The sequence below is a fragment of the Planctopirus limnophila DSM 3776 genome (genome assembly GCF_000092105.1).
GTDB classification, from domain to species: Bacteria; Planctomycetota; Planctomycetia; order Planctomycetales; family Planctomycetaceae; genus Planctopirus; species Planctopirus limnophila.
This window is the reverse complement of the sequence record NC_014148.1, coordinates 2,363,700-2,421,370: the sequence shown is the minus strand read 5'-3', so window position 1 is coordinate 2,421,370 and position 57,671 is coordinate 2,363,700. Positions and strand designations below refer to the sequence as shown.

Annotated in this window: 34 protein-coding genes (2 of these 34 cut by a window edge); 17 read left to right on the top strand and 17 right to left on the bottom strand. The window is 52.8% G+C overall.

What is annotated here, in order from left to right; translation table 11 throughout:
- Positions 1–368: the 5' portion of a hypothetical protein gene (locus PLIM_RS09595; protein WP_013110110.1), read on the bottom strand. It extends 142 nt beyond the left edge of the window; the window shows 368 of its 510 coding nt (coding positions 1–368); it begins with the start codon at positions 366–368; its stop codon lies off the left edge, out of view.
- 156 nt (positions 369–524) lie between these two features.
- Entirely contained in the window at positions 525–1,784 is a 1,260-nt protein-coding gene (locus PLIM_RS09590; protein WP_013110109.1) for an outer membrane protein assembly factor BamB family protein, read from the bottom strand.
- Positions 1,785–2,449: 665 nt separating this feature from the next.
- On the opposite strand from PLIM_RS09590, the gene PLIM_RS09580 reads away from it, so the two are divergent.
- Together PLIM_RS09580 and PLIM_RS09575 are read left to right on the top strand one after the other, a co-directional pair.
- On the top strand, positions 2,450–4,477 hold the full coding sequence (locus tag PLIM_RS09580; RefSeq protein WP_013110108.1) for a sigma-54-dependent Fis family transcriptional regulator: 2,028 nt from the start codon (positions 2,450–2,452) through the stop codon (positions 4,475–4,477).
- 920 nt (positions 4,478–5,397) lie between these two features.
- The gene (locus PLIM_RS09575) at positions 5,398–5,673 is read left to right on the top strand and encodes a hypothetical protein (protein ID WP_013110107.1); all 276 of its coding nucleotides are present in this window, start codon (positions 5,398–5,400) and stop codon (positions 5,671–5,673) included.
- Between the two features lie 135 nt (positions 5,674–5,808).
- Here the strand turns inward: PLIM_RS09575 and PLIM_RS09570 are convergent, their stop codons facing one another.
- Positions 5,809–7,143, bottom strand: coding sequence for a hypothetical protein (locus PLIM_RS09570; protein ID WP_013110106.1), 1,335 nt, complete (start codon positions 7,141–7,143; stop codon positions 5,809–5,811).
- 320 nt (positions 7,144–7,463) lie between these two features.
- Between PLIM_RS09570 and PLIM_RS09560 the strand changes: the two genes are divergently transcribed.
- From PLIM_RS09560 to PLIM_RS09550, 3 genes are all read left to right on the top strand, one after another.
- Positions 7,464–9,461, top strand: coding sequence for an AAA family ATPase (locus PLIM_RS09560; protein ID WP_013110105.1), 1,998 nt, complete (start codon positions 7,464–7,466; stop codon positions 9,459–9,461).
- 133 nt (positions 9,462–9,594) lie between these two features.
- Positions 9,595–10,872, top strand: coding sequence for a GNAT family N-acetyltransferase (locus PLIM_RS22740; protein ID WP_013110104.1), 1,278 nt, complete (start codon positions 9,595–9,597; stop codon positions 10,870–10,872).
- 137 nt (positions 10,873–11,009) lie between these two features.
- On the top strand, positions 11,010–11,903 hold the full coding sequence (locus tag PLIM_RS09550) for a cupin-like domain-containing protein (RefSeq protein WP_013110103.1): 894 nt from the start codon (positions 11,010–11,012) through the stop codon (positions 11,901–11,903).
- A gap of 65 nt (positions 11,904–11,968) precedes the next feature.
- On the opposite strand, the gene PLIM_RS24540 is transcribed toward PLIM_RS09550, so the two are convergent.
- The 4 genes from PLIM_RS24540 to mutL all read right to left on the bottom strand — a co-directional run bounded on the left by PLIM_RS24540 (position 11,969) and on the right by mutL (position 17,694).
- Positions 11,969–13,273: a prepilin peptidase gene (locus PLIM_RS24540; protein ID WP_013110102.1), complete on the bottom strand. Its 1,305-nt coding sequence runs from the start codon at positions 13,271–13,273 to the stop codon at positions 11,969–11,971.
- A gap of 174 nt (positions 13,274–13,447) precedes the next feature.
- The gene (locus tag PLIM_RS09540) at positions 13,448–14,014 is read right to left on the bottom strand and encodes a shikimate kinase (RefSeq protein WP_013110101.1); all 567 of its coding nucleotides are present in this window, start codon (positions 14,012–14,014) and stop codon (positions 13,448–13,450) included.
- Entirely contained in the window at positions 14,011–15,564 is a 1,554-nt protein-coding gene (aroE, locus tag PLIM_RS09535) for a shikimate dehydrogenase (RefSeq protein WP_013110100.1), read from the bottom strand. The genes PLIM_RS09540 and aroE overlap by 4 nt, the downstream gene beginning before the upstream one ends.
- A gap of 51 nt (positions 15,565–15,615) precedes the next feature.
- Positions 15,616–17,694: a DNA mismatch repair endonuclease MutL gene (mutL, locus tag PLIM_RS09530; protein ID WP_013110099.1), complete on the bottom strand. Its 2,079-nt coding sequence runs from the start codon at positions 17,692–17,694 to the stop codon at positions 15,616–15,618.
- Positions 17,695–17,966: 272 nt separating this feature from the next.
- Between mutL and PLIM_RS09525 the strand changes: the two genes are divergently transcribed.
- On the top strand, positions 17,967–19,286 hold the full coding sequence (locus tag PLIM_RS09525) for an HD-GYP domain-containing protein (protein ID WP_196349560.1): 1,320 nt from the start codon (positions 17,967–17,969) through the stop codon (positions 19,284–19,286).
- 91 nt (positions 19,287–19,377) lie between these two features.
- Here the strand turns inward: PLIM_RS09525 and PLIM_RS09520 are convergent, their stop codons facing one another.
- Positions 19,378–23,361 (bottom strand): hypothetical protein, encoded by a 3,984-nt coding sequence (locus tag PLIM_RS09520; protein ID WP_148227053.1) that lies wholly within the window; start codon positions 23,359–23,361, stop codon positions 19,378–19,380.
- Positions 23,362–23,697: 336 nt separating this feature from the next.
- On the opposite strand from PLIM_RS09520, the gene PLIM_RS09515 reads away from it, so the two are divergent.
- The 4 genes from PLIM_RS09515 (at position 23,698) to PLIM_RS09495 (ending at position 30,294) form a co-directional block, all read left to right on the top strand.
- A complete protein-coding gene (locus PLIM_RS09515) occupies positions 23,698–25,149 on the top strand; it encodes a MotA/TolQ/ExbB proton channel family protein (protein ID WP_013110095.1) in 1,452 nt (483 codons plus the stop codon).
- Positions 25,150–25,208: 59 nt separating this feature from the next.
- Complete coding sequence (locus PLIM_RS09510; RefSeq protein WP_013110094.1) at positions 25,209–27,413, top strand: coiled-coil domain-containing protein; 2,205 nt, start codon at positions 25,209–25,211, stop codon at positions 27,411–27,413.
- Complete coding sequence (locus PLIM_RS09505) at positions 27,410–28,609, top strand: hypothetical protein (protein ID WP_013110093.1); 1,200 nt, start codon at positions 27,410–27,412, stop codon at positions 28,607–28,609. Before PLIM_RS09510 ends, PLIM_RS09505 begins: the two co-directional genes overlap by 4 nt.
- Before the next feature lie 314 nt (positions 28,610–28,923).
- Complete coding sequence (locus PLIM_RS09495; RefSeq protein WP_013110092.1) at positions 28,924–30,294, top strand: glycerate kinase type-2 family protein; 1,371 nt, start codon at positions 28,924–28,926, stop codon at positions 30,292–30,294.
- A gap of 236 nt (positions 30,295–30,530) precedes the next feature.
- On the opposite strand, the gene PLIM_RS09490 is transcribed toward PLIM_RS09495, so the two are convergent.
- From PLIM_RS09490 to PLIM_RS09470, 5 genes are all read right to left on the bottom strand, one after another.
- Positions 30,531–31,178 carry a hypothetical protein gene (locus tag PLIM_RS09490; RefSeq protein ID WP_041401498.1) on the bottom strand — a complete coding sequence of 216 codons (648 nt, stop codon included), beginning with the start codon at positions 31,176–31,178 and terminating at the stop codon, positions 30,531–30,533.
- A gap of 136 nt (positions 31,179–31,314) precedes the next feature.
- On the bottom strand, positions 31,315–34,215 hold the full coding sequence (gene purL, locus PLIM_RS09485; RefSeq protein ID WP_013110090.1) for a phosphoribosylformylglycinamidine synthase subunit PurL: 2,901 nt from the start codon (positions 34,213–34,215) through the stop codon (positions 31,315–31,317).
- A gap of 110 nt (positions 34,216–34,325) precedes the next feature.
- Complete coding sequence (locus tag PLIM_RS09480; protein WP_013110089.1) at positions 34,326–35,219, bottom strand: prephenate dehydrogenase; 894 nt, start codon at positions 35,217–35,219, stop codon at positions 34,326–34,328.
- Positions 35,220–35,287: 68 nt separating this feature from the next.
- Positions 35,288–36,556, bottom strand: coding sequence for a DUF1501 domain-containing protein (locus tag PLIM_RS09475; RefSeq protein ID WP_013110088.1), 1,269 nt, complete (start codon positions 36,554–36,556; stop codon positions 35,288–35,290).
- Positions 36,557–36,636: 80 nt separating this feature from the next.
- Positions 36,637–38,307: a DUF1549 domain-containing protein gene (locus tag PLIM_RS09470; protein ID WP_196349559.1), complete on the bottom strand. Its 1,671-nt coding sequence runs from the start codon at positions 38,305–38,307 to the stop codon at positions 36,637–36,639.
- Positions 38,308–38,575: 268 nt separating this feature from the next.
- Here PLIM_RS09470 and PLIM_RS09465 point away from each other — a divergent pair, with 268 nt between their 5' ends.
- Positions 38,576–39,871 (top strand): hypothetical protein, encoded by a 1,296-nt coding sequence (locus PLIM_RS09465; protein WP_013110086.1) that lies wholly within the window; start codon positions 38,576–38,578, stop codon positions 39,869–39,871.
- Positions 39,872–39,930: 59 nt separating this feature from the next.
- On the opposite strand, the gene PLIM_RS09460 is transcribed toward PLIM_RS09465, so the two are convergent.
- A complete protein-coding gene (locus PLIM_RS09460) occupies positions 39,931–40,245 on the bottom strand; it encodes a hypothetical protein (protein WP_013110085.1) in 315 nt (104 codons plus the stop codon).
- A 231-nt stretch (positions 40,246–40,476) separates the two neighbouring features.
- Here PLIM_RS09460 and PLIM_RS09455 point away from each other — a divergent pair, with 231 nt between their 5' ends.
- Entirely contained in the window at positions 40,477–41,274 is a 798-nt protein-coding gene (locus PLIM_RS09455) for an undecaprenyl-diphosphate phosphatase (protein WP_013110084.1), read from the top strand.
- Positions 41,275–41,300: 26 nt separating this feature from the next.
- On the opposite strand, the gene PLIM_RS09450 is transcribed toward PLIM_RS09455, so the two are convergent.
- The 3 genes from PLIM_RS09450 to PLIM_RS09440 all read right to left on the bottom strand — a co-directional run bounded on the left by PLIM_RS09450 (position 41,301) and on the right by PLIM_RS09440 (position 53,195).
- Entirely contained in the window at positions 41,301–48,371 is a 7,071-nt protein-coding gene (locus PLIM_RS09450) for a hypothetical protein (RefSeq protein ID WP_013110083.1), read from the bottom strand.
- The gene (locus tag PLIM_RS09445) at positions 48,368–52,075 is read right to left on the bottom strand and encodes a hypothetical protein (RefSeq protein WP_148227052.1); all 3,708 of its coding nucleotides are present in this window, start codon (positions 52,073–52,075) and stop codon (positions 48,368–48,370) included. Before PLIM_RS09445 ends, PLIM_RS09450 begins: the two co-directional genes overlap by 4 nt.
- Positions 52,076–52,388: 313 nt before the next feature.
- Positions 52,389–53,195: an inositol monophosphatase family protein gene (locus PLIM_RS09440; RefSeq protein WP_013110081.1), complete on the bottom strand. Its 807-nt coding sequence runs from the start codon at positions 53,193–53,195 to the stop codon at positions 52,389–52,391.
- A 428-nt stretch (positions 53,196–53,623) separates the two neighbouring features.
- Here PLIM_RS09440 and PLIM_RS22735 point away from each other — a divergent pair, with 428 nt between their 5' ends.
- The 5 genes from PLIM_RS22735 to PLIM_RS09415 all read left to right on the top strand — a co-directional run.
- Positions 53,624–54,280, top strand: coding sequence for an A24 family peptidase (locus PLIM_RS22735; RefSeq protein ID WP_013110080.1), 657 nt, complete (start codon positions 53,624–53,626; stop codon positions 54,278–54,280).
- 12 nt (positions 54,281–54,292) lie between these two features.
- A complete protein-coding gene (locus PLIM_RS09430; RefSeq protein ID WP_013110079.1) occupies positions 54,293–54,703 on the top strand; it encodes a TadE/TadG family type IV pilus assembly protein in 411 nt (136 codons plus the stop codon).
- 193 nt (positions 54,704–54,896) lie between these two features.
- On the top strand, positions 54,897–55,901 hold the full coding sequence (cpaB, locus tag PLIM_RS09425; protein WP_013110078.1) for a Flp pilus assembly protein CpaB: 1,005 nt from the start codon (positions 54,897–54,899) through the stop codon (positions 55,899–55,901).
- A gap of 113 nt (positions 55,902–56,014) precedes the next feature.
- A complete protein-coding gene (locus PLIM_RS09420; RefSeq protein WP_148227051.1) occupies positions 56,015–57,457 on the top strand; it encodes a pilus assembly protein TadG-related protein in 1,443 nt (480 codons plus the stop codon).
- Positions 57,458–57,568: 111 nt separating this feature from the next.
- Positions 57,569–57,671, top strand: the start of a protein-coding gene (locus PLIM_RS09415; RefSeq protein WP_230849434.1) for a CpaF family protein. It continues 1,211 nt past the right edge of the window; 103 of the gene's 1,314 nt are visible here — the first part of the coding sequence; its start codon is at positions 57,569–57,571; its stop codon lies beyond the right edge, outside the window.

Sequence of the window (57,671 nt, the reverse complement as noted above, 5' to 3'; positions counted from 1 at the left end):
TATTTCGGGGCGAACTTCAGTGACTTCTGGCAATGCGGGCAATCTGAATAAACGCTGTGGTTCCTGAGAGCCGGGTTCGTCAGATCGAAACAGAAGTTCGATTGGCAATGCTTACAACTGACGATTTGCCCCTGATATTTGCGGTGAATCCGTAATTCTTTCTGACAGCCTGGGCAATCGATGAAGTAGCCTTCGAAGTTCAACTCCACGACGGTCTCAATGATTGGTAAGGGGACGAATTCCGGAGTGACAATCGCCTCTGGCTGAAGCTCAGGATTCAGCAGGCAGCGACAACTGCGGCAACGGACGATTCGAGGGGGGACATCCTCACCACATTGCGGGCAAGGACCTCCTGGCCAGGCAGGCATATGCCGTCCTTTACTAAATGGAAGAGATTGAGAAAGTAACAACAGAAAATGAAGACGGGTGAAAAAAGAAAATCACCACTATTCAAAGAGATAGCACATCCCGTGCCAGCGGGAATATCGAAAGAACTGAGAGCGAAAATGCGGCAATCAGATGAGTTATCGGGTGGGCGGCAGGGCGTAAAGTTTTGTAAATGTCTTGGCGTAGACCACACCATTCGAAACGGCCAGAGATGAGTAGGAACCCTCACTAAGACTGGTATTTCCAAGCACTTTGAAGGTTGAATCAGCGGCGAGGCAAATGATCTTGCCATTTTCATCAATGTTGTACAGCCGATCATCGATCACAATCGGGGATGCTGTAAATTTGCCTCCGGCCCGCTCTGTCCAGATGGGTTCACCTGTTTTGGGGTTGAAGCATGAGACGACTCCACCATCGCCCCAAAGAAACAGCAGATCTTTGTGGATGATCGCACAAGGGACGTAAGGTAAGAGTCGTTCGAGTTTCAGTGCCACAGGGAGCTGGCCATCCGTCGGCTTCGCCAGTGGGTCGATGATATGGTACATCGTCCCTTTCCCCCCCTGACCTGCCCCAGCGACAATCCGACCAGCCGTCACCAGTGGAGAGGCGACAGTTCTTTGGCGAAAGGCTTCACTCGTCCAGAGAACATCTCCCGTGTAAGGATCGAGTGCTGTCACTCCGGAAACACCGTTTACACAAATCAGTTGCGCTGGAGCGCCGTTGGCAGGTTCATGGATGGCAGGTGTGGCGTAAGACGTTTCTCTCGATTCGCGGGCTTTACGCCAGGCCACTTCTCCCGTTTTGCGGTGCAGCGCTACAATCGAACTGTCAGAGTCCTGATCATTGGCCATGATCAGCAGGTTCTCGAAAAGGATTGGCGAGGCCCCCTGCCCGTGCTGTGATGCAAAAGGGCCGAGATCGTAACTCCAGAGTTTCTTGCCACCAAAATCAAAGGCCTCCACAAGAAACCGCTCAGTATCTGCCCAGGCAATGTAAACACGCTCTCCATCAGTGGTTGGAGAAGCGTTGGCAAAGCTGCTTTTGGCGTGTTTTCCGTTGACTCCGAGAATCGTTGAGGCTGTCCACGCAATTTCACCAGTATCCGTCTTGATGGCGTGTAATGATCGCTTGATCTTCTCGTTACCCAGCACCTCAGCAGAGGTGACAAAGACTCGGTTATCCCAGATGACAGGAGATGAATGGCCTTCTCCTGGCAGGGTGCAGACCCATTTGGCCGCCTGTGGATCCCACTGGGTAGCAACTCCTTTTTCCGTTGACAGACCAGTGCCGTTAGGCCCTCGAAATCTGGGCCAGTTTTCGGCCTGCGAGAGTCCAGGAGTCAGCCAGCTGATTGAAATTGTCAGCATTAGAGCCAGGTACAGGCTGTTATTGATCACTGTCGAATTTCCTATTGCCAGAACTTTGTCTTTGTGGGCAGTTTTCGCAGCTTAAAAATTCGTATTGATGCTGTTGATTTTGTGCCCGGGTGGACCAAGAGTGTCTATGTCATGAATCCGTTGGGCCGTGATCTTCACCCGGCCATTCCATGGTCACCATGTTGAGGTGGCAATGTTGGCTTGTCACTCTCCCAAAGGAACTCAGTTCGAAAGAAGCTCGATCAACACTGTTCACCCGTCCCTGCGAACTTCTTCAACGATGACTTGAGTTTCTGCGAAGTGCAAGAGCCGATCTCTCCTGAAACTCAATCTCCGCAAGATTTTCGAACGGCTCTCTGCAAATATGGCGACGGAAGAGACAGGATTGATGGCTGAACACAGTAGATGACAGGTTTTCCATCTGCTCCTGCGACACAATGCCATTTGGACAATGCACAAGCCACAGGTTACCGTGTTATAATCGTTGTGTTTGGCTTTTTGCTGCGCCTGAACGACAGACTGAATAGCGACAGATTCCTGAGTTCCTGTTGTGACAGCCGTAGAGACGACTCTATGGTTGAGAACAAATTCCTGTACGAGAAATATGGCGGCGTGAAGATTACCATGGCCATGAAAAAATCCAGTGGCCTGGTAATTTTGTAGCTCCCTGATGAATTGCTGGCTTTATGTCTCAAGAGGTTATTACAAAAGCAGACCCCGCATACCTGGTCGTTCGCACCGGCGTGAAACGCGGTGATGTCTACCGATTGCCTCATAACCAGGTGACAACGATTGGCCGGGCGACCACTTGCCGCATCGTTGTGCAGGACGAAATCTGCAGCCGTAATCATTGCGAGCTGTTTTTTGACGTCAATTGCTGGCGCCTGCGAGATTGTGGCAGTCGCAATGGGACAAAACTGCGTGGTGAACGCATTTCAGGCGATGTGGAGTTGAAGTTTGGCCAGTCGTTTCAGATTGGCAGCACGATTTTTGGCCTGGCCGGAAGTCTCACGCAGCGTTGGGATGATGACGATGGGTTGGATGAGCCCATTGAATCTGACACAGTCGATGCACTCCGCGAGCGGCACGAAAGCGACAGTAATCCAGAGATCCTACATCGCCGGCGTCAGTCCCGCTTCCGGCAACCTGTGGACGCTGCCGCCAGAGATAAGACTTCGCTTGAGCTTTCGAGGTTGTATCGACTGGCTTTGGAAATGGGTTCAGCCACGACAGCTCAAGGCCTCTCAGAAATTGTGCTTGAAGGTCTCCTCAATGCATCATCGGCCACCATCGGGGCCATTTTGCTGATGAGTTCGAGCCTCGCCAAAAATTCTGGCGGCAACGATCAACTTTCGGTTGTGGCTTATCGAGCTCAAAACCATCAGCCCTACCATCCGGTGTCTGATTCATTATCGCAGATTGTCCTCAAGGATCAGGAAGCGGTTCTGGCTCGCGATATCTCTTCGGATGATCGATTTCTGGATCGGGACAGTCTGGGTGAGATCGAGGCTCAGAGCGTTATCTGTGCACCTGTACGCACAGCAGAAAAGGTATACGGGCTCATTCATCTTTACTCGACAGATAACGTGAGCCAACTCGAAGTCGACGACCTGGAGTTTACATTGGCTGTGGCTGATCAGATGGCCGCTGGTCTGGAACAGTTGCAACGTGTCGAGAAGCTTCAGGCAGGTTTGCAGCGTGCCGAGGTCGAAAATCAGACGCTGCGTGAGCAATTACGCAGTGAGATGGATCTGATTGGCGAAAGCCCGGCCATGCAGCAGTTGAAAAACCGGATCGCACGCATTGCTCCAACAGATGCGACCGCACTCATTCGGGGGGAAAGTGGCTCTGGCAAAGAATTGATCGCGCGGGCGATTCATTTGCATAGCAACCGTCGGGGTGGCCCTTTCATTACGATGAACTGTGCTGCACTTTCCGAGAGCTTGCTGGAAAGCGAACTGTTCGGCCACGAGAAAGGCTCATTTACCGGTGCCGTTGGGCGCAAGTTGGGAAAATTTGAACAGGCGCATCAGGGGACGATTTTTCTTGATGAAGTGGGCGAAATGAGCCCGGGAGTACAGGCCAAATTTCTGCGAGTGCTGGAAGGACATCCGTTTGAACGGGTCGGTGGCGGCGACCCGGTGCATGCCGATGTTCGCGTTGTGGCGGCGACGAATCGGGATCTGGAGAAAGCTGTTTCCGAAGGAACCTTCCGTCAGGATCTTTACTTCCGGTTGCAGGTGGTCGAATTGGTGGTGGAGCCACTCCGTCGGAGAAAGCTGGATATTCCGCTGCTCGCGAATTATTTCCTGAACAGGTTCGCTCGAAAAATGGCACGGAATATGGTCGGGTTTACGCCTGGAGCGATGCAGGCACTGATTGAATACGACTGGCCCGGGAACGTGAGAGAACTACAGCATACCATCGAGCGGGCAGTGATCCTTTGTCCCCATGAGGCGGTTGGTCAGGCCGATCTGCATCTTTCGGCACTTGGGACAACCGGCAAATCTGTGGAGCCTACGCGCGACATCTCGACAAGGCAGACTTTTGAGGCCTTGCCCCTGGAGATCGTTGAGCAGCAGCACATTCTGGCCACATTAGAATGGACAGGATGGAACAAGTCTCAGGCTGCTCAGATCTTGGGAATTGAACGCTCGACACTGGATCGAAAGCTGAAGCGCTACGATGTGGAGAGGCCTCGGGAAAGAAACTGAATTTGAAATGGTGGCGGGCCGTTAATTTTCCAAAGAAAAATTTCTTGAGGCCAATTCGGGAAAAAGGTCGGAAATCAGCGGGAAACTGATAAAAAGTCAGTGGTCTCGCGAACTGGAGCCAATTCTGCATGCAGATCGTGTGAAAAAATTGTTGACAAAACCGGCCAGGAACGCACAATACGTCGTCAACAAAGAGTCCTGCCTCGAAGCCCACGCCTTGAAATCACACAATTTTGTGACGCAACTCGCAACTGATTGCCGATGGGTGCTGACGATGTCGCATCCCGCACAGTTGCAAAGCATCGGTCTGAGTTCACGATGTGCGTCCACTGGCCCCGCTGGCATGATGCTGGTGAGGTTGCCAAGCTGGAGTGATTGAATGGAGTGATTTCGCCGGTGGGTGGCATTGGTTCTTCTTGTTCGCGTCTATTCGGTCACAGATTGTGACAATTAGGTGTCGATCGGGAAGATGTTCAATGTGCCAGTGCACTGGTTGATTTGAAAGCTGGCTAAGAAATAGAGAGCCAGTCGACATGATGGGGCTGTGTGGTCATTCATTCAACTTTGACCGGATGTAATGGGTCTGTTGAATGATGACCGATGGCAACATACTGAGTGAAAGGTGAGGTTTGAATGGTGCGTAGAACAGTTGAGTGGTGCGAATTTTCAACCATTAACTGATTTTGTCTCGATAGCCATCAGACTTCACAAAAAGTTTTCACTCAGAGTTTTTTCGAATTAGATTTTTGGTTTGTGATCGTACTCAGTGTGTAGACAGCGGCTGCCCGAATTCAAGTTTCAATGGGCCGCTTGGGCTTGGAAAATCGATGTCGAAGCGATTCGGCAAGTTTGAGCATAAGTTTCAGCGTTCTGAAAACATTAGACTTCATCAATTTATTAGTAGAAAGGAGTGATCAAAGATGGCTCGCGATTTTGATCTCGATGATCTGGAAGAAGAGACCCTGGGATATGGCGAAGAAGGTGAAGAATTAGAGGGTGAGTTCGAGCATATTGACTTCGAAGCCCTGGGGATTGATCCTGCTCGTCCAACCACAGCAAAACCAGGTTCGGAAGATAAAGTTCTGATGCTGGCTGCCCGCTACTCCGCTGGTGTGCCACTCTGGAACACAGATGATTGCTACGATCATGGTCCTGCCGAAATGCTGGCACGACTTGCCCGTGGAGCAAAAGCCTAGTCTTAGGACTATGCCATTGGAATTGCTGCCCCAAATAGCAAATTCAAGAATTGATCAAACCTCAAGCGATTTGCTTGAGGTTTTTTTGTTTCTGCGGGAGACACCTTGACGCTGCCGACGGTTGCCAGCAATCGTTCAAAATCCGCCCGCAGGAACAATCTCTCGATCCCGAGGCATCTGTATAGAACCAGTTCCTCGGTGATTTCTTGGCCCATCCTGAACCATGGGAGCAGAACGAGGATCGACTGGTGTGGCGGGCCGCAGTATTTGTGGCGCTAAGCCATTCGTCGCTTCTCTGGTAAGGAGTGGTTGTCTCTCTGAGCTTGGTCGACTCTCGTCAACAGGTCTGGATGTATTCCCTCTCCATGGGCCGGGCCAGTTCTCAAGAAGTGTCTTTGATACGATCTGTGAATACTGTTCAATCGCCGCCGGTTGCTGGCTGCCTGCCATAGAAGTGGTCATGGCATCGGGAAGGTTCTGATCGTTCCAGGCCGATGTGGCATTGATAAGTGGAAGTCGATGTGTCTGGCAGAACTCAGAGAGGAGTTTGGCAAAACTCTGGTCTTCAGTTGTTCTCTGTGAGACCGGTGAAGTGATCACGATCACCGGGGTGTTGGATCGTTTGGCAAGATCGAGAATTGTCAGGATCGGACGCAACGTATGCTCAGTTCCATTGATCAATGCTTTCTGGCTATCTGGACTGCTGAAGGAGCTGGGGGAGCGTGACGGCAATTGGTCGTCATTAAGCTTTTCTGCGGTCTGCGAATGCCACAAGTGGGCAGTCCAGGCAATCGTCAGATCGATCAGTCGCCAGCGTTCTCGCCAATCTCTCGCGGGTTGAGATGCTGAGGGTGTGGTTAGCGAGGGATGAGTGCAACACAAAGGACGGCCATCGACGGAAGCGTGTGTAAATCGACGCAACTGGCGGTCGCGCTCAATCGCTGATCGATCAACGTGAATCAAAATGAGATCGGGTTCCGTACCGGCCCAATCGTTCATGTACTTTAGCGACATCAGCAGTGGGCAGCTTTCGGGAAATCCACCATTAATAATTTCGACGGGTGCTGGCGATCTGGTTTGCAGGAATGTCCGCACGAGGTGCGGTGGAGTGAGAGGTTCATCGAGCATGGGAGCTAAAACGGTTTCATTTCCCAGCCAGAGCACACGAAAGGTTCCTTGAGGCTTTGGGGTCTGCAATTCTTCCCCCCGTCCACCTCGGCTGTTGGTGCGAAAACGAACGGTTTGCCCATTCGTGCCGGGCCAGGTTCTTTCCGTACGAGGGATGAGTTCCTGGTATTGCCTCGCGGAGGGCACGAGCAGCGTGGAGAGTGAAGTAGCAGGTTTGGGACTATGTTCAGGAGCGTAGGCTTCCCACACTCTCAGCCCGACCTCCATGCCGCAGATGGACATAGTCAGCAAAAGTGTGGCTTTGACAAATTGTGTAACCCAACCACAGGCACGCAAAATCATTGCGGCCTCTCCTGTTCAGATTCCTTCCTGAACTCTTTTCGGGCCAAAGCCCAAATCTGCATTCTGAAGAAGTGTCTATGGGACTGAAGGGAACGCCATCCAGTGCGTAAATTGATCCCTGAATTGACCAGCATGAGAGTATTGGCATTCATCTGTTCAATCAAGATCGCTTTGGGCAGGTTTTCATGCTTGCAGAGCGTTCGATACTCACGCAAGCTGTGCATGAAACAACAGGTGGCGGAAAGTGTCGAGGTTTCATCTGAAATCCGGCAGTTTTATGACAGAGCGCTGAGTCAAATTCTCTGAGTTCCGAGGGATTCATGTCAAACTTTTCTGCCGATCTCGTGGGGCGTATTCGAGCTGGCTATCCGCTGGTCGTGATCAAGACACACGAAGAGGAACGCTGCCTATCAATCATTCGCCAACTCTCGGAAGAAGAATCCTGGGAATTGCGTGAGGGAATGCCGGCTGAACATCAGCCCGATCTTGCCGCCACGAGGCCCATCGATTCGGCTCAATGGGTTGCCGGCGCCGAGGTCGCTGCGGAAGGTCTGGTCTGGCTCATTTGTCGGTTAGGCCGCTTTCTCGATTCTCCGCAGGCCATTCGAGATTTTCGTGAAACCGTCACCACGGCACTTCGTCGCCGTCAAACTTTGATCGTTATTGATCCTGACCCAGATCTTCCCGTGGATGTCGAAAAGCTGGCTATTTCAATGGCCCTCCCTTTGCCTGATCTCGCCGATTTGAGACAGATTTTGCAGGAGTACAAGGAAGAATCTCTTGCGATGCATCACCAGGTCGAACCTTGGAGCCACGAAGAGGAAGACTCATTGCTTAAAGCACTCGCCGGTCTGACCTGGCATGAAGCTCGCATGGCAATTCGCCGGGCGATGCTTGATCGCAAAACCGTTGATGATGATGTCATTCGTCTGCTGATCTCCGAGAAGAAGAGCCTTGCTTCCGGATCGGAGTTCTTGACCTTTTATGATCTTCAAGAAGGTCTAAACAATGTTGGTGGACTCGATCAGCTCAAGGAGTGGCTGACCCAAAGATCAAAGGCTTTATCACCCTCAGCCCGAGAACAAGGGATCCCTGCCCCAAAGGGAGTCTTTCTCCTGGGGGTTCAAGGGTGCGGAAAAAGTCTTTCTGCACGCGTGACTGCCAGAGTCCTGGGGTTTCCTCTGGTGCGGCTCGATGTCACTCATTTACTGGCTGGTCAGCACGGTGGGCCGGAAGAAAATCTGCGAAAAGTCCTGCAGACGATGGAGAATCTCGCACCGGCTGTCCTCTGGCTCGATGAAATCGAAAAAGGTTTTGCAGGAGCCGAACAATCATCCGGTGGAGCGACCGACTCAACCATGGCCCGCCTGCTGGGAACTTTTCTGACCTGGATCAGCGAAGTCGAGCAACCTGTCTTTCTGGTAGCCACAGCCAATTCTGTTGAATCTCTTCCCCCGGAGCTGCTGCGCCGCGGCCGATTTGATGAACTCTTTTTTATCGACTTACCCAACTTTGATGAGCGACTAAAGATATTGCAGATCCATCTCGAAAAGCGAGGCTGGCAACCTTCCCTGTACGATCTCGATCTGTTGGCGCGGCAGACCGATGGCTACAGCGGAGCGGAACTGGAGCAGATTGTCAGTTCAGCGATTGTGGAATCTTTCAGCCACGGTCGAATTCTGGAAATGGAAGATCTTGAGAAAGCACGTCGATCACTGATTCCCTTGTCGATCACTGCCGAAGATCAGGTTTTTGCGATCCGCCAGTGGGCGGAAGGTCGTTGCCGCAAAGCGACCAGCGATCATCGGGTTGTCCGCATGCTCGACGATGAACAGCAGGCAGAATTACGCACGATTTCCGCAGCTCCCGCAGTGACCATAGATGCTGCAGAGGCATGGCAACAACTGGCAGCTCACGGCCAACTGAAGGCTGCAATTGTCGAATATGTCAGACGAACCGGTGAGGCGGGCTTTGCCCCTCTGGCCGAAAGTTTTGATCGATTTCAACCCACGAAAGGTGACTACGGTTTACGGCTGAAGCACCCGGCTGGCGTCCTTGTCGCGGCCGGATTGTCTCGTGAGTTTGCCAATCTTCTGATTGAGTTGTTCTCGTCGAGAAGGCTCTACTTAAGAGTCGTTCCTCCCGCGCATGAACTGGTGCAAGTCCCATTAAGGCTCGCTCTTCTGGATGCTGTTCCCTCGGAAGCGCTGGCGAAACCGGTCTTTCTTCCCTGCACGTTACGACTTTCGCCGGATGTTCGTAACGCTAGATCTCTACAGGAGTTAAAAATCGTCAGGCTGGGCACTCAAGCTGAATAACCGGCCGCAGAAGAACTCAGCCATCGCGGTCCGATTTGCCTCACCCGGTTCTTGAACTAGCTTTACCTGTAGTGAAGGTCATTGCGGGATCCACGTGATCCCGAGATCAAGCGACAGGAAAAGGCATATCGGGATGGGAAGCGCTGCAGCCGGAACAGTGAGGGCGGAATCATCTGCTTCACCCCCTGAGACTCCTTCGGCAGTCACGTCAATTCCCAAAGCTGATGGTCACACCCAGCGAAATAAACGACGCATTCACGAAACCGATTTCCGCATGGAAATCGTTACCGATCATGCCCGCCTGCAAGAAATCATTCCACAGTGGAGTGAATTAGCCAGTCGGTCGATCGAGCCCAATCCTTTTTATGAGCATTGGTTTGTCCTGCCGGCGCTGCGACATTTTCCGCACGATCCGGGACTTCGCTTTATTCTCATCTGGCAATCGGGATTGCGGCCCGGAGAATCCGAAAAGCTGGTCGCGATGTTCCCTCTCCAGCGTCAGCACAAGACATGGCAACAGCCGCTGAATTGTGATCGACTCTGGCAGCATGATTACACGTATCTTTGCACTCCCCTGGTTGATTCTGAGAACACAGCGATCATTCTGACCGAGTTCTTCAAGTGGACTCGGACAACAGCCTGCGGTGCCAGTTTTCTCGAGTTGCCGCATATCCATGGTGAGGGGCCATTTCAACACGCTTTACTCGAAGCCATGGAGCGACAATCGGTCTTTTCGCTCGTATCTCATCAATATGGCCGGGCGCTGTTTCGAAGAGCCGCCAGTGCTGAGATTTATCTGGATCAGGCGACGACATCGCATCACCGTCAGGAACTCCGGCGGCAACGTCGTCGGCTTGCTGAACAGGGGCAATTTGAAACGCGTGAATTGAATGCCGGGGAGAATGTTGACCCCTGGGTGGATCTTTTTTTGCAGCTTGAAGGTGGAGGATGGAAAGGTCAGCAACAGACGGCGATGGCATCGCTCTCTCACCACGCACAGTGGTTTCGTGATGTCTGCCGGGCAGCTCAGGAACGCGGACAATTGATGATGCTGGGGCTGTTTCTCAATGGTCAGGCGATCGCTGTCAAATGCAATTTTCTGGCGGGAGATGGTGGCTTTACATTCAAGATTGGATTTGACGAAGCCTATGCCAAATTCTCTCCCGGGGTACAACTCGAAATTGAGAACATTGGCTTTGCTCACCAGAAGCCTGACTTGAATTGGCTGGATTCCTGTGCTGCTCCTGGCCACTTCATGATTTCGCGGCTCTGGCCCGAGCGACGAACGATTCAGCGACTACTCGTCTCGACGGGACGCTGGGGTGATCTTTCAATTGCCGCTCGCTTTGGATTGCGTGCCTTGCGAAGGGTCATTAAGCCTCCACAACAAACCGCAATGGCCGACAATTAGTTTCTCGAAACCCGGCAGATCAGAACTCATTGAATTTTATATGCAGCGATAAAGCCACATTGCTACTAGCGATCGAATCAACCTTGTGCGAACTCCATGTTTAATGCTTGAAATGCTCTCATCCTAAAGGCGTGATCATGTTGACAATGACTCCTCCGAACTCTGTGCAGACATCAGCAATTGCCGGAGAGAATTCGACTCTGCTCGAGTGGGATACTGCCGAGTTTGATCGCTGCTTCAACAAGCAGCCATTTCTCATTCGGCATCGTCTCTGCGAAAACCCGCTGTTTTCCGTAGAACGCCTGCTCAAGCTGGCTCAGGAACTTCCTGAAAACGATATCGAATACAATGCCGGCAACTTACCGATCAATCAGGATCCCGACCTCACGCCTCGTAATGGTCTCAGTGTGGCCGATACCGTTCGGCGCATTAAAGAATGCAAGTCGTGGATGGTTCTCAAGCATGTGGAAAACGATCCCGCCTACGGGAAAGTCCTGGATGACTGCCTGGCTGAAGTTCGTACCCAATCGGAAGCCATTGTCCCGGGCATGATGTCGGCTCATGCCTATATTTTTCTCACTTCTCCGGGTTCCATCACACCCTATCACATGGATCCGGAACATAATTTCCTGCTCCAGATTCATGGCAGCAAAATCGTTCATCTGTTTGATGGAAATGACCCGTCGATTGTTTCCCAGGAAGACTTCGAGCGTTTTTATGGTGGACGGGTTCGCAATATGACTCTCGCCGATGAGAATCGCTCAAAATCATGGGTCTTTGATCTGCAGCCCGGTTATGGACTTCACTTCCCAGTGACCTATCCACACTTCGTGCAAAACTGTGAAGAGGTCTCGGTATCGCTGAGCATCACCTTCCGGACACCCGATCTCGATCGCCGTCTGGGTATTCACTCGATCAATTGGAAGCTCCGCCAGCGTGGCTGGAAGCCCTCCCCTGTGGGTAAGCATCGACTCCTCGATTGGGGCAAGTATCAGTACTATCGAGCGGCCCGCCGCCTGAACATGATCTGATGGTTCGAGCGATCAGGCGTATCTTGAGCTTGAATCTGTAAGGACAGCCCGTCATGGGTTGTCCTTCAGTTTTTCCATGGGAGTGTATGGCCGCGCCATTTTTCGCTGTGTAAGCGTCCCTGGCTGGCTAACTCACCATGCCATGTTGAATTTGATCCCGGCTGGCTCATCGTGGCTTCCGGTTGACGGTTGGCAAAGAAGATCAACTGGTCGGCACTGGTCCATTCGTCTTCGATGGGCCATTCATCGCGAATACCCAATAAACGCTTCATGCCCTGCACCAGCCAGAGTGAGGCGACGAGCAGTACCAGCATCACGGCGCCAATGATGAAAAGTAAGGGCCCCATCGCAAAGAATTTCTCGGCTCGCGTCATGATGGGTTGCCAACCGAGTATCACAATGAGTGTGGCGATACTCAGGAAAGGTCCATAGGGCATTGCCCGGTTTTTGATCCACGGGAAGGTGACCGCCAGTGAAAGAAGAGCCACGACTGGTGCCAGAAAGAAAACGACTATCGAGGCTTGCCAACCAACGTAAATGCCGATCACTCCTCCCAGAATGACATCGCCAAACCCCATGGCCTCTTGACCGAAAACCCAATGTCCCAGGATTCTGACCAGCCAGATCAGACCAGCGCCAACGACCAGACCTGTCAGGCTGAATACGATGGCATGCCATCGAGGCCATGCAGAAATCCAGCTCGGGATGCTCCATGTCTCCCACCAGCTCAACATTCCTTCCGGGAAGAACAGGCCCAATGTGCGGATCAGTTCCGGATCGTGAAACCAGACGGGCCAAAGCGCTGTTGTACCCGTGATAATGGGTATGGCGAGACCAAAAATCGCCATGGGGACAGTCACTCCATCGGGAATGATCTGCAGATCAAAATCAATCAAAGTGGCAACGAGCAGCCCTTCAATCAGTACCAGAAAATAAACGTAATGCCATAACGCACGACTGAAGATTTCTTGACGGCTGACGACCGTTGCATCTCCCGGAAGCAGTTCAGTCCAGACACAACTCGCTGAGGCTTCGTGAAAGTAGCCTTGAGGCACGATGGCGAGATAGAGCACCACCCACAATATGCCATTGAGGGCTTCGATCGCCGGGTAACGCCACGAAATTCGAATTCCACAAGCCCGACAGCGGCCCCGAAGTAATAACCAACCCAGAATTGGGACATTATCTCTCGAAAGAATCGGCGTCCGACAACCCGGGCAGGCTGAAGGGGGATAAACGACCCCTTTGAGTGATTGAATCCAGTCGTCGTGGCGTGGAATCCGCCAGACAGCGACATTCAGAAAACTCCCGACCATCGAACCCAGAATAAAGAGCGTCGAAAGGATGAACCACGCAGGGAGATCGAGCATGCATTCCCTTCGGGATTTCGTTGAGAAAGGGGGAAAGGTTCTGAAGTTTGATAATCGTCAACAATCTGCCGAAAGTTGCATGCTTATGCAATTGTGCAGGTTGTAAATCCAATTCTTGAAGCAATGGTGATTAAATTAATCATCATCCATGCCTTCGATGTTTTCTCGACAGGCTCACCTGTGGGATTGAATTTTCAAGTCGACAAGTTTCTCCAGAATTTCTCGCACGATTTGTGTCTCATCCCGTTCATCGGTCGTGACATCAAACGATGCTGTCTCTTGATAGAAAGGTTCTCGCCTGGCCAGGAGGGTGGTCACTTCGTAAAGCATTTGTTCTTCTGGGGTATGATCTGGTTTCGTCTCAGCCAGTAACGCGGGACGTTGATGGGCCGTGGCCGAGTCCAGTTTCAGCCTTGTGCAGATGGTTCGTGGTGTCGCCTTCAACCAGACCACCGGGCCTGCTGATTGCAGCGCTGCTCGATTCTCAGGCCGCAGGATGACACCTCCACCCGTTGAAAGTACGAAGGATTCTTTCGAGTTGGCCAGCTCATGAATTAGGTCGGCTTCGAGCTGTCGAAAAACGGGCTCGCCATCGGTCGCAAAGATCTCGCTGATCTTGCGACCTGCTCGTTCCTGCAGCAATTGGTCGGCGTCGATAAACCCCAGGTGCAGATCCTCCGCGAGTTTCGCTCCGATGGTTGTTTTGCCAGTGCCTCGATAACCAATCAGGGAGATCTTCATGAGTCGCTCACTTGTCCGTTATCCGCATTTCCATCGGCAGCCGAAGGATCGGCCAGCAGATCGTCATGTCGAACAGGCGAAATCAATCGACGGAAAATCGTACGGACATCATCGAGCGAGAGCTTGAGCCCGGTAAACAATCGGAACTGTGCCGTCGCCTGGCGAATAAACATTTCTACGCCAGTGACTGTCGTGCAGCCGCGATCACGGGCATCTTTGATCAGCAAAGTTCGCTCGGGTGTGTAAATCGTGTCGAAAACTAGCATCCCCTCGCGCAGCCAGTGAATGGGAAAGGGGGATTCATTCAAGTTCGGATGCATACCCACGGGCGTGCAATTGATCAGAATGTCGGCAAATTCCGACCCGCGGTTTTCCCAGGTGATTGCCCGCCCGCCAATTTGATCAGCCAGTGCTTGAGACCTTTTCAATGTGCGGCTTGCCACCACGGTAATGGCTTCACTCTTCTGCATGGCCATGCCAATCGCTTTGGCAGCACCACCGGCACCCAGCAATAAGACACGTTTGCCAGTCAGGCTTTCTCCAGGTTTAAGCCCACTGAGAATGGCATCGAGTGCCGCCTGGTAATCGGTATTCGAACAGGCCCAATGCCCCGCCTGATCGCGATAGACCGTATTCGCAGCTCCAATCGCCCGGACGAAGTCATCACACATCGGGTATTTCTGAAGCACAGATTCCTTGTGAGGAATTGTGGCACTGTAGCCAGTAAAACCCAGTTGTTCGTAGGCGTCGAGTGTTTCACTCAGTTCTGAGGCGGAAACTCGCAGTGGCAGGTAAACGCCATCGAAACCAGCCTTTCGCATGAGCGTATTGTGCAGGAGAGGACTCAAACTGTGGGCCACCGGGTCTCCCAGAACACCCAGCAGAATCGTCTTGCGGGTAATCTGTTCGTAGCGGAACATTTTCCGCATTTCGTCGAATGAAAACTGACCAGGTGCCAGTTCACGTTCTTTATTGAATGTCGCGTAAGTGAAGGGCGAACCAAAGGCACCACACAGGACACGGGTGAGCATCCCCTTCTCCCCCATACAGAAACCGACTGTGGGGACTTGTGCACCTTCGACAAGCTTGAGCATGCGGACACAATCCTCAGCCCGGTTCGCCATCGTCACGATCTTGACCAGATCCGCATCCAGTTTGCACATCTGTGCATACTTCTCTTCCAGGTCATCAGGAGTCTGATCGAAGTCGTGATGGCTGATAATCCGTTTGGTCTTGCCATATCTGCGGATCTGCGGGGCAATATCGGCTTCGATATCGACATAATCAGCCCCGGAAAGAATGGCGGTTCGCAGGATTGTCTGCCGCTCTTCTTCTGTACCGCGAAAGCGACCGCGATCTGCCACGCGACGACAAGTGACGATGGTGGGAGTGGGCCGATCCGCGAGTAATCGCTTCATATCGGGTGTTCGCGACAGGTAATCCACCCGGAGTTCCACCAGCTCGGCACCTTTTTGCGCCAGTGCCTGATGTTCCGCAATCATCATCTGGTGCCGGGTGCGGCCTATTCCAACACAAATCTGCGACGCCACAATATGCCCTATCAATTGATGCGTGGATAAAAATCGTCATTCAAACAGCCATCAGGAACCCAGACGTCCAAATTGCCGATCAAGTTCGCTTCTTGACAGATTGAGTGCCGTAGGCCGGCCATGAGGACAATGATGAGCATCGGCGACAAGATGTCGTTGTCGCAACAGCTCTTCGATTTCCTCCTGGCTCAACTTCTGCCCCGATTTTACAGCCGCCTTACAAGCCATCATATTCAGTAGCTCATCCAGAATATCGCGATGAGCACTTTCCAGTGATGAAGACTCCAATTGTTCCGCCAGATCACGAAGCAATTGCTCCTGATTCAGTTTTCCGAGCATCGCCGGGTAGGCCGAAAGGAGAATGGTTCCCTGCCCGAATTCGCAAATCTCGAATCCCAGTTGATCTAACGCTTCCCGGCAATCGAGGAGCAGGCTGGATCCCCGAAAGCCCAGGGCAATCGGTACCGGGATGAGCAGTCGCTGCGATTCCATGGCCTTGCTATGCACTCGACGGCGGAATTCTTCGTAAAGAATTCGTTCATGCAAGGCATGTTGATCGATGACCGTCATCCCTTCGGGAGTTTCGACCACCAGATAGCAGTCATGAATCTGCAGCGCTCGCACCCCTTCCAGGAATTGTGTCGAGAAATGATGGTTCTGGCTCCCAGCGGCATGAGGAAGTTCAGAGATTTCCCTCGCCTGAGAGGAGTCCAGTTCATGATCAGATTTCTGGGGCTGCTCTGCGAATGCCGCCTCTTCGACTTCTGGCGTATCCATGCCATCCGTCGATTCGGAATGGGCTACGTGATCAAAATGCGATGGTGAATTCACTCTGCTGACTGTCCGGTGAGTCGTGGCCGACCATTCCAGATTCTCAGTCTCGAAGCGATTCAATCCGGGAGCGATTTCCGAGCTCCAGGGAGAAGTGGCTGAATCCGGCAGGTTCGGCGAAAGCAGCGAGAGTGGACTATTTGCGTTGGCACTGCCGATCGTCGATCCAACCATGAGCGGAGACCCGGCGATCTCAGCCGTTTTGAAAAGTTCGGTCTTTGCCCATTGGGAGAACTCTTTCTGGATTTCGTTCTGCTCTTGAGGATCGACTGTGCTGGCTTCAGCAGGAACCTTGAGCTTGCTGTCGAGATCCATGCCTAGAAATCGATTGCGTAGTGATGAGAGCATGAGGCGATAGATTGACTGCGGATCTTGAAAGCGTACTTCCACCTTGGTGGGATGCACATTCACATCGACATCAGCCGGGTTGAGTTCGAGAAAGAGAAAACAGATCGGATGACGCTGCACCATGATCAAGCCGCGATAAGCCTCGGAAAGAGCATGTTGAATGGATCGATCCTGGAACCAGCGGCCATTCAAGAAAAGATGCTGCCATTTCCGTGTGGCTTTATTGACAGCCGGATGGCCGACATAACCCCAGAGTCGCATTTCTCCGAGTTGATGATCAATCGAGATCAACTGTTCGGAAATGGCCGAACCATAGAACATTTCGAGACGGTCAATCAGTCGGTCTGTGGCAGGGAGTTCGTACACAATTTTATCGTTGTGACGAAGCACCATGTGCACATGAGAGCGGGCCAGTGCAATCCGGGTAAATTGTTCACTGATGTGTCCGAATTCGGTGGCATCGCTCTTGAGAAATTTTCTGCGGACAGGTGTATTTGCAAAGAGTTGTCGAATCTCGATACATGTTCCCGTCGCACAGCCGCAAGGAACGACTTCTCCCCGCTCACCCAGATTGACGACCAGCTCTGAACCCACATCGCTGTCTGGAATTCGCGACCGGATTCTCAGTTGACTCACTTCGGCAATCGACGCCAGGGCCTCGCCACGAAAACCGAGTGTGGAAATCTGAAACAGGTCGTCAGCCGTGCGGATCTTGCTGGTCGCATGTGTGGTCACAGCGAGGAGAATGTCATCCGCGTGAATGCCTCCGCCATCATCGGTCACGCGAATATATTCACTGCCACCCGCGCCAATATCGACTTCAACCCGAAGTGCGCCGGAATCGATGCTGTTTTCGATCAGTTCTTTCACCACGCTGGCAGGGCGCTCGATCACTTCGCCTGCTGCGATTTTGTTCACTACACTGTTGGAGAGCTGTTGTATCCGACCCATGGCTATCTCTTGGTTGCCCTTTTCGCTCTCTGTTTCTTTGCGGAATCATCCCTGTTGAAACTCCGCCGCACAGCCAGCGACCATGACGCACAAACTCTGCAGTGTAACCGGTTTTGACCTTCACAGAACCTGTGTCAGCATCGATCCCGCAAAAGTTTTTCATGTTCGGCGAAATCTATGAGCTACCCTTGCTAGTGAGAGTTTCTGTCAGCAGTCTTTCACCGGAATCGAACCACCAAAATCTCCTCCCACTGAAGCCAAGTTTCCTTCACATGGGTCCAACGACAAGTCCTTCATCAGCCAGTCTCAGGGCCGACTATCAGATCATTTCGATCGATCGTCTTCGGCCCGGGGCCAATTTGCGGTCTCCGCTCTACGATGCGGATAAGCCGACCTTTCCCCTATTGCTGGCTGCGGGAACTCGCATCACTTCTCATCTGCTCGAATTGATGGCCCGTCGCGGCGTCAAGTTCGTGCATGTTCACAAAAATGAACTGAACAATGTCTCCGGCCCAGGGCGGATTGGCGGCACTTATCGGGCTGGTGCCAAGACAGCACCTGCTCAAGAAACATCAGCAACGCCCGCGACTCCGCCGACTCCCAAATGGAATATCAGACCGGATTCGTTCATTCATGATGTCTCGCAGAGAAGTAACATTGACCCTTCTCCGGCACTGGTTCGAGAAATTCAGCAAGGCGTGGAAAGATCACTCGGGCAGTTGAAAGACGTCTTTCTTGATATTGGTACGAAAGGCAAAGTCAACACGAACGCCGTCACTGGCGTGGCTCGACAGAATCTGATTCTGATGAGCCGCGATATTGATCTTTTCGCCGAAAATGGTTCACAGCCAGTCCTTGATCGATATCCCATGCAGCATGGTTTGAAGACATCGATGCTGGCATCGGCGATGGCCACTTTAATGGGCTTTCGAAAGGACGAACTTCTCGATTTGAGCTTTGGTTGTCTGATCCATGATTCGGGGATGCTGAAAGTTGCCCAGAAGCTGAAAGCTGATCGCAGGCTGAATGCCGGCAGCCAGCTCGAAATCATGAAGCATCCGATCTATATCTGCGATCTGCTCAGCAAAGAGCCCACCGTGACACATGGTGCCAAACTTGTGGCTTACCAGATGCACGAACGAATGGATGGCTCAGGTTATCCCCGGCAGCGCAGCGGCAATCAGATTCATCCACTTTCGCGTATTGCGGCTGTAGCGGATACCTATCTGGCGTTGATCTCACCGCGACCGCACCGCCCGGGAATATCTCCTTATGCAGCCATTGAACATCTGCTGGAAGGGACCCGAGCCGGCCATTTCGACTCTTTATCTGTCAGGGCCTTATTGCACCTGATTTCCCTCTTTCCTGTAGGGAGTTATGTCAAGCTGAGCGACGGACGAACCGCGAAGGTCGTGTTGTCGAATCGCGAGCGATTTGCTGAACCAACAGTGCGTATTGAAACTCCCGGCACATCTCCACTCATTCCGGGTGAATCGATCAATCTGGCTCGAGTCTCACACCTGCGGATTGTCAGCAGCCTCGATGGTCTGCTTCCTCAATGGAGTGACGTGCAAAAGAGCGAAGAGTGGTAAGGCCACGGATCGAAGTTCGGAAGCATGCAATTTCTACAGAGTCGCGTAGGCAGAAATGATGCTGAGTGAACTTATTCTACGCATTCATCAATCAGGCATTTCCTGAATCATTTTTCTTGCGGCCACCCGGCGGCGCTTTCCATGTTTTCAGCTGCTGACGCATTTCTCGAAGAGTAAAGTTCAGTCCCAGGAGATTGAGTTCCGGCTCTGCATCGGCACCCGTCCATCCTGAATGGCTGATCCCCTCATTGAGTTCTTCTTCCAGTGCCCTGAGCCAATGGGGCACATCGAGCCCTGAGCCCAGCGAACTCTTGAGATACTCTTCGATCTGCGCCACCAGCGATCGGATGGCAATGGTTTCCATCGGCGTCTTTTTAGCTTCTTCAACAGCCCTTGGGATCAGTGCCAGCATGTTGTTAACAGCCAGTGGTTTAACGAATCGCTCCTGGAGATGACTCGTAACCGATGGCAAACGCATGCCATATTGCCGTTCGAGTTTTTTCAGTTCGGCCAGATGTCGCTCGGACATATCTTCGGTTTTGACTGTAAAGACTTCCTCCCAGATCTCTGCAGCTTCCTGCCTACCCTGCCTGGTCAAGACTTCGTGAGCAATCGCGACAGGGAGGAGATTCCAGGCATCTCGTTCGTAGGAAGTTTCTAACCTTAAGAAGTCGAGCAGCGAGAAAAACAGTTGCCCATAGTCGGATTGAGTTGTGGTGGAGTTGTATTCCAGAAATCGATCAAAGCGATCAACAATCACCTGATAGATCAGCCGCAACGTTTCAGAAGCTTCTCGCGTACTGATCTTCCCTCCGCGGATATCTTCCAAAAGCGGGATGGGATGGAGTGGGTCTTCAGATTCCTCCAGATAAGCGAGATATTTTTCGATCCCCTGGTGCAGAATTGTGCGGAGGTTCCCAAGTGTCAGCACGCGAGCATTCAAAAACTCATTGCCATACTTCTTGATGAACTCTCGAGTCTGATCCCAGACACCATCCATCTTGAGCGATTCAACAGTCGAGAGCCGCATGGTGGAACTGTGATCGAGCCATTGATCGAGATAATGCTCGACAGTCGAGCCGACAATTTCGATCAGATCTTCATCCGCGAATTTGCCTCTCTGCCACTGACGGGAGGCATGGATAATACTTTCAAGCGAATTCCGGAGGGCGATGCGGAACAATCGGTCGAACTCTGTCACAGCCATACCGGCAGGCCGGGATGAGCGTTCCATTTCATGAGCAGCCTGCAGCAGATGCCAGGTTTCCTTGAGCAGACCGAGCCTTGGCAAATGGCACAACATGAAGCGGATAATCGCCTGCGCGATTCGTGCATTGAGCATCTCGCCGGGATCGCCATCGTGCTCCAATGGAATATAAAGGAGTGGGCGTTTCTGCAATTCCTTCAATAGTGCAGGCAAAAGCTTGCGAACTTCCGCAGGATCGCGTCTCAAGATTCCTAAAATCGACTCCACGATCATTTGTTCTTCGTGGTCGCTGGCGACGATTTTTCCTGTGGTTTCGGCCAGCAAGGCTTCGAGACACCAGCGTGCGACCTGAGCGCTGATCTGGATGTAGATAATCGATTGCAGCAGATAGAACTTGGTCTGGATCTGCATGTCGAACTCGATGTTCGCTTCATGATCGCCGCTCGATTCGATCACGCCATGCTTTTCAAGATCTTCCATCAGCAGCTTGAGTTGCTGCTGGAGTTCGACGCATTGTTTAAGCCATTCTTCCACGTGATCTGCCGGGAAAAATGCTGCGGGACGACTGGTTTCTTCAGACGAAGCAGTCTTCTGTGTGGCCTCCGCCATGGTGCATTCGCTGGCAGCGATCTGCCACATTTGCGTCATCATGCGGGCAAATTTGAGCCTCGGTTCCAGCAAGGTCTCGATCACTTCGAATTCACCCGGTTCGGCACTGCCACCACTGTCTGCCGTGTCGCTTTCCAGGCCGTCGTTTGCAGTATCGCGAAAGACCATGCCATCGTATGCCGCACCGAATAATGTGCTGTCGCCATCATTCGCGTCGTCTTCGCCAGAGGTGGTTTCATGTTCCTGCTGAATCCCACCTTGAAGCACTGTCGAGAGTCGGGGAATTGTCCATAATTCACCCGCATTGGCTTCCACAGAATCGAACATGCGTAAAATGTTCTTCCACTGTGGTACTGGCGGTTGTGAATTGGAATCGAGTGCTAATTCGAGCCAGTCGACCATCAATCCGAACAGTGAATGGGGACCCGACTCGAGTCCCACTTCTTCCACCTGACTCAGCCATTGAATCAATAGGCCCAGCGAGGCGACTGTGTCTTTACGATCCAGGAGAGATTCAACGACTTGGGCATACGCTTTGGATGATTCAAATCGATCGACATGCTGCCGCCAGAATTGCACATCGCCGGCAGCCTCACCGGCCGATCGCCATTCGGAAAGTGTTTCGGCGACATGCAGTGCCGAATCGTAAGATTCCTGCCCTTGAACCAGGGGAAGATCAGCGACAGTCGGTGTCCCGAATCGATCCCACCATTCGGCAAAGCGTGAGAATTTTCGCTTCAGTTCGTTGTAGCGATCTGTCCTGCCGCGGACTGCTGCATCCTGCAGGGCAATGGCATAGGCTTCCAAAATTAATTCGACCAGATTTAACAGTTGTTCAACACGTTGATCAGGCACACTGTCTTCTCGGGAAGAAAACAGCGGGAAGTGCCCCTGAAAGCCCAGGATATTCCACGGATCAACAATGGCTCCACAGCGGATGCCGCGATGCAGGAAACCTTCAATCTCATCGATCAATCGGCAAGCCTGATCGAGATCCCCCTTTTCGATTTCTTTGCGGAAAAACGTAAACCGCCACTGGATTTCACAATCAAAGCGAGCTGCAGCCGCAGGGATGATACCTGCCTGTCGCCGGGCTTCATCCGCATAGCCCATGCGTGCAAACAGATAAGCCAGATGCCGTCTTTGAACCTGCTGGGCTCCATATTCGGCCAGATACATATTGAGATGCTGTCGCACGTGCCCAAAAGGCTGTTGCGTGACCTTGGCCTGTTTTTGAAGCCGCTTGGCTCTGGCTCCTTCGGCGTTTTCCAGAAGCGTCGCATAGAAGCGGTCTCGCTGTCTGGCCACACGTGGCAGCAGAGATGTTAACGTAATCGTCGAATCATGTGTTTCCGGCCCTGCACCACTGATGGCCGAAGCCATAAGAATGGTTCCAGCCAGGACGGCGGCTGCATCATAAACAAGTTCATCATGAGGAACTTTTTTCTGCTCGCCCATCCACTTAAGTAGAGCGTCCAGAATGACTTTTCTCACGACGAACCGGCGGTACATGCCGTGCAGGTCGATCAGATGGGGATCCCACTCGCCGAACAGGTAATTTGTTCGCTTGTTGGCTGGATGAAGATGATCGTGTGCCCGTGGATCGAGAGAGAGTTCGTCGAGATTCTGGAGATAAAACCAGGCATCTGTCAGAATTTCGGGAGTCGTGTTCGAAAGGAGTTCGAGCGACTTCTCGATGATCTCCCGGTAGGGAGATTCACCGACACCTGCCCCTTTGATGTAAAGTGGCAGCGGGCAGAATCGCTCGTTGGCATAGGGTTCGAGCTTGCGCTGATTTTCGAGTAAGGCAATTGGCCGATAGCCGAGGAAGTCATTCAGGATGCGCAGTGAGCCATCGACAATCCTTGGTTCTTCGTTCCAGGGCCCCCCCTGCTCCAGAATCGATTCAAAGATTCTGCCAAGAAAAAATGGCAGTTGGAGAGTTTCAGGTTCCAGATGTCCCAGCAAATCCTGGTGGTGATTCACATAAGCTGGGAAGACGTGGTCGAATGCCAGGCTGATGGCACTCTGGCCTTGTTCAATATTCTCAAAGCCTGTGACATTTTCCCGATGGCAGGCTTCAAGAGTTTCGTTGAGCAGTTTCTGCTGGAGTTTCCACTGAGGAGCCAGTCGTGCCAACTGGTTCAATCTCATCAGAAACTGCGTATCACGACGACCTCCCGACAAGTTGAGATAGCCTGCGATCTCGCGGGTCAGTGCAGAAACTTCCAAAGATCGATTGTCCGGAGATGATTTCAATGCGTCGATCCCTGACGGGCGGAGTGCGTCAGTCCACTGCCATCTGTGAATGCAAGGTCATGCCTGTTCACGACTTCTATTTGAGAGAATAGACAATTCCACTCGGTCGAGGCAATTGAACGGAAGTCGGAATCTTCAATCATCCCCCTCTCTTCGATTCAACTTGTCTGGCCGAGTTTGACGATTTTAACGATTGTCATGAGGAGTGATTGCACAGCGCTGACGCTACGTTGGCACCTTACGATGGAAGATTTGATTCTCGATCAAATACGACTTGATGAGTGAGTCGATTTTACTCACGTCACTCCCGGTCAAAACTGCAGGATGAAAAATTAGATGCAAAATCAATCTGCAAAAATAGTTGCGCACAAATCAAAGCTCGATTTTTCCTGGGTGATCGGTGGTTTGGCAGCAGTTGCCTTTTACCTTGTTTTACCATCGATCCCCCTCGATGAGAATTTTAAGTATCGCTACTTCAATTCTCACTGGATTGAACATTGTACTGTAGCGCTATTTTTTATTGGCCTGGCGATTCTCGGGCGAAAATTACTCAACTGGCCCTCCGAACGGGGAGTCTTGTCAGAAAATATTCTGGATGGGATTAAATTTGACCCTCAATCAGATTCATCTGTGGTGGCTCAGCTCCTGCGAGAACACATCCAACTGACCGGCCGACGATATCAGTCGACCGAACTTTTTCGCCGCATTGAGACTGTTTGCGGCTATGTGATTTCCAGGCACACTGCCGCTGATCTCGAATCACACCTGAGTTATCTGGCAGATACGGCGATCGCTCGACTGCATAGCAGTTACGCCGCACTACGCACAATTACCTGGGCAATTCCGATTCTGGGCTTTCTGGGGACAGTTATTGGGATCACAATGGCCATTGCCAACGTGACCCCCGAGCAACTGGAGAGTTCACTCAACGAAGTCACTTCAGGTCTGGCAGTTGCTTTTGATACGACCGCTCTCTCTCTGGCTCTGTCGATGATTCTGGTCTTTGCCACGTTTGCGATCGAGCGGGGTGAATCGAATGTCCTTGATCAGATTGAGGACTTTACCGTCCATCGCCTGCTCGGATTCTTCCCAGCCGAAAAGTCTTCCGAAGTCTCACCTCTGCTGGCTGCTGAACACGATGTGGCCCGCCGCTTCCTGGATCAGGCCGATGTCTTGACCCGTCAGCATCTGGAAGCCTGGAACAATACTGTCGCGACATGTCGTGAACAGTGGGCCTTGCTGGCTACCGAACAGGGGCACAGTCTGGCTGGTGCTTTAAGTGCTGCCATGCATGAAGCTCTTTCGACTCAGCAGCAACTCCTGCAGCAGACTCAGGCCGAATCCCGGCGTGAAGTCGAGGCCCTACAGGCTTCATTTGCAGAAAACCTATGCCTGATGCAGCAGCAACTGGCAGAATCGGTCCGCAGCCAATTGGAGTTGATGCATCAGTCCTGGAAGTCGGCCAGCGAGGCTCAATCGAGCATCCAACATCAATTTACCTCCGCGCTGGCCGGAGCGATCGATGCCGTCCAACAGAATGTCAGTACTTTGGCTGGATCTCTTCAGGATGTCAGCACTCACTCATTAGCGCAGGCTGAAGCGCTCGAGCGACAGACAATTCAGATCAGCAGTCTTGTTGGTAGCAGCCAGCAATTGATTCAGGCGGAAAGTCTGCTCGCTGAGAATCTGGCCACGCTGAGGCAGACGCAAACGCTTGAGGAAACGTTACTCAATCTGAATGCGGCAGTTCACCTGCTCTCAGCAAGGGCACATCACCGCGCTGCGTGAAGCAAGGGAGATTGCTGGTATCGAGAGAGTACTGATTCCGTGGATTCATGAGGTGAGGCATGGCAAAAAGGCAAACCAGAACCGGCGAAGGAGTACAGCTCTTTCCGTTCCTTGCGGTTCTTGTCTGCGCCATGGGCGCACTCATTTTCCTGCTGCTCGTGACCACGCGGATGATTCGCCAGAAAACAATTGCCGCGGCTGCAGCCATCGAGCAAGTCCATCCTCCCGAACATAAGCCAGTCTTGAGTCTTCCAGCGGAATCGATTGCGCCACCACAGCAGCAAGTGCCACCTCCCGTTTCAACGGAACCCGCCACTGCTCCAGTTCCCCTGTTGGCAAGTCAATCCATTGAGCTGAAACCAGTCGATCCTGTTCCCCCTGAGCCGGAAGTGGTGATTGATCGCACACGCATCGATCAGCTTCAGAGTCGAATTCAAGAGCTGCGGTCTCAGGAGCAGCAGCTCTCCAGAACTGCAACCAACCGGCAGGAACAACTGGAGCACCTTCTCAATGCCCGTCAGCGAACAGAAGCAGAACTGGCTCGGCTGAAAGCAGAACAGAATGACCTCTTTTCGCAGGCGAAACTCCTCCAACAGACACCGGACGAAGCTGAAATCGAACTGGTCAACAAACAGATTCGAACTCTTGAGAGTCGTCTGGCAGGTCTCAGCACACAACCAGGCACCGGCGGCAGCAAGTTTATGATTGTCCCCTTCGATGCCCAGACCGGCACGACGAGGCGACCCATCATTATCGAATGTCATGCACAAGGCCTGCGTTTTGTTCCCGAAGATGTCACGATCACCGCAGGAGATCTGGTGGGCTTCAATGAAAAGTTCAATCCTCTTCTCGCTGGGGCAACTGCTCTGACCCGCTATTGGGCCAGTCCACACCGGCAACGCTTCCCGAATGAGCCCTTAGGCGAGCCTTATGTCTTACTCCTGATTCGGCCCAGTGGAACCGTCGCTTACTACGCTGCATCGCAAATGCTTTCGACCATGAGGCAACCGTTTGGTTACGAACTGATTGGTGAAGAAACCGAACTTCACATGCCGACTGTCGATGAAGAAGCAAAACGCCTTTGTGAAGCGGCTGTCCGTGGGCTCATTAAGGAGCGAGAGGCGGTGGCTGCCGCCGGTGGATTGGCGATGGGAAAAAGCGGTGGAGAGTTCGCAGTGGCTCCCGATGATGAGTTCGCAGGGAGCGGTCGAGAAGTCCCCGCAGGTGCATCGCGTCAGCATTCAGCCGCAGCGACTGGTCGTGCCATTGGCAGCATTGATCCACGCCCGGGACGTGGTGGCTCGGGCGCGCACCTCGATCCATCACTGGGAACGACGGGTTCTCATCAATTCTCACGAGGGCCAAACTCTGGTAACAACGCGGTCACCACGAATGTTCCAGCAGGCTCTCCAGGTCGTCCGGGTGAACCGATGAACGGCACATCTCCCGGAGAATTTGCAGAGGCAGAAAAACTCACGGAAGCATCTTCATCGGCAGCAGCGCAGCACCCTGCAAATACGCCAGCGAAACCAGGTCATGACAGTCGTGCAATTCCTGCAAAGCCCGGGGCTCAGTCGAGCACAGCCAAAAGGTCTGAAGGCTTTACCGATGTTCCTGTTGGTGAAGAAAGCTGGCAGAAAGTCGAGAAGTTTGGCGGGCAACAATTCCGCACACAGAAACAGGGTGGTTCATCAGTTGCCAGTCTTGACGAAGAAATCACTCAACGGGAAAAAGCGATTGAAGAGGCTGATGAAGATTTTGCCAGGCTGTTGAACAGTACTGAAGGTTCGAAGAAGAAGGATGGCCCGCAGGAAATCCGACCCGAAGATGTCAGCTCGCCACTCCAGCAGTTTGGAGAATCAGAAGATAACAGGCGACGGGCACGCGGAATGCCAGTCGAAAATTTGCAGCGTCGCCGCTGGGGAGTCTCGGATCTTTCCGCCACAATTGGCATGGAGCGTCCTCTCAACGTCGTGGTGTCTGCTGATCGTCTCGTGGTGGATGACAAATTTCTCATTCGAGTGGGAGCAGGTGAAAGCAAGACCGACACTCTGCGAATGCTGCTGCTCGCCGTCGATGAACTCGCTCGCGACTGGGGGCGTCCACCCAAGGGCTTTTACTGGGTTCCAAAAATTCAGTTCCAGGTGGGCCCGGGGGGCATCCAGCATTACGAACGACTCAATCCCTCCATCAATCGCGCCGGTCTGAAGACCAGTCGTGAGTTCATTCTTAGTACGCCTCCATCAGCCAAAGGGACTCCATGAGCCAGCGTCCCGCCCCGAAAGAAGCCGAGTTTGGTTCCGATTCATTTCTCGATGTGATTGCCAACATCGTCGGGATTCTCGTAATCCTGATTGTCCTGGCGGGACTCAAAGTCTCACGCATGCCGGTTGTTACCAAATCTTCTGATAATCCCGTTATGGCGACAGCTACCGACCATACAGCCCCTGCCCTCACCGTCAGTGAACCCATACAGCCACTGGGCGAACTCCCCACTGATGAACCTGTTTCTGTTGATTTGAAGCCAGATGCTCCACCTGTCGAAATTCCACCCAAAGAAATTCCGGCGGAAAAGCTCGTTGTCGAAGCCGCTCGCCCCGTCAAAATCATTTCGCTCAGTCCCAATCAAGCTTTGCGCGAAGAAGCCGAGCAGGCAGCTCTCAGTACAACTGGGCTGGAAACGGAAATCGAGAGCCTGACAGCACAGGTTGCCGAGCAGGAACAGTCGCTGCTGCGTGCTCAATCACAGGCCAGAGTGATGGCTTCGGAACTCCAGGCGGGACGCGAACTGCTCCGCGCCAAACAGGATCGACTGACTCAGGCGCATGAACAGCTTCTGGCAGCGCGACAGAAACTGGCCACTTTGAGAGCCAGGGTGATTGAGACCGATTTCGCTCCTCCAAATGTCGAGAAGATTGAACATCGCGTGACTCCCGTCGGGCGTGTGGTTAAAGGGAGCGAGCGACACTTTCGTTTTGAACGAGGCAGAGTAGCCGAGGTTCCGATTGATGCGCTGGTCGAACAGGTCAAGCGGCAGATTGAAAGTCGCAAAGACTGGTTGATTAAAACGCCAAAAGCTCAAGGAGAAGTGGGGCCGGTCGGTGGCTTTCTCATGCGTTACACCGTGCAGCGTGAGAATGGTGGAGTTCTCAGTGAACTGGAGATGGGGCCCGGCCTGGTGAGTATCAGTGTGACTCAGTGGCTGATTCAACCTGCGCGCGATCTGCAGACAGAATCGGTCGAAGAAGCCATGCAGACCGGTTCCCGGTTCTACCGTTCTTTACTGACGACTCCCGAAGATGCCACACTCACGTTCTGGGTCTACCCCGACAGTTTCAGTGAGTTCCAGCGGATTCGAAAGTTCGTCCATGAGCAGGGATTTCTCGTGGCCGCTCGCCCGCTTCCCAAAGGCGTGCCGATTGCCGGCTCTCCCCACGGCACGCGATCATCGGCTCAATGACGCTCTTTCCGAGTTTGTTTGTTAAGTTCGTTTGCTGAACCCTCTCATTGGCCTCAGATCGCTATTGGGTGGCACGAAATCTGGGTGGCACGACCCTGAAGGCTTTGCGTAAGGGCGTGGTCTTTTCGCCTGCTAACTTCACATTTAACGTATATCTGTGTGCCATACTTGCGGCTCGGAGCAAGCATCCCTTGCAGACGTTCAATTCGCTATTGATTTCCGAGATGCGTATCAGCCCCAAGTTGTCAGACCCCGTCCAATTTGAGAAGCTGCCACCTCCTCTCCAGCATCAATTCATTCCTTTCAGGTGATCCATGGACGAAGCCGCGATTCACAGACTCACCGAGGATGCTCAGGCCATCTGGTGGGCTGGTGTGCAGGCAGCCATGCCAGGCGAACTTCTTCCGCGTTTCGTTCATATTGAGAATGAGAGCATCATCGTTGGTGGCGAAGTTCGACCATTGGCAAGCCTGCGCCGCATTGTGGTTCTGGGGGCTGGCAAAGCGGGCGCTGCGATGGCGTTGGCCTTGGAAGCAACTCTGGGTGAAGAAATCACAGATCGACTGGTTGTTGGTCAAGTGAATGTCCCCGAAGATTGCGTGGTGCCCACACGCCGCATTCATCTGGTGGGAGCCCGCCCTGCTGGTGTCAACGAACCGACAGAAATAGGCGTCGCTTCCACGCGAGAAATCCTTGAACTGGCTGCGACAACGACCGCAGATGATCTGGTGCTGGTGCTCCTTTCCGGCGGAGGCAGTGCCTTGCTCCCCTTGCCCAGGCCACCAATCACCTTAGAGCAGAAGCAGCGCGTGATCCGTCTGTTGTCGACTCGCGGTGCATCGATTGAACAGCTCAATCTGGTTCGAAGAAACATATCGAATGTCAAAGGTGGTGGCCTGGCCCGCGCGCTGGGCCCCTCGCGCACTCATGTGCTCGTTATTTCCGATGTCATCGGCAATCCACTGGATCTCATTGCTTCTGGCCCGCTCCTGCCGACACCCGATGAATTTGTGTCGATCCAACAACAAGCCGCCCTGGAGACTCTGGCTGCATTTGCTGAACATCATGAAGTGGCTCCCGAAGTCTGGAATGCGCTTGCGGGAACTGCTCAATTGACGCTGCCGCCAGTTCGTGCGGAGATTTCGCACCATCTGCTGGCAAGCAATCATCAGGCCGTTCAGGCGGCTGTCCAGGAGGCCCAGGCAAGAGGCTATACCATTCGGATTGCCGTGAGTGATGTGGGTCGGACAGCCAATGAGGTCGGGACAGACCTCGCTCATGCGATTGCCGATGAACCCTGTCGTGAACCGCTTTGCTGGATCTCTGGCGGTGAGCCCACAGTGAAACTTGTTCCTTACGACGGGCCAAGAAAAGGGGGCCGCAATCAGCAGGTGGCCTTGGCTGCAGTTTGTGAATGGCAACACTGGGATGCTGATCAGGCAGAGCGCATGCTTCTGCTCAGCGGCGGCACCGATGGCGAAGACGGCCCTACTACCTGTGCCGGTGCGATCGCGAGTGGTGCCATCTTGCGCAAAGCCCGGGAAATTGGGCTGGATCCGTGCGAATTCCTCGAAGTTCAAAACGCCTGGCCATTCTTCGAATCCACCGGCGGCCTCCTGATCACCGGGCCCACCCACACCAACGTCATGGACCTCAGAGTGGGCCTACGCTTACCTCTCCCGTAGGGTGCATGGAGTCTTCGGAATGCACCAACTTGGTAGGGCAGGCTCCGGCCTGCCTGTTGCATGTTCGTTTGGATTGACCCTGAATAATGAGTGCCGCCGAATCTGACGAAGTGGAAGGGTGGCAGAATTCAAAAGTCTTAATTTTCCATGTTGAATGCTGCTAGGCGTCCTCAACGACCTCATAACTTTTTCACTTGTTGCTCAATTTGCGACTGAGGTCTATCGCAGATTTTTTACTATTGGCGGGTTTTGTTGCCACGTGTCAAAAAGTAAATCACCAGTCCGATGGCCAGGAGAGCACCTGCGCCACCGACAGTCGTCGATACTTTGTGGAGATCAACACCACCGCCGAGATTTCCAACGGGCAGAGTGTCTGGCTGTGGTGCTGTTTCTGCATTCGTTGGAGACGGTGGCACGATGGACAACGAATCAACAAAACGATTCACGGTAGCTGGATCGGGGTTCTTTCCAACTGTTGCTGCCATCAATTTGTAGAGCGCACCATCATGTCGAATGACTGCCTGCGTGATTTCGACCGAGGTACCTTTGCCGACCATCTTCCAGACTTCATGTCCCAATACGCTTCTGGTCGGCAATCGAGTCACCTTCCCATCAATCTCTTTCGCGAGCCCCTCTTCAACTGACGATTGAATGAGCTTGATTTTTGGCGGGATATCGATTTTCACGACGCCAAATTTCATGGATTCGTCGTGGGAAACCCAGAGTCCAATCAAGGGAGGAGGGGGCTCAGGAATGAATTGGAATTGACCGGCATCGGGTGGATTGATGGTTAGAAGTCCATCTGGAGAAGTCCACGTCTGTGCATTTGCAATTGTTGAGACAGCTAGTGAGAGCACAAATGTCGTGAGAGTACGGAGAGTCATATTCGGGTGCCCGATTTCACATGACATAACGACAAAGACATCGATTCGTCACCAAGTTAGCAAAGCTTCATCCCCCGTCATTTCTGCTTTCTTCTTCACAAACTCCCGGTATAGAGAGTGCACCGCGTGTTTTAGCTTAGCTCCAGGCCAATGGGGCCTGCCAGCTTTGTTTGAACTCTTCGTTCGCGGCACTGACAAGCTTTTTCCCCTGACCACTGATCTCCACACGGCCGGTCTCTGTCACCACACCCAGTTTCTGATGCGGCACACCGGCCAGCACTTCTCGAAGGCGTGCCTCATCATCTGGCTTCACTTCGACCACAAAGCGCGTCGTCGATTCCGAGAAGAGTATTGTCGTCGCATCGGCATCACCAAGATCGATATCAATCCCCAGTTCGCCGGCAAACGCCATCTCTGCCAGTGCCACCGCCAGGCCCCCTTCACTCAAGTCGTGACAGCTTCGCACGAGTCCTTGGGCAATCAATTGATGAGTCCGTGCCAGCACTCGTGGCGCCAGTTCCCTGTTGACTCTCGGCACACTGCCACCAGACAAATCGTTGACCAGTGCATAATGGCTGCCACCAAACTCGTTACGAGTTTCACCAATCAGATACAGCACATGGCCGACACTCTTGAGATCCATCGTGATCGCCCTGCGAACATCAGTAATCTGCCCAAGTGCCGAGATCAATAGTGATGAAGGAATTGCCACGGTTTGTTTCACGCCCTGCTCGTCAACGTAGCTGAACTCATTATTCAAGCTGTCTTTTCCACTGATAAATGGCGTTTTGTAAACCAGAGCCGCATCGTGGCAACCCAGAGCTGCCCGCACGAGCGAACCGAGCGTTTCCGGCCGTTCGGTATTTCCCCAGCAGAAGTTGTCGAGAATGGCAATCTTCGACGGATCAGCACCGCAGGCCACACAATTTCTCAAGGCTTCATCGATAGCCGCAAATGCCATCCAGTAGGGATCATGATCGCCGTAATGCGGATTCATTCCATTCGAAATGACGAGCCCGCGTTTCGAAGAGAGAATGGGCTGGATGACGGCGGCGTCCGAAGGTCCATCGCACATCACACCCACCAGTGGCTTAACGACACTTCCGGCCTGCACTTCGTGGTCGTATTGCCGGATGATCCATTCTTTGCTGCAAACATTCAGCGAGGAGAGGATCTTGTGGACATCGTCGGTGTAGTCTGTTTTAGGAGCAAACGTGGCCTTCGAGCCGTCTGTCTTGGGCGAATAGGTCGCTTCCCGAATCACAGGCGGGCGGCCATCGTGGAGGAACTCCATCGAAAGCTCTCCCACAGGCTTTCCATCGTAAGTCAGCGTCAGCTTATGATCATCCGTGAATTGCCCAATCGCCGTCGCTTCGACACCTTCCGAAGCACACAAAGCGTGGAATTCATCCCAGTTCTCAGGAGGTACGGCCAGCACCATGCGTTCCTGAGCTTCCGAAATCCAGATCTCTGTGTAGGTGAGACCAGCGTACTTCAGCGGTGCTTTTTCCAACCACACCACAGCGCCGGTCTCTTCGCCCATTTCGCCGACTGCACTGCTGAATCCGCCAGCCCCGCAATCGGTAACGGCTGAGTACAGCCCGCGATCGCGAGCCACCAGCAGTACATCCATCAACATTTTCTCTGTGACAGCATTCCCAATCTGCACCGCACCGCCCGAGATCGTTTCGCTCTCCTGCGTTAACTCGGCAGAAGAGAACGTCGCCCCATGAATTCCATCGCGCCCAGTGCGTCCACCCAGTGCGACAATCAATTCACCGGGCGAAACTTTCTTTTCGCACCGGTTGGCAGGGATCATGGCGACCGTGCCGCAATAAACCAGCGGGTTGCCCAGATACCGTTCATCGAAGAAGACGGCTCCGTTGACCGTCGGGATCCCCATGCGGTTGCCGTAATCGCGCACCCCAGCCACAACACCCAAGGCGACTTGCCGCGGATGCAGCACGCCGGGAGGAAGCGTTTCGTGCGGAGTATCCGGCGGCGCAAAGCAGAAGACGTTTGTATTGCAGACAGGCTTCGCACCCAGGCCCGTCCCCAGCGGATCACGCACCACACCACCAATGCCGGTATTGGCACCGCCGTAAGGCTCAATGGCGGAGGGGTGGTTATGCGTTTCCACTTTGATACAGACGTTTTCACCTTCTTCGAAGGTGACAATCCCCGCGTTATCCTTGAAGACACTCACGCACCAGTCATCTTTGCCCCATTCTTTGCGCAGTTGCTGGGTGGCAGCGAAAATCGTTTCCTTCAGCATGTTGCCAAATTGACGAGTGCCGTGTTCATCGGAGTAACGAATCCGTCCGCCGAGCGTCTTATGAGAACAGTGCTCGCTCCATGTCTGAGCGACCGTTTCCAGCTCGATATCGGTCGGGTCGCGCTGCAGATCCCGAAAGTGCTTCTGGATCGTCTGCATCTCGGCGAGGCTCAGATATAACTGGCCTTCCTTGCTGAGCTTCATCAGTGCCTGATCATCCAGTTCGCGAATGGGCACATGTTTGAGCTCCAGTTGATAGGTATGCCCGAAGCTTAATGTCGTCATCTGCAGCGGGCCCCGCACAATCCGCTCGATGGCGTCATTCCCCAACACCCGCTGTGCCAATACGTTGATCTGATTCGACTGAGCTTGACGATCAAACCAGTATTTGCGGCAGGTAGCCACTTCCTCAATCGCAATCCCGGCCTGCTGAAGTGCCCGCCGGGTGCTGAGTGCTGTATTGTCCGTCACACCAGGTTTGTAGAGCACGTTGAAAAGCTGCCCAGTGGCCGTTGAATCGTCATTGGCATCGACTTCGGCGGGCTTTCGCACACGTGCGATTTCCACAACTTCATCGACCAGCAAGAACTGCATGGCTTTCAGGATGACGGCTTCGTCAATCTGACCTTCCAGCAAAAACGAGCGACCCGCTCGTACCGTTTGAACCGAGTTGAGGCCCAGTAAGCGAGCCTCCCCCAGAATTCGCTGGCCTTCCCGGTCAATCTGTTCCGGACGGGAGAGAATCTCAACTTCCCAAAGCATGTTCCGTCACCCTTATCGTTGTCACTCGCGGGCCAGAGGCTGGCCTCACGAAAACCATGGTTTCTATTCCATCATTTCCCGTTTGATGATGGGGAAATGCCTGTGTTTATTCAGCTTTCATCAATATCGAGCTGCTTGCGTCTGATTTCCCCAGCCTGCAGAAGTTCAAGCAGATTTTTTGAATCGTTTGTCTTCAGTGCCTCGACGAAGGCCCCCAGTTGATCTTTGAGTCTTTCCAGGCTTTGCACCACCGGTTCGCGGTTCGACTCCAGAATTGAGACCCAAAGTTCCGAGGGGCCCATGGCTACTCGGGAAGTATCGCGAAAACCAGTCCCTGTCACAATTTGCCACTCATCCGGCAAAATTCCCGCCAGTGCTGCAGCAGCCACATGTGGCAAATGACTTGTTGTGGCCAGGGCTTCATCGTGTTCTTGTGCCGACATCCGGACCGTCTGCATCCCTAAGGCTTGCCAGAATCGTTCGGTTTTCAAAACAGCCGATTCAACGACGTGATCCGGACAGATCACGCAAGTGCGGCCCATAAAGAGATCACTGGAGGCATGCTCGAATCCTGCTTTATCGCCTCCGGCAATGGGATGTGAACCCACAAAGGGAATCGTTCCCTGCTCTCCAGTCAGATCGGCCAGGCTGGTGGCGAGTTCGACTTTTGTGCTGCCGACATCTGTCACGAGGCAATTCGCAGGGAGTGCTGGAATCACTTCTCGAATCACTCCGGCAATTCGATCCACTGGGGCCGCTGCCACAAACAGATCTGTCTGGGGTGGGATCTGCGCAGGGTCTATACAATACGAGTCAATCACGCCGGCTTGCTGTGCGGCCGCCAGGCGTTCGACATGACGCCCCATGCCAACAATGTGCCGGGCGACATGGCGGGATTTTGCTGCCAAAGCGACCGATCCACCCAAAAGCCCCACTCCATAGACGACCAGAGTGTCAAAGAGTGGCGTGGCAGGTGCAGATAAAGTGGGGAGATCGCTCTTCATAACCTGAAGTGTAGCGGAGTCTGCTCACGCTCAAAAGTGAGTCCCACGCTTTACTGATTTCTGATCGTTTATGCCTTGAAAAGTGCCGCCAGTGGCTGGCCGCTGGTGAGCCGGATCGGCCGTCCAATGGGAGTGAAAATCTCCTTTTGGAAGTCGATTCCTAACACTTGCAGAATACTGGCCATAATCTGCGGAATTTCGATGGGATTTTCTGGTGATTTGACCCCTTGTGGATCGGTCGCGCCGATGACCCGTCCAGACGCCAGTCCGCCGCCACCCAGCAGAATAGAAAATCCATGGGGCCAATGGTCGCGGCCATCCAAAGGATTGATTTGAGGAGTCCGCCCGAACTCTCCACAGACAAGGACAACTGTCGAATCCCACAGATCGCGCGACTTGAGGTCTGTCACCAGAGTCGATAGTGCCGGATCGAGAATTTCCGCTCTCCCTTTGGACAAGCCAAAGTTGTTCGCGTGAGTGTCAAAGCCGTTCAAGGTCACATCGACCGCGCGAACGCCCATCTCAATCAATCTCCGGGCCACAAGACAACCTCGCCCAAAAGGATGATCCCCGTAGGCCGCCAACACAGCGGCGGGTTCATCGGAGATCGAAAAGGCCTTGAGCTGTTCCGAAGTCATCATTTTGAGAGCAGAATCGATGGTCTTCTGATGCAGCGAATTGGCAATCGGATAGCGCCGTCCGTTGAGAAATCCCTCTGAAAGTTGCCCGAGCGTTTCCAGTCGCCGCTGATGACGCTCAGGATCGACAGGAGCTTCAAGGTTCGTCAGATTTCGCCCAGGCTCGAAAACGCGAAAAGCCGTGCTTTCTTCCCCTAGATAGCCGCCTCTGGTCGCAAACTGCCCATCACCCAGGCTCACATGCCCGGGGATTTCCAGGCCTCCCCGCGGGAGTTCGTGATAGACGATACTTCCGAGTGAAGGATGCACCACAGTCGGTTCCGGTCGATAGCCAGTGCGAACGACATACGTACCTCGCTCGTGATCACCTTCCTTCGAAACAACAGATCGGATGACGCAAAACGAATTCAAGATCTCGGCCGTCTGCGGATACCACTCACAGATCTGTGTCCCTTGAATTGATGTGTCGATGGCTTTGGTCGGGCCACCGATCCTGGTCCCAGGATGAGGATCCCAGGTTTCTAACTGGCTGGGGCCACCCGCGAGCCAGAGGGTGATCAATGATTTGCTGCGCTGGGGCCCTCGCTCTTCTGCCGCACGTGCAGAGAGCTGGCTGGTTGAGAACGCAACGACTCCCGTTGTCAGTAGTTGGAGCAGTTCCCGTCGATTCCAGCAGCAGTTGATGAGTGAATCAGACATCTTCAAGCCCTTTTGAGATTCGTCGTTCAAGGCCGGGATTTGTTACCAGCACGAGGAATCTTTTCGCAGGTGGCAAATGATCAGTGATTCCAGGAAAACTCAGGAGAATTGAACAGCGTCCAGTACAGATCTTCGGCAAGCGTTGCATTTGAAACCGGGTGAGCCTGGCACATCGCTTCAATCAGTTGAAGTTCTTCGGCTGTGGGCCGCCTTGTCAGACATGCCAGAAAAACCCCGGTAACCAGTTCCTCACGATCATTCGAAAGACTCGCCAGCCTGCCAGCAGCACTCAGAGGTGTGGCCTCGCTGAGCTGGCGGGAAAACTCGCCATTCATTCTGAGCAAGGCCTGCGGAATCGTCCCCGTAAAGAGTGCCAGTTCCTCTTCGCCCGTGTCACCATATTCTTTGAGAAAGTCTCTCTCCCGAAACAGGCGGAACAGCCTCACGAAGACATGTGAGTTCTGATCAATGGTCTGGAGTGACCAGGCCTGCAGCATGTTGCCAATAATCTGCTCCGGGCGAAGCCTGGTGAGTGGATACATCGCCCAGTTCTCCGACGCTACGTCGAATTTCTCACCATTTTCGGCACTGGGATGCTTCGATTCCTGCTGGAAAGCTTTCGTTTGCACGATGACTTGAATGAGCCAGTGCAACGATCGGCCATGAGTTCGAAATTCATCGGCCAGGACATCGAGCGGATCACTTTGTCTCTCAACGGGTGGATCAGGCAGATCATCCACTGGCTCAACAAGTGGCTTACCAAACATCAAGCCCCACATGCGATTCACAATCGCCCGGTCGAACCTGCGGTTCTCCTCATGGGTGATCCAATAAGCCAGTTTCTGACGTTCGGTTCCTTGTGCAGGCAGCCACTCCTCACCAAAGGGAACCCGGAGATCGACAGTTCGTTTGCCACCTTCGGCTTTGGAGTCATCTACCTGATATTGAAAGTCTTTTTGATCTTCAAGGCCGACTGCTGAGATCCGTACGGGAGCATAAAACGCCGCCAGTCCCTCAAAGTCGTGTTGTTTCCATTGGGCAAAAAAATGATCGTGGCATTGAGCACAATCCATCCTTTGCCCGAGAAAAGCCCGGGCGGAGCGTCCTGCCAGTTTGTTTTCATCGACTTCCTCACCCGTCACTGCGGCTGTGATAAAGTTCCCGGCGGGCCGACCTGTCCACAACCCTTTCTCGGAGACCATCTGCTGCACAATTTTGTCGTAGGGTCGATCGTCGAGAATCTCATTCGCCAGCCACTGGTTCAATCGATCTCGACGAAAGACGATGAACTGCCCGTCTTCGATGCCAACAAACACTTTGCTGAGTCGCTGGGCCAGATAATCACCTACACGCGGATCCATCAGCAGATGATTCGTCCATTGGGCGATTCGATCCTGGCTTTCCATGGCCTCAAAAGCTCGAATCTCTTCCAGTGAAGGAACAGTCCCCACCAGTGCCAGATGCAGACGGCGGAGAATCGTCAAATCGTCGGCCCGTTCCGCTTGACTCAAAGTTTTGGAGGTGCCCCAAATCTGGTCGACGGCAGCAGCGCTCACCTTCCAGCTCTGCAAATCTGGCGGGAGCTTCGCCGACATCTGCCCGTCTGCTTCCAGTCCCATCTGTGCCAACAGGGCGAAGAGACTGATCACACCGGCCGTCGTCAGGAATAGAGGAAGGACGAGTTTCAGTGCTCCGATCCGTGGCAATGGTTCTGCCCTCTTTGTCGAAGTGCCGATGGTTGAAGTGTTCATGCTCACTTTTCCCGACATGCCGACAGTTCTCGAACACGCGTCAAATTGTTGCCTGGTGATCTAAGGACAATCGGTTGAGTCGATTAAACCATGTTTCAACACTGATCAGCATACCTGAGATCGGCAGAAATAGTTTCGATCTGCGAAACCAACCGTCCTCGAATCTGGTATCTTCTAGAGATTTACCGTTCTTTTCATGGTTGATGGACTGGCGAGAATTTTACGATCTGAACCTGCATGAATTCAGCCCGAGAAAAGCCCGAGAACTATGGCCACTTCTGGAGCCACCACAACGATAAAGGCTGCCAACAGAGCACTCCGTCCCGACGACGAATGTTCCGTCCAGAACAAAGATACTCCCGATCCAGCAGACTTAGAGACAGTTAGCCACGCTTCGCTTGTCATTCAGGATTTCTCGCCTCAGCAAGAAATCTTTAGTTTTCACGATTGGGAACCATTTCCTGTCCCATGGCGGCACCCGATTCGTTGCCTGATGTGGTTGATGCGGCTGATGTTTGGACTGACCAGCCTGCTGCTAATGCTCTCGATCCTCGCCGCGATTCCAATTGTGAATGTCTTTGCGCTGGGGTATCTCCTGGAAGCTGAAGGTCGTGTCGCACGGACTGGAAAGCTCCGCTATGCGCTTCCACTCATGGCCATCGCTCCGCGGTTTGGCATGATTGTTCTGGGCCTTTCGCTCTGTCTTCTGCCACTGGTCATTCTTTCCGATGTCGCTGCAGATGCCCATCTGATCGCACCTGGTGGTCAGAAAGATCGAGTCTTCTCATTCGCGTTGCGCGTACTGACCGTCACCCTCACCATCCACGCTCTCCTGGCCATTGCTCGGGGCGGGCATATCGTCACTTTTTTTCGACCAGTCAAGAATTTTGTATGGTTGATCACTCGGGCCTTTTCGCGGGATCACTGGGCGCGATCATCCTCAGCCATTCGAGAATTTTTCTCTGCCATGCAACTGGGCCAACAGTGGCGCACTGGATTTACGGCACTCCTCGGAACGGGTCTCTGGCTGTTGATACCCACAGTGATGTTCGCTGCGCTCAATGATCGTCAGCAGCCAGGTCAGGTCTTGCTGACACTGATCGGTGGTGTGCTTCTCGTGATCGTTTTGTCTTGGCTCCCTTTACTGCAGTGCCGACTTGCAGTGGAACGTCACTGGCGCTCCATGTTTCAACTCCAGGCTGCCCGCAGGCTCTTTGCTCGTACACCCATGTGCTGGTCATTAGCCATGGTTCTCGGTTATGCACTTTCCTTACCGCTCTATCTTTTCAAAACGTTTGCCCCCCCGGGTGATCTGCTGTGGATGTTCTCGCTGATCTTTATCGTCACTGTTTATCCAGCGAGAATTCTCCTGGGGCTCGCTTACTCACGATCAATGCGGCTCGAAAAGCCGGCCTTCATTTTATGGCGCTGGCTCTGGTCACTCCTGCTGCTGGCTGCCCTCAGTGTTTATGTGTTTCTGCTCTTCTTTGCACCTGCGATTGGTGTGAATGGTCGTCAGGTGCTCTTTGAACACCCGCTGCTCATGCTTCCTGTCCCGCTTTAGCCAGCTCTGAGAGTTTGTCAGGTGACTGTCAAAACTCGCGTGTCAGGATGCTGGCCTTCTCAGGCAGATGTGCCTCGGCCTGCAGAATCACTCCGCAGAATCTCCAGCATCGCCAGGCTCAATACAATCGCAAAGAACAGGCTTCCCGTACTGATGACCAGCACGATCAGCAGTCCAGCCAATCCCCATACCACAGGCATGAGTTCGCATAACCAGCAGACAACTGCCACGATCCCTGCAATTTTGGTGAAGAGCAGCAGAATCAGTTGTGCCGCTACCAGATGAGGGAGCCACTTTTTGAGAAGCGGCGCGAGCCAGTGGGCCATCGTCTGTGCAGTTGGTGAACCGCGCAATTCTGAGGGTTGATCGCTCACTGTTTCAGCCTCCCTGCCAATGGAATTGCCGCACGGATTCACACTCTTCAGAATTCTTTTTGCTCTCGACCTGTGATCAGCAATCCCGGATAAGTCTCTCCTGCGGCATGATCTCGCACTGTTAGTGATTCTGCAAGGTTTCTGTACCAGTTCTACAGGAACCACTTAACGACGGATCTTTACTGAAAGCGTCATAGCGTTCAGAGTTCTTCAGGTCAACGGGAGCCAAGAGTGTCGGAGTATATTCAAGTGATACTTCTGGCAGTCCTGCAGGGGATTGCCGAATTTCTACCAGTCAGTTCCTCGGGGCATCTCGTTCTGGCCAAGCATGCCATTGCTCAAATGGGAATCACCCCGGCCTTTGCCTGGGATGACATCACGCTGGATATCGCACTGCATGTGGGGACGCTGGGCTCGATTGTCGTGGTTTACCGCCACGACCTGCTTCGTATGCTGTTTCAGCCGAGACTACTGGCATTACTATTCATCGGGTCAATACCTGCTGGTCTGGCGGGAGTTTTTCTGGGCGATTTTCGTACGGAATACTTCTCGAATCGAATGACCGTCGGATTTTGTCTGATTATGACTTCAATCCTTTTGCTGGTCGCTCAGCAGGTTGAACGCTGCCGGTTTGATCTGTCGAATCTCCCTTTTCCGGTCGCGCTGATTGTGGGCTTGTTTCAAGGCTTTGCTGCCATTTTCCCAGGAATCTCTCGTGCCGGGAGCACGATCTGCGGCGGGCTGATTGCGGGGATGGATCGAACTTCGGCGGCTCGCTTTTCGTTTCTGCTGGCCATCATTGCTATTGGCGGTGCGGGGACTTTAAAATTGAAAGAAGTTCTCCTCGATAGCAACGTTCCCGTTCGCTGGGATCTGTTAACCACCGGGATAGTCGTCAGCTTTCTTGTCGGTGTGCTTTCACTCGAATTCCTGCTCCGAATGATTCAGGCCAATCGCCTCGGATACTTCGCCATCTATTGTGCGCTCATGGGGATGACGGCCATCCTCTGGCAAATGATCTCACCATAAAAACGTTCTGCATGTTCATTCAAGTTTCATGCAGCAACATGTTGTGGTCGAGTTTTCCATCGCTTGAAGCGACTCCAGAGACTGCTGGCCAAAGCCCCAATGCAGACTGCAAATCCAGCAGCACTCGCTGCAAATGCCAGCCACCACACCAACCCTAACAGTGCATAGGCGGCATGAGGGTGCTCGATTAACCAATCTCTGAGACCGACGGGACTCAACCGCGAAAACAGGTATCCGCCCAACAACAACAGCCCTGTACTCCAACTGATCCAGTACCAGATGCCGCTCGATAGCCGGTATTCAAAAGTCTGCTTAGCTAAGAAATCGATCAGCATCCACGTGGCACGACGATGCCCACTCGAAGGTTTCAGCGGTTGCGCACCAGTCATAGCCATCTCTTCTGGCGATTGATCGTCCTTCAGATATTGAGGCAAAGTCTCTTCCTGGGTCAACAGGCTCTGAAGCGTCAACGCCTGCTGATCTTCCGGTAGCTGATCAGTGGCCTCTGCTCGACGAAAGGGAGATGGATTTTTACTGAGTGGAGGTAAGAAATGTAGAACTTTGATGGGAGCAGAGCTATTCGCTCGGGAGAAATCTCTGGAATTTGTAACGACCTGCTGCGCTGGCGAAGAGACCAGCAGCACTCGATGTTCTTGCGGTGCGACACCGACCAGGTAAGGCACGGTCATTTCCTGGTAGCCGAACGCAGTTTGAGGATCCAGTAATCCCCATAAATTCTGAAACGTCGGTGGTTTCCCGCGCCGATGCCAAAAGAGCCTAATAACATTTGGCTTTGATGAGTCGAGTTCGAGAGAGATCTGCCCACTTTGCATATTCGTGATCGGTCGGAATCTTTGATTAACAATGACTGCATCTGGGGTGATTTCTGCAGCGATCTTGAGCTGGATCGACTGCTGGTTTTGAAGATTGATTTCGCGCGGGTCGATTTGAAAGTACGAGATTCCCGGAGTTCCCCCCTGCTGGCCAAACCAGATCACATGCTGAGCCTGTGCCTGAGGGATTGTGTTTGTGGCCATCCCCCATGACAGGATGGGTGGTTCCGGCCCTGTGCTGATGATGGGACTGGTTTCGTTAGTCAGGCTGTTGCCAACAAACTTTTCTACCCAGGCGGGGAATGGAGTCGAAGATCGACCTGGAATCGATTTCAAAAGTTTCACATCAGCATCAATAGGAACCACCATCACCAGATGTTCCTGATAACTCACTTGATCAATCGCAGGCAGAGGTATTGTCCAATTCTGTTCCCGCGGAAGGACAAGATCTGATTCGCATTGAATGACCAACTCTGTTGATGTTGCCCGGGGAACTTCTTTCGAGATTGGTTTTTCAATTTGCGTCATGCCGTGACGAATCAGCTCAAATCGACCGCTTTGCGCGTCCAGTTCACGGATATTGCCCCATTCAGATGTCAGACGTGTGTGATTTGAGTCCCTTAAAGCGGATGGCAGTTCAATTTCGAAACGATTCTCGTTGATGCCGTGAGTTGCGATATCCAGATGAATCCAGGTCTTTAATCCGATTCTCTGGGCATCCTGGAGATCGACTAACGTGATGGAGGTGGCCGGGAAGGATGTCAGGATGGGAGTGACTGTCAATGTTGGCGTCTGATTCAGATTCCACCGATAAGCAAGGTTTTTGAATGTACCTCGCTCTGTGCTGCTGATCCCTTTGACTTCGGGAAACTGAAGTTCTGTACTACTTAGTTTTTCCAGCATACCGTCAACGGTGACTGCCACCTGTGGCAAACTGCGAACGAGTAACGTTCCCGGAACAGGAGGAGCACCAGCCAGTTCAAACTTTGGCAGAGGAACTGTTCGTTGATTTCTCAGTGAAATCGAACCGTGAATATGAACCGTATGAATTCCTTTCAAGGGACTTGAAAGGAGCATGGTCAACGTTCGGCCTTGGTCACGACGTCGTTCGTCGGAAACCCGTACCAGTCGTTCAGCACCACCTTGAGTGATCGAGACATTCTCGATCTGCAGTCTGCGGTCAATCGACCAGCGATGAGAGAACATGGGGTAATCATCAGTTTCAATAGTTGCGATGTAATCAACTTCGATCCTTTGGTTGATGACTGTGCAGAATTGTCGCCACTCGATGGTCTTAATGACAGGAGTTGCGGGGCTGAGAGCAAACTCGATCTGAAATGGTTTGCTGCTTCTCGAGACGATTTTCGATGCAGAAACAGCCAACGACTGCACCCCATTTCCAGTTCCTTCATGTCCACTGACTCCTGCTGCCTTAGTAGCGACTGAAGGGTTGGCAGGAGTACTCAATCTGAACTCAGGATTGCAGTCCGTCGTCAGTTGATAGTCGCATTCGATCGTTGAATCACCTTGAGCAGCGCTCCATTGATCGAGTTGAATGATGGCCTGCTGAGATGGTTGTTTAGGCAATATCGCCAGCAACTCAACACTGACCCATGCACCCGTTTCGATTGTCTCTGTAAATAGTGTCGGCTCTGCCACGGAGCGCAGTTCGAGATTCAGGAAATCCGTCTCCAATCCGATTTCCCGATACCAGTGCAACAATCGATCAGATCGCAATGAGCGAACAACCAACGATTTAGGAATCGGTAATTTTAAGGATTGCATCGTCTCATGCTTTAACCAGATTCGGCTCTGATGGGTGATCTGAATTGAATCCGGATGAATTGTCGCGATGGCATTCACAAGTTCACGGTGGGTCTGCTCCAAGAGATGATTGCTGACCTGAGCGGCGTTATCAGCCTTGGCATCAACGGCAGTTCGCAGAAAAATCTGTCGTAATGGTCCCAGCCACTGTCGGAAGTCTGATGATTCCGCAGAGGATGCCATCGACGTGCCTGTTGAAAAGCGGATCTCATCTGGCTTGAAATCTGGCCACGATAACGCTGTCTGCAATGTTCCTAATAGAGGAACCACTTGCGAAAATCCTGAATGATTGTCTGTGCGTGCTGGACGAAGTTGGAGTTTCATCTCGTGATAGACCGGTGACTTAACTGTTGTATCAGCAGGCAATTTGAGCAGCAGTATCTCGCCGTTCTCCCGAGAACGCTGCACACTGGCCGGTGAGCCATCCAGAAGAACCGAGTTTCTCCCACCCAGGAATCTGTTGGGAACAGGGATTTTGATTTCTGCCTCGTTGGCACCGGGGAGCACCCAAAGGCCGCAGGTCACTTCAAAGATCACCTGCTTTCCCGGCCCCCATTTCCCCACATAGCTGGCATTTCCCAGTAAAGTGTCGAGTCGTGCAGGGATATCGACAGCCAAGGCTTTGAGGCGTCTTGCAGTTTCGGGATGCAGATAAACCAGTGGAAGTTCCGCCGCTGGATTTCCCTGAGCATCGACTGGAACCAGCAGTTCCCGTAACTGAGTTTCTTCACTTCGAAGTGGCCCCGCGGGATCATCGGGATCGATGGTCGTCGGAAGTGGGCGAAGATTTTCCGTGCTGTTTTCGGATGTTACTGTGCTTTCCTGTGCTGTTTCGGCTTCGATACCAGCCAAATTCTGGAAAGGCAGCGCGAGTTGATTGGCGACAGCAGGTAGAACTAGCAGGCTGGCAATCCACCCGAGAGTCAAGACTCTCCACCAGATTGCGGTTCCCAGCAACATGGCCATGGATTGTATGGGCAGGCGATAGCTCAATGTACTGCCAGCAGGGACTGTGCTCGCAGATGGAGCAGCGAGTTGATATGTCCACAGTCGAGGTGGAATCACCAATAGTAAAAGGATCCCTGTCAGAAAGGATCCAGCGAGTGATTGTTCAAAGACTCCCCACCAGGGATGGATGGCTGCAGTGGTCACTCCCAGAAGAAAAAGCGACATGACCCCTTTTCGAGGAAACCAGGCAATCACCACGACTCCAACAAGAATTGTCCCCAGGAGGATGGCCCAGTTCGCTTGTTGAACATCATTTCGATTAAAAAACGTCAATTGTGTTGGGGGGAACGAACTGCTGGATATGATCGAGGCTGTGTCAGGCTTTTCTAAGCGATCATTCTGTGGAACTGTCGAAGTGCCAATCGCTGTATTCCACGAAGTTCCCGTGGGGGCAATCTCAGGAAGTGAAAAGCAGAACGTTTTCCATTGTGTCTGGTTCACCGCCAGATCTTCTGGGTGTTGATCTGACATCCCGGCAGTTGCCTGCCGGGTGGCTTCTTTACCGGCAATCAGTTTTGAAACAGGGCGACTGAGCGGGTCGAAGATGGTCTCGGAACTTTTCCTGCCCAGAGGACCAAACCACCGCTCGGTCCAGGCAGGTCCTGTGGATTGATGAGGAAACCAGCCTCCTGAAATCGCGGAAACATCGACCTGAGGTGGAACCTGAAGTGTCAGTGTTCCGCTCAGGATCACCAGAGGTGTCCTGGGAAGGGGCAATTCCATCTGCTGTCTGAGCCATTGCTGTGCAACGACACCTTCGATTTCCAGTTCGAGTCGATTCCAGCGAATCGTCTCCGTATTTGGCAGTGCCTGGTTCACGATTTCCAACGGCAGATCTGTGCCATCACAACGAATGGATTTGAGTCGCCAACCCTCTGGGAGATTCACATTGAAGAGTCGGGATTGGCGGTTCTCAGGAAGTCGATACTCCAGTTGGACTTGACCGATTCCCCCCAGTGTTGCCGGTAACTGGGCCGTTAGGAAAATTTCAGCCGGAATCGGGCCATTCAGTTCGGCAGTCGTGAGGGGGCTCTGCAGTTTCAGCTGTGAATCGAGCAGGCGATACTCAAAACGTTTCCAGCTGAGTTCTTGAGATTTTTCCTTCTGAGCAGCAGGCAATGGCTCATTCGGAATGGGACTCCCGTTGGTTTCATGGTCGGGGAGTTTTTCCCACTGAGGCAGGAATTTCAGTACATTCACATCGGGCCGTGTTTCGGAACCGAGCAATGTGGTGACAATCTCGTCCCCCTGGAGAGAACTTGTCTCCAGAAAGACATGGCCCTCGAATTGAGTGGCCTGAGGCATGAATGCCAGTCCAATGGTCGCCGCTTCCTGAGGACGCTGACGTGAGCCGACGATTGTCAATTGGCCTCGAGACCACTCTTTGGGGGTCAGCAGCCATAGCTCACCAGTTTCTGGATAACCCCATTCGGCATATGTGCGGTTATTTGCTCTCCGGGATTCGAGACGGGTGGCCTCTTCACCTTGGAACGCCAGCCAGTTGATATCTTCTCCAGGTTCAGAAATGAAGATCAGCACTTCTTGAGGTGGTGGCCCTTCGGAAGTGATATTCAGCACAAAAAGTTCGTGAATCAAAGCCTCATGGGCTGTAACCAGCACCTGAGCAGTCGTTTTGAGTGGTGTCAGTTGACTGCTGAATTCCAGATCTCCCGTCACCTGCGGGTCTGTTGCCCGATACCAGGAGAAATCTTCAGGTTTCAGTGACGTAGAAAAGCTCTGGATGTCTCGTACATACCTGGGGTCAATGGATGTCGGTAAAGCTGTTGATTCATAGCGTGAGTTGGCACCTGGAACTGCTTTTCCGGCCGATTCTACCTTCACTGCGAGAAGATAGTCCGTCGATTCGGCATTCGATGGTTTAATAGCCGGTATAGGAATTTTTCCCGGTGTGGAGGGAAATGAACGGCGAGCCGAAATACGGATTCGCCTGGGTTGTCCGGGGGAAGCAGGGAGTGCGAATTCCAACATGATGAGCGAAGATCTCGTCGAATCCCGTTGGATTTCCCAATCGGCAAGGCGTGAGGATTCGTCTTCGCCTGTCACTTCGGTGATATCCCAACCCGGAGGCACGGAAACCACGGCCTGTTGCAATGCTCCACTTGAGACCTGCCAGTCGACATGGCTCTGAATCCTCCAGTGATCCAGCGCACCGTAAAGAATGGTCGACGAAGTGGCTGTAAACCGGGGAATGGGGCGCCGAACTTCGAGTTTGAGTGAGGAGTTAAGCGCTTGCCGATCATAGGTGAAAACTTCACCATCAGCGGTCACGGTCACCGGGCCCGATTCGCGATAGCCTTCCATTTCCACATTTCGAACCTGTAGAGGTGAAATGACGGAAACAGTCGCCCTTCCCCGAAGAAGCGTCGCATGGGCCAACTCGACCTGCGGGATCGAAACCATAGGCAGGACATTCCCGGGCAACGTCCCCTCCAGGCGAATGGCACGCAAGCGCCCGGATGTCTGGGCAGGTAATGTCAGTACAATCGAGGAATCAGTGGCCGGGTTGGCAGAACGTTTCCAGGGAAGAACGGTATCTGCCCCGAGGGTTGCCGAAATGATTTCAAAGTTGTCAGGAAGCTTGATTTTCAGTTCGCGAATGGACACTCGATCTGGTGTCTCGATGCTCAATGTGGTTAGAAAACGCAGTTCGTCTTCACGAATGAGAGCAGTGACATCTTCTTCGTAGATGAGATGACTTGCCAGGACGTTCTGATCCGGCTTACGCGTGAATGTCAGCTCACATTCAGCCAGGCCAGCCATGCTGAGCAGCATGGATTGAGATGATTTCTCGTCTTGAGGCTTATCACGAGTTAAAACCCCTGCGGATGAGGCGAGTTCATAGCCCTGAGGAACTTCCAGATGGACCTGAGTCAAGTCAGCCGGGAAGAGACCTAAGCGAAAGAACAGGCTTTGAGGGAGCCGTGTTCCCGAGACAAGACACTCACCCGTGAGTGGATCGTTGCTGACATTCCCCTTGCCATCAATCCAGAGGTATTGCCTATCGTTGCCAGCCAGTCCCAAAACTGCTGGTTGGCCACTTTTCCAACTGGTGTTTTTGACAGCGAGATTCACCGGAGTTAAATCGAGAAGTTCGCCTGCCGGCAACGATGTACCTGCCAGATTCAGTTCAAATGTCCCCTCCAGTCGCTGATCAACAACTTTCAGGTGATAGATTGCTTTATGAAGCCGACTGCGAGTCGGGCGTGACTTTTTTTCTTCAATCTTCTTGAGCCACTCGGCAAACTCTTCTCTGGGAATGGCACTCCAGTTGCCCTTCGGCCACTGTTCAGGCTGATTGGCAGGGACATTAATCCGCTGTAAACCCAGATCGTCTGCCGCCACTCCCTCGATGAGGCCAGAAAACACAAAGATTGAAACCAGCACCCAGACACACAGGCCCCGTCTTCTCATGACAACCCTCGCTCACCTTCTGAGGCTGGTGTCAATTGAGGGCGTCGATACTGTGTCGAACCATCATTCGAGAACAGGGCCGTCATTGATGGTTCTGCACTTGCTGCTCGATAGCTGCCCGTCGAATCATGAGAAAGTGTCAGTATCGATTGTCCATGACGATAAGCTGTCCATCGCTCAAGAAGAATTGCGAGGATCGGAAAGATCAAGCCGATGATGATGGGTTGAGCCAGGAGTTGCAGGACTGGCATTTGAAAGAGTCCCACCAGTGAGATCGCAAAGACGAACATTAAAAGAGGGATTGGTTGACGTAATCTGGGGATCCGCAGCAATAAAAAACCTGTGGCCAATGCAAACCCGGCACCTAAAAAGACGATCAGTGGCATGCTGATGGTGGCAATCTGATGGGCATCCGGACGGCCAAACTCCGTGAACAGATATCGATTCAAATCGACTGGAAGCGAGTCGGGATTTGCTGCTCTCTGCACAGAGGGCGTTAACGTGGTCTGAAGCTGTTGGGCGTACTTCTGAAACCCTTCTGAAATCGGAGTGGCTGGAGAATTTCGTCTCCAGAATAAACCTTGTCTCTGCCAACGAAACAATGGGGAGAGCTTACGGGAATAATTCAGTAAGTACTGATTTCCCGAGAGCCTAACGTCCCAGTAACTTTGACCTGACCAGTTCACGAATGGAAGTTGTGCCCCCTGGAGTCGGATTTCACTCGACCAGCGACTGGATACGGGTATCTCGCTCAACCATGTGACTTGCAACAGGAGAGGATTGCTACTTCCCACTATGAGTTGAGAGCCTGTATTCGGATTTGGAAAGACACGTTGGCTGGATTGAGTTTCAGATCGAGCGGTATTGGGTCTGAGTAGCGTGTAAGTCTTGACCTCGGGTGTTGTGATGGTTGTGGAAACGGGAGGGACTTCCTGCCCATTCCAGAAAAATCGGGGAGATTGTGGATTCCCGGGCAGTTCGACAATCAGGTTCGGTACTGAAGACGAAAGCAGTATGCTTGTGGTCCACAAATCTTTACCCGACTCATCGCAGATGACAGTGTTCACACACTCATCAACATCTGGTCGATCCCCGTCCAGTTCACTGCCAGGTTCCAGACGCAACGTGATGGAATCCACGCCCTCATTACTGATCCACTGATGCGGTGACGATGGAGATGAGTTTGATCTCCAACCGGCAATCGGGCTGGTGGGTGCCAGTGCCTGGCCTTTGGGATATTCGACAGTCGAGGACGAGATTGAAAAATCAACGGGAGTAATCAGTCGTACTTTGACAGGCTCGATTTTTGTGGCTTGATCGGAAAGCGGAAACGAATAAGTCGCCTTCACGATCGAATTCCCCAGGACGGGAGTACGAAAATTCAGTTGCACCTGTCGGTGTCCGCTGGGCAACAGTGGCCCCCAGACACTTGGCAACAATTCACCCTTCTCACTGCGAAACTCACAACGGTCAACAATCTCTTCTGGAACTTTCAATAACAACGATTCGAGTGGTTCGTATTGAACTTTCAGCTGTAAAGATTGATCGATGCGGAGTTGTCGATCTTGCAGAACAATCGATGTCTGTGAGGTTCCGCTGATTTTGCGAGGTTGGGGCCGAATCGTGGCATGCAGGTCATTGAGTTCTGCAGGAAGTCGATAGACCGTGTGACGCAATGAATTCAGTCCTGCGGGCCAGAGCAGATCCTGGGTTGTCGTGGCCGCAGGAGATCGCAATGGCACACCACTGCTGGTTTGAATGGTGCTTTCAATATTTTCACTGTTAGCAATCACCAGCGTTGCCGGCACCTGTGCCGAATCCAGTGGCATAGGGACCGTGATAAACTGTGACGCACTCCCGGCATCGAACATCCGGCGTGCACGCAAGCGAATCGTAAACCTTTCACTGCGTGGAGATGACAGGACAATTGTAAGATTCGAGTTTGAGCCCCCGGAGTCGACTTCAGCGTTGGTTCGATTGCGGGGAGACGAATCGAGTCCACCAAGGGCTTTTCTCTCTCCACCAATAATGAATGATTCAACCACCGGGCCTCGAGGCTCGATCGCCTCCATCACCCAATTCTGCCGCTGCCAGCTGGGCCAATGAAATTCCATTGAGGTGATTCGTCCACGGTAAACTTCCACCGGATAAACGGCTTCCAGCTTCCATTCATTTTCGGAAGCTGTCAGAAAGATCTGCGGTTCACAGACAACATACGGAGACACAGGTTGAGGGGTAATACCCAATTGGAACCCTGAGCCGAAAAACCGGTAAGCTCGAAAGACCTGCGCGCCGGAATTCTGAGCCTGCCAGTCGGCGACAGCCATCCGCACCATTTGGGGTGTGCGAAGATCATCGGTTTTCAGTTGAATACCGTCACTGGCGATTAAACCAATCTCACCATTCTGACGGCGTGCCTTCTCGACTTGAAAGCCCTGGATGGTCATAGCTTCGCCAAGTTCGATACTTTTACGAACAGTCCAATTCAAGGTCACCAGACCCGTCGTTGAGGCCGAAAGTGAGATCAGAACTCGATTCGGAACGTTCGGATCCAGGGTATGCTCTCGATAATCCCGGCTCTCAATCGTGACGAGTTCAAAACCTTGCGGAATGCGCATGGCAAACTGGACGGGATTCCCCGTAGGAACTCTCAGTCGTTGGACTGCATCCATCACACATGATTCCGAGTTCACTCGCGCTGTCAGAATGGTCGACGACTCAAGGCTGGCATCGGCAGCCTGCACTATCGCAGGTTGCCAAGAAACATCCATTTTTGGGCCGAATCCGAAAGCATCGACAATCGTACCGGGAGTCGATGTATTTGCCGGTAACTGAGTGAAACTCTCAGCCATCTTGATCGTCAGATCGACTTGAGGAATTGTCAGGGAAGCATGGCTCACTGCGGAGGGGGGTAAAGTCAACAGCAGCCTGGTTGTGGCCGATTGCTTTCGAAGGGGAACAATGGCCTCGAGTTCGAGTTCATGCCGGCCACTGCGGGCAACCCACCATCGATAACCTTCTTCTCGGTCAAAACCACCAAACAGTAACTTGCCTGTCTCGTTGACTTTGGCCTGATCGACGCTCTGGGTCTCATCTCGCTCAGAATCAACCTGAGGCTTTTGGGTGATCTTGGTTAATGTGGCTTCGTTCAAACCCAAAGCAATGGAAAATGGGGCATCACTCGCCAAGGAGTCCATGTTAATCTGAATCGTGAGACGAGCATGTTCATTTTCAACAACTCCACTCACTTCAACGGAACTTACACTCCAGGGGGCTTTGGGAGCTTTACTTTTGCTTCGCTGTGCTTTGAGCCACTCGACGTAACCTTCCACAGTTCCACCTGCCGGGACGGGGACTAAAGTCCCGGCAGCATTGGGTAGATAGATCACTTCGGCGGGAATCTGCTCGAGCTCTCTGGCCTGGCTGGTCTTAGCAGAAAGACCATTCCCTGTTGGTTGATTGGTATCTTGCAGAATAGCAGGTGCGGGTGCCGTTTCCTGGGTTGGAATTGTGGGAGCAGGATTTGATAAGTCTGTAGTCTGTGCCAGGCAGTCTCCAGTCGCGAACAGCAGGAGCCCGAGAACGACAGTCCAAAAAAGTTGACCAATTGACGCAGGCTGGCTGATGCCAAAAGAGAATTGCTTTCTCTGGCTTAGAGATCGAGGGCAGATTCTGTCAGAACTTAGAAGGTGCCGGGAGATCAAGCGATGGTTCTTTGCCGTTGGAAGGGATCTGATATCACCACGAGATGTTCGACAGCCGTTCGTCGTAAACTCCTGCATGATCGAAGACAGGGTTTCTCGCAGTACGATGACAGTACCATGATGTGAGGACTGAATTTTCGATGCTTTATCTGATGAAAGGCCACCGATCAACAGCATCCTGAGTATACGATGAATCAGCTGTTGATCGCTGATTATTCTTCGAATTCCATGGTGAAGAGATGGAAAGTCTATTCCGATGTTCAGGCAGGCATCCGCGTTCTCAGGTCTATCAGCTAAACGATGGATTTGCTGATTAAGTCGTCTCAACGAAAATTTGTTGGATCTGTGCGTGGAGTGATTCTGTGGCTGTGGCGAGGATTTCGGGCTGATAAAGATCAAAGCTTTGACCGTTTAACTTGGAAACTTTACCCCCCGCTTCGCGAACCAGTAAAACCCCAGCAGCCATGTCCCAGGGCTTGAGGCTTGATGACCAGAAGGCTTCAATTCGACCAGCAGCTAAGTACGCCAGATTGAGTGCGGCTGAGCCCGTTCTCTGGACGGTCTGGCTCCGCCCGATCATCGATAGAAATCGTTTGACGGCCGGGTCGGAAGTCGATGTGGCCGTCGGCAGACTGGCAATGCACATGGCGTCTTCGATGCGAGTGACATCTGTACAAGACAGTCGCTGGCCATTCAGGAAAGCCCCTTGTCCTTTGATAGCTGTAAACAAATCGTGCCTGGTGGGATCGTAGATGATACCCACAATCAGTTCCCCATCGAACTCCAGGCCGATAGAAACTGCATAATAAGGGAACCCGTGCACGTAATTGGATGTTCCATCGAGCGGGTCAACCACCCATTGGAACGGTGAGGATGTGGGGCGAGTGGCGAGATCTTCTTCACCCAGAAAATTATGATCAGGAAATTCATTCAACAGAGTATCGTGAATCAGCTTCTGCGAGGCAAAATCGGCCTCCGTCACCAGGTTCGCCCGGCCCTTCTCGGTGACAGTAAAACGGCTTCTCCACGATTCGAGCATGGCTCCACCCAGACGGGCGGCCTTTGTGCCTGCAAAGAGCAGTTGTTCAAGTATTTGTGCAGAGGGCAACTCTAAACTCATGGACGTTCCTTCGTATTGAGCCAATTGTCTCTCACGCTGCGACAGACTTCCCCGAGCCGTAAATGAGTGCAATTTTTTTCGACAAGCTCATGTGTCCAATCAGCCATTGATCCATGAGTTTATGAGAAAGCGGGCGTTCTGGCATTTGAACTTGTTCGCATTACGGCAACCTAAACTGCCAGCACAATCCCTACAACCGAATACTTCAAAAGAACCTGAATTTTTTCTGGCAGTGATGCCATTTTGCCATCTCGTCGCTTTCGGGAATCACGTCAACATCAGGAAAGTCAACTCGTCCTGCTGGCAAAACACAACCTATGTTTTGTTAAGCCCGTCGAATCCAGCTTGCGCCAGTTTCCAGCGTTCTGATTTTCATGGGTTTGAATGATTTGATGGATCTCACTGCATCAGTGTTAAGGCACATTTTCATGTTCGATATGAATCCACAGACCATGGTGTTTCTGGCCGGTGTGCTCGTCCTGACGACGACAGCGGCTTATACCGACCTGCGGTACTTCCGGATTTACAACTGGTTGACGTTACCAGCATTTGCTCTGGGTTGGATCTATCAGGTCGCCTTCTACGGCCTTCCAGGGCTGGCCGATGCAGGCCTGGGCTTTGCGATTGGCTTTGGGCTGTTCTTTCTGCTGTTTGCCATTGGTGCCAGTGGTGGTGGCGATACCAAGCTGATGGGCGCACTCTCTGTCTGGCTCGGTTGGAAGTTAACGCTTTATACGGTCGTGCTGACGATTCTCTTTGTGGCAATTGGATCAGTTGTCATGCTGATCTGGAGCGTGCTGCGACGAGGTGTCTCGAAAACTCGAGAAGACCTGCGGGCCTCGACGCTCAAAGACGAAAATGGAAAGTGGCGAAAGTCTCAGACAGAGAGTTTGCGACGAGTCGGTGGCCTGATGGCTTATGCCGAACCGATTGCCCTCGCGACATGGTGTGTGCTCTTTCTGGATGCCACTGTGTTACACGTCAGTCAGCGGAAAGTCGAAAAGGCACCTGCGGCGGCTGTCTCTAACGATCATCAGCCAGTTGCAGCCAGCCATGAGGCGGGGCCCAGGCTCGCCAATCATTAGGATTCCGGGCAAATGAAGTCGGTCAGTCAGTCAGGCACATGTCGTAAACGACGGGGCTTCATCACGATGGAGCTGGCTCTGACTTTGCCAATCCTGGGACTGATGCTTCTGGCTCTTCTGCAGTTTTCCATGCTGTTTTATGCCCGCAGCCAGGTGGTAGAAGCCAGCCGAGCCGGTGCCAGGGCAGCCAGTCTGCCGGGAACAACTGCCGACGATATCGAAACCATCGTGAGAAGTGTCCTCAGTCCAGGACTACAGGATGGCTTACAGGTCGACTGCCAACTGGCCGAAACACCTGGTGATGTCGTAGCGGTTGGAGTCTCTGTACCAATGACGGTGGCTGCACCGGATTTGCTGTGGGTAATTGGAATTTCGCTTGCTGATCAGAATTTGTATTCAGAAACACGAATGATCCGTGAGTGAAAGACCTTCAACGGGCGATATCTCTCGATATTACGAAAGAGTTGTCAGGCCGCAAAGGATGGTGGCACGGTGTTCTGGCCGGAGGCCAGTGAGTTGGATGGCAGAGCGAGTCGAACTGGTGCTCTGCAGATCAATGTGCCATTACGTTTTTTTCCTCCTAGAGGAAAGAGACATTCCTACGGAGTGACCTCAAGTGCGTCGACTGACCCCTGCTCTTCTGACGCTGGTAATGTTCGGTGTCGTGGGACTTCTCGTGGTCGCCTACATCGGAAAATCACTCCTGGCACGTGAGGAGAAAAAGCCCGTCATTGCCACCCGCAATGTGCCCATGGCGATCTCCGATATTGAACCGGGAACTCTCATCACCGAAGGTCATATCGGGTTGGGGCCCGTGCAGAACAGTCAATTGAAGCCCGACATGCTGCTGGCCAATCGTGTGATCGTCGGACGAGTGGCACGGACCAAAATTCGAGCCGCCGAACCAATTCGCGCCGGCCAACTCTATCAACCCGGTGAACTCCCGGATCTGAGAGTTGCCGACGGTATGCGGGCGGTCTCCATTTCGGTGGCGGAAATGGTCGGCATTGTGGATGGCATGATCAAGCCCGGCAACTACGTCGATGTGCTCTTCACGGTCGAATCTCAATCGAATGCCGATTTGCAAGGTGGCGTGACAATGCGACTTTTCGAAGGAGTCAAAGTCATTGCCATCAATCGCAGTTTCACACAGAGCCGAGTTGAACGCGGTGTGAACCGAGTCACACTTGAACTGACCCAGGCCCAGGCCAACATCATTACTCTTGCTGAGGCCAAAGGGGCATTAACACTGATTTTCAATCCGAATGGTGCGGGAAGCGGGGGATTAGCACTCACAAACTCGGAACGTGTGACACTCAATGAGATCCTCGGACTTGAACCACCTGCTCCGCCGCAGCTCCCACTCCTCACTGAAATTTACCGGGGTCAAGCGAGGCGTGTCCAGCATTTCAACAAGCAAGGCAGGCTGCTCGACGTTACCGAAGTTCCTCCCCCCGCGCGAGATAACGGTCAACAGGTGCTTCCGCGAGGAGATAACTCGGTACCTGCCGCACAGGATCCGGCACCTGCTTCGAATGCTCCCAGTGCAAACAATGCTCCCGCACCACTGAAAAGTATGGCCCCCACGGCCGTTCGCAATTTGTTGAATTTCCGGCAGTAGTTCATCGAGGACAACCGGCTGCCTTGATGCACATCATGCCATGAGCACCCAGGGTGGCTCGACAGAATGTCCGAGCGACCCTGTTTTCTTATCTGGATGAGTTTCGAACGCAAATGAGAACTGCACGAATCAGCCTGATCAGTCGCTGCAATCGCCGGGGTTTTACGACCCCGGCATTTGCCGTGGCATTGGTCGTGGTGATGCTGATGCTGGCACTGATTTGTGATCGTTTGTGGATTGAAGCGGCTCGAGTCGAGCTTCAAACCGGTGCTGAAACTGCCGCGCTGGCTGCAGCGAGAAGTCTCGCCAGCGACGAGCTACTCAAAGAGAAGCCCGATCTCTCTTATCTCGAAACGGCTCGCTACCAGGCCGCTCATGTGGCCTCGCTCAATCTTGTCGCAGGTGAGCCAATAGAACTGAATCAGGGATTTCAGGGAGACATCCGGCTGGGCAAACTTGAACCTGCTGGTGAGGATGCAGGTGATGTTGATCGTCCCCCACAGGTTGATGTTTCATCACCTGACGACTCCACTCGAGTTCTGTCACCGACAGAAATGACCGCATCCCGTGACAACGTGGTCTTTTCTCGAAATACACGATTCGTCGAGACAGACGAATCTCCAACAAGTGTGGTTGTGTTCGGAGAACGAACCCGATTTCGTGAAAACCCTGTGGGCCTGTTTGTCGTGGGGGCAACAGGACTCCCCTGGGGTGATGTTTCCACTCATGCCGAAGCCAGTTTGCTGAGTCCCGTGGTTGGACTCAGACCTTTGGATGGATCGAGCACTCCGCTGTTGCCGCTCGCGATCATGAGAAGTGAGGGGACTGGTTCGGTAGACCAGACATGGCAGAAGGCGATCACGGAAAATGGTGGGCCCGATGAATGGTCTTACGACGAGACGACATCAACGATCAGTCGTGGTGCCGATGGATTACCGGAACTTAAGCTGACTTTTGGCTTGCCGACATCTTCCAGTTCAGCCGTGACCAATGCAGTCTTGCTCGACCTGGGAAGTGACTTCAATACGGAACTGGTGGCATCACAGATGGTTGAAGGGGTGCATGGCGAAAATCTGCACCAGTGGAATGGTGAACTTCGCCTTCCCGTTGAGGCCACTCGCAAGGCGATGTTGGCTGAATCGAAAGAACAGCAAGATTCAGAGGCTCAGAATGCTTCTGCGTCATCACCAAATGTCGGTCTGAGTATGCCAGCCTCTTTGATCGATCTGAAGACGGCCGAACGCGATGCATTGACATCATTGATTGGACAGAACCGGATTGTGATTTTGTTCAATGCCGGAGGGACATCTGATTCGAACAATGGCAAAAACGAGTCGGAATCAAGCACGACTCGCGTAAAGACCGATTTGCAGGTGGCGGCGGTCTCTTTGGCTGTTGTGCGCATTCTGGAAGTGATCGATGAGAAAGATGGAAGATGTGAAGTCATCGTCCAGCCCTCTGTGTTGGCAACACGTACGGCACTCGTCGATGCTTCTGATCCCAGGCAGCAAACCAGCCAACCACAGTATTTGTATCAGTTAAGACTCACGAACTGAGTTCCTCATTCGTGCTGCTCATAGTTTTTCGATGTGCATCCAGTATCAAATGCGACCATTGTCGAGGGTTTTTCCATGATCGCTGACCTGCAGAACTCCTCTGGAAATCGGATGCAAGATCGTCGTCAGGAATTTGAGATCCTGAAGACCCGCATTCACCGCCAGATGATCGATGCCATCGACCTTTCCAAGGCCAGTGATCTGCCGGAAGCTG

Coding starts and splice junctions, on each gene's coding strand:
- PLIM_RS09525 (WP_196349560.1), top strand. CDS start 17,967: ATGGGTCCAACGACAAGTCCTTCATCAGCCAGTCTCAGGGCCGACTAT.
- PLIM_RS09440 (WP_013110081.1), bottom strand. CDS start 53,195: ATGAGTTTAGAGTTGCCCTCTGCACAAATACTTGAACAACTGCTCTTT.
- PLIM_RS09480 (WP_013110089.1), bottom strand. CDS start 35,219: ATGAAGAGCGATCTCCCCACTTTATCTGCACCTGCCACGCCACTCTTT.
- PLIM_RS09490 (WP_041401498.1), bottom strand. CDS start 31,178: ATGACTCTCCGTACTCTCACGACATTTGTGCTCTCACTAGCTGTCTCA.
- PLIM_RS09450 (WP_013110083.1), bottom strand. CDS start 48,371: ATGAGAAGACGGGGCCTGTGTGTCTGGGTGCTGGTTTCAATCTTTGTG.
- purL (WP_013110090.1), bottom strand. CDS start 34,215: ATGCTTTGGGAAGTTGAGATTCTCTCCCGTCCGGAACAGATTGACCGG.
- PLIM_RS22740 (WP_013110104.1), top strand. CDS start 9,595: ATGGGAAGCGCTGCAGCCGGAACAGTGAGGGCGGAATCATCTGCTTCA.
- PLIM_RS09470 (WP_196349559.1), bottom strand. CDS start 38,307: ATGAACACTTCAACCATCGGCACTTCGACAAAGAGGGCAGAACCATTG.
- PLIM_RS09575 (WP_013110107.1), top strand. CDS start 5,398: ATGGCTCGCGATTTTGATCTCGATGATCTGGAAGAAGAGACCCTGGGA.
- PLIM_RS09505 (WP_013110093.1), top strand. CDS start 27,410: ATGAGCCAGCGTCCCGCCCCGAAAGAAGCCGAGTTTGGTTCCGATTCA.
- PLIM_RS09580 (WP_013110108.1), top strand. CDS start 2,450: ATGTCTCAAGAGGTTATTACAAAAGCAGACCCCGCATACCTGGTCGTT.
- PLIM_RS09420 (WP_148227051.1), top strand. CDS start 56,015: ATGAGAACTGCACGAATCAGCCTGATCAGTCGCTGCAATCGCCGGGGT.
- PLIM_RS22735 (WP_013110080.1), top strand. CDS start 53,624: ATGTTCGATATGAATCCACAGACCATGGTGTTTCTGGCCGGTGTGCTC.
- PLIM_RS09515 (WP_013110095.1), top strand. CDS start 23,698: ATGCAAAATCAATCTGCAAAAATAGTTGCGCACAAATCAAAGCTCGAT.
- mutL (WP_013110099.1), bottom strand. CDS start 17,694: ATGGGTCGGATACAACAGCTCTCCAACAGTGTAGTGAACAAAATCGCA.
- PLIM_RS09540 (WP_013110101.1), bottom strand. CDS start 14,014: ATGAAGATCTCCCTGATTGGTTATCGAGGCACTGGCAAAACAACCATC.
- PLIM_RS09550 (WP_013110103.1), top strand. CDS start 11,010: ATGTTGACAATGACTCCTCCGAACTCTGTGCAGACATCAGCAATTGCC.
- PLIM_RS09570 (WP_013110106.1), bottom strand. CDS start 7,143: ATGATTTTGCGTGCCTGTGGTTGGGTTACACAATTTGTCAAAGCCACA.
- PLIM_RS09475 (WP_013110088.1), bottom strand. CDS start 36,556: ATGTCTGATTCACTCATCAACTGCTGCTGGAATCGACGGGAACTGCTC.
- PLIM_RS09430 (WP_013110079.1), top strand. CDS start 54,293: ATGAAGTCGGTCAGTCAGTCAGGCACATGTCGTAAACGACGGGGCTTC.
- PLIM_RS09495 (WP_013110092.1), top strand. CDS start 28,924: ATGGACGAAGCCGCGATTCACAGACTCACCGAGGATGCTCAGGCCATC.
- PLIM_RS09465 (WP_013110086.1), top strand. CDS start 38,576: ATGGCCACTTCTGGAGCCACCACAACGATAAAGGCTGCCAACAGAGCA.
- PLIM_RS09510 (WP_013110094.1), top strand. CDS start 25,209: ATGGCAAAAAGGCAAACCAGAACCGGCGAAGGAGTACAGCTCTTTCCG.
- PLIM_RS09560 (WP_013110105.1), top strand. CDS start 7,464: ATGTCAAACTTTTCTGCCGATCTCGTGGGGCGTATTCGAGCTGGCTAT.
- PLIM_RS24540 (WP_013110102.1), bottom strand. CDS start 13,273: ATGCTCGATCTCCCTGCGTGGTTCATCCTTTCGACGCTCTTTATTCTG.